The 49,798-nt window shown below is 52.4% G+C and carries 50 protein-coding genes, 6 tRNA genes and 1 other RNA gene; 36 read left to right on the plus strand and 21 right to left on the minus strand.

Going from position 1 to position 49,798, the window contains the following annotated elements; all coding sequences use genetic code 11:
- The first annotated feature begins 35 nt into the window (after nucleotides 1–35).
- The 11 genes from eutN to eutR all read left to right on the plus strand — a co-directional run bounded on the left by eutN (nucleotide 36) and on the right by eutR (nucleotide 11,166).
- Nucleotides 36–323, plus strand: coding sequence for an ethanolamine utilization microcompartment protein EutN (gene eutN, locus K0778_RS10675; protein ID WP_000762196.1), 288 nt, complete (start codon nucleotides 36–38; stop codon nucleotides 321–323).
- Between the two features lie 11 nt (nucleotides 324–334).
- On the plus strand, nucleotides 335–1,738 hold the full coding sequence (locus K0778_RS10680) for an aldehyde dehydrogenase family protein (protein WP_064186620.1): 1,404 nt from the start codon (nucleotides 335–337) through the stop codon (nucleotides 1,736–1,738).
- A 10-nt stretch (nucleotides 1,739–1,748) separates the two neighbouring features.
- Complete coding sequence (eutJ, locus tag K0778_RS10685; protein WP_000929729.1) at nucleotides 1,749–2,585, plus strand: ethanolamine utilization protein EutJ; 837 nt, start codon at nucleotides 1,749–1,751, stop codon at nucleotides 2,583–2,585.
- Nucleotides 2,575–3,762 (plus strand): ethanolamine utilization ethanol dehydrogenase EutG, encoded by a 1,188-nt coding sequence (eutG, locus tag K0778_RS10690; RefSeq protein ID WP_001326575.1) that lies wholly within the window; start codon nucleotides 2,575–2,577, stop codon nucleotides 3,760–3,762. The genes eutJ and eutG overlap by 11 nt, the downstream gene beginning before the upstream one ends.
- Nucleotides 3,763–3,978: 216 nt before the next feature.
- Entirely contained in the window at nucleotides 3,979–5,205 is a 1,227-nt protein-coding gene (gene eutH, locus K0778_RS10695; RefSeq protein ID WP_000512372.1) for an ethanolamine utilization protein EutH, read from the plus strand.
- Nucleotides 5,202–6,605: an ethanolamine ammonia-lyase reactivating factor EutA gene (gene eutA / locus K0778_RS10700; RefSeq protein ID WP_001097452.1), complete on the plus strand. Its 1,404-nt coding sequence runs from the start codon at nucleotides 5,202–5,204 to the stop codon at nucleotides 6,603–6,605. Before eutH ends, eutA begins: the two co-directional genes overlap by 4 nt.
- A gap of 11 nt (nucleotides 6,606–6,616) precedes the next feature.
- Entirely contained in the window at nucleotides 6,617–7,978 is a 1,362-nt protein-coding gene (gene eutB / locus K0778_RS10705; protein WP_000769961.1) for an ethanolamine ammonia-lyase subunit alpha, read from the plus strand.
- 20 nt (nucleotides 7,979–7,998) lie between these two features.
- A complete protein-coding gene (eutC, locus tag K0778_RS10710; RefSeq protein ID WP_000372364.1) occupies nucleotides 7,999–8,886 on the plus strand; it encodes an ethanolamine ammonia-lyase subunit beta in 888 nt (295 codons plus the stop codon).
- Between the two features lie 9 nt (nucleotides 8,887–8,895).
- A complete protein-coding gene (gene eutL / locus K0778_RS10715) occupies nucleotides 8,896–9,555 on the plus strand; it encodes an ethanolamine utilization microcompartment protein EutL (RefSeq protein WP_001111033.1) in 660 nt (219 codons plus the stop codon).
- 12 nt (nucleotides 9,556–9,567) lie between these two features.
- Nucleotides 9,568–10,068, plus strand: a complete 501-nt coding sequence (eutK, locus tag K0778_RS10720) for an ethanolamine utilization microcompartment protein EutK (protein ID WP_000606257.1) — start codon at nucleotides 9,568–9,570, stop codon at nucleotides 10,066–10,068.
- 45 nt (nucleotides 10,069–10,113) lie between these two features.
- A complete protein-coding gene (gene eutR / locus K0778_RS10725) occupies nucleotides 10,114–11,166 on the plus strand; it encodes an HTH-type transcriptional regulator EutR (RefSeq protein WP_000753690.1) in 1,053 nt (350 codons plus the stop codon).
- A 5-nt stretch (nucleotides 11,167–11,171) separates the two neighbouring features.
- Here eutR and hemF read toward each other — a convergent pair whose 3' ends face one another.
- Both hemF and amiA read right to left on the minus strand, forming a co-directional pair.
- Complete coding sequence (hemF, locus tag K0778_RS10730; RefSeq protein WP_000801365.1) at nucleotides 11,172–12,071, minus strand: oxygen-dependent coproporphyrinogen oxidase; 900 nt, start codon at nucleotides 12,069–12,071, stop codon at nucleotides 11,172–11,174.
- 3 nt (nucleotides 12,072–12,074) lie between these two features.
- Nucleotides 12,075–12,944 (minus strand): N-acetylmuramoyl-L-alanine amidase AmiA, encoded by an 870-nt coding sequence (amiA, locus tag K0778_RS10735; protein WP_000102886.1) that lies wholly within the window; start codon nucleotides 12,942–12,944, stop codon nucleotides 12,075–12,077.
- Nucleotides 12,945–13,157: 213 nt separating this feature from the next.
- Here amiA and K0778_RS10740 point away from each other — a divergent pair, with 213 nt between their 5' ends.
- The 4 genes from K0778_RS10740 to yfeX all read left to right on the plus strand — a co-directional run bounded on the left by K0778_RS10740 (nucleotide 13,158) and on the right by yfeX (nucleotide 15,650).
- Complete coding sequence (locus K0778_RS10740) at nucleotides 13,158–13,583, plus strand: GNAT family acetyltransferase (RefSeq protein WP_000405996.1); 426 nt, start codon at nucleotides 13,158–13,160, stop codon at nucleotides 13,581–13,583.
- On the plus strand, nucleotides 13,570–14,019 hold the full coding sequence (locus K0778_RS10745) for a DUF2919 domain-containing protein (protein WP_000842944.1): 450 nt from the start codon (nucleotides 13,570–13,572) through the stop codon (nucleotides 14,017–14,019). The genes K0778_RS10740 and K0778_RS10745 overlap by 14 nt, the downstream gene beginning before the upstream one ends.
- A gap of 60 nt (nucleotides 14,020–14,079) precedes the next feature.
- Nucleotides 14,080–14,655 (plus strand): RpoE-regulated lipoprotein, encoded by a 576-nt coding sequence (locus tag K0778_RS10750; protein WP_000838944.1) that lies wholly within the window; start codon nucleotides 14,080–14,082, stop codon nucleotides 14,653–14,655.
- A gap of 95 nt (nucleotides 14,656–14,750) precedes the next feature.
- Nucleotides 14,751–15,650: a porphyrinogen peroxidase gene (gene yfeX / locus K0778_RS10755; RefSeq protein ID WP_063084695.1), complete on the plus strand. Its 900-nt coding sequence runs from the start codon at nucleotides 14,751–14,753 to the stop codon at nucleotides 15,648–15,650.
- Nucleotides 15,651–15,889: 239 nt separating this feature from the next.
- Here yfeX and pbp4b read toward each other — a convergent pair whose 3' ends face one another.
- From pbp4b to murQ, 3 genes are read right to left on the minus strand one after another with little or no spacing between them, the layout of a single operon-like run.
- On the minus strand, nucleotides 15,890–17,194 hold the full coding sequence (gene pbp4b / locus K0778_RS10760; protein WP_063084694.1) for a penicillin binding protein PBP4B: 1,305 nt from the start codon (nucleotides 17,192–17,194) through the stop codon (nucleotides 15,890–15,892).
- 4 nt (nucleotides 17,195–17,198) lie between these two features.
- Entirely contained in the window at nucleotides 17,199–18,623 is a 1,425-nt protein-coding gene (gene murP, locus K0778_RS10765; RefSeq protein WP_001040483.1) for a PTS N-acetylmuramic acid transporter subunit IIBC, read from the minus strand.
- Nucleotides 18,624–18,626: 3 nt separating this feature from the next.
- Nucleotides 18,627–19,523, minus strand: coding sequence for an N-acetylmuramic acid 6-phosphate etherase (gene murQ, locus K0778_RS10770; protein WP_001175611.1), 897 nt, complete (start codon nucleotides 19,521–19,523; stop codon nucleotides 18,627–18,629).
- Nucleotides 19,524–19,686: 163 nt separating this feature from the next.
- On the opposite strand from murQ, the gene murR reads away from it, so the two are divergent.
- From murR to cysM, 7 genes are all read left to right on the plus strand, one after another.
- Nucleotides 19,687–20,544, plus strand: a complete 858-nt coding sequence (gene murR / locus K0778_RS10775; protein WP_000966478.1) for an HTH-type transcriptional regulator MurR — start codon at nucleotides 19,687–19,689, stop codon at nucleotides 20,542–20,544.
- A 128-nt stretch (nucleotides 20,545–20,672) separates the two neighbouring features.
- On the plus strand, nucleotides 20,673–21,464 hold the full coding sequence (gene ucpA, locus K0778_RS10780) for an SDR family oxidoreductase UcpA (RefSeq protein WP_000517428.1): 792 nt from the start codon (nucleotides 20,673–20,675) through the stop codon (nucleotides 21,462–21,464).
- Between the two features lie 303 nt (nucleotides 21,465–21,767).
- Nucleotides 21,768–22,784, plus strand: coding sequence for a thiosulfate/sulfate ABC transporter substrate-binding protein CysP (gene cysP, locus K0778_RS10785; protein WP_000290224.1), 1,017 nt, complete (start codon nucleotides 21,768–21,770; stop codon nucleotides 22,782–22,784).
- On the plus strand, nucleotides 22,784–23,617 hold the full coding sequence (gene cysT, locus K0778_RS10790) for a sulfate/thiosulfate ABC transporter permease CysT (protein WP_000458418.1): 834 nt from the start codon (nucleotides 22,784–22,786) through the stop codon (nucleotides 23,615–23,617). Before cysP ends, cysT begins: the two co-directional genes overlap by 1 nt.
- Nucleotides 23,617–24,492, plus strand: a complete 876-nt coding sequence (cysW, locus tag K0778_RS10795) for a sulfate/thiosulfate ABC transporter permease CysW (protein ID WP_000852696.1) — start codon at nucleotides 23,617–23,619, stop codon at nucleotides 24,490–24,492. Before cysT ends, cysW begins: the two co-directional genes overlap by 1 nt.
- Nucleotides 24,482–25,579, plus strand: coding sequence for a sulfate/thiosulfate ABC transporter ATP-binding protein CysA (cysA, locus tag K0778_RS10800; protein ID WP_000021019.1), 1,098 nt, complete (start codon nucleotides 24,482–24,484; stop codon nucleotides 25,577–25,579). Before cysW ends, cysA begins: the two co-directional genes overlap by 11 nt.
- Before the next feature lie 133 nt (nucleotides 25,580–25,712).
- Nucleotides 25,713–26,624, plus strand: a complete 912-nt coding sequence (gene cysM / locus K0778_RS10805) for a cysteine synthase B (RefSeq protein ID WP_000105477.1) — start codon at nucleotides 25,713–25,715, stop codon at nucleotides 26,622–26,624.
- Nucleotides 26,625–26,812: 188 nt separating this feature from the next.
- Here cysM and K0778_RS10810 read toward each other — a convergent pair whose 3' ends face one another.
- A complete protein-coding gene (locus K0778_RS10810; RefSeq protein WP_063084693.1) occupies nucleotides 26,813–27,547 on the minus strand; it encodes a WGR domain-containing protein in 735 nt (244 codons plus the stop codon).
- A gap of 32 nt (nucleotides 27,548–27,579) precedes the next feature.
- Nucleotides 27,580–27,954, minus strand: coding sequence for a YfeK family protein (locus K0778_RS10815; RefSeq protein ID WP_000719962.1), 375 nt, complete (start codon nucleotides 27,952–27,954; stop codon nucleotides 27,580–27,582).
- Between the two features lie 104 nt (nucleotides 27,955–28,058).
- On the opposite strand from K0778_RS10815, the gene pdxK reads away from it, so the two are divergent.
- Nucleotides 28,059–28,910: a pyridoxine/pyridoxal/pyridoxamine kinase gene (gene pdxK / locus K0778_RS10820; protein ID WP_000096674.1), complete on the plus strand. Its 852-nt coding sequence runs from the start codon at nucleotides 28,059–28,061 to the stop codon at nucleotides 28,908–28,910.
- 42 nt (nucleotides 28,911–28,952) lie between these two features.
- Here pdxK and crr read toward each other — a convergent pair whose 3' ends face one another.
- The 5 genes from crr to cysZ all read right to left on the minus strand — a co-directional run bounded on the left by crr (nucleotide 28,953) and on the right by cysZ (nucleotide 33,833).
- Nucleotides 28,953–29,462: a PTS glucose transporter subunit IIA gene (gene crr, locus K0778_RS10825; RefSeq protein ID WP_000522247.1), complete on the minus strand. Its 510-nt coding sequence runs from the start codon at nucleotides 29,460–29,462 to the stop codon at nucleotides 28,953–28,955.
- A gap of 40 nt (nucleotides 29,463–29,502) precedes the next feature.
- Nucleotides 29,503–31,230 carry a phosphoenolpyruvate-protein phosphotransferase PtsI gene (gene ptsI, locus K0778_RS10830; RefSeq protein WP_000623140.1) on the minus strand — a complete coding sequence of 576 codons (1,728 nt, stop codon included), beginning with the start codon at nucleotides 31,228–31,230 and terminating at the stop codon, nucleotides 29,503–29,505.
- Between the two features lie 44 nt (nucleotides 31,231–31,274).
- A complete protein-coding gene (gene ptsH, locus K0778_RS10835; RefSeq protein ID WP_000487600.1) occupies nucleotides 31,275–31,532 on the minus strand; it encodes a phosphocarrier protein Hpr in 258 nt (85 codons plus the stop codon).
- A 383-nt stretch (nucleotides 31,533–31,915) separates the two neighbouring features.
- Nucleotides 31,916–32,887, minus strand: a complete 972-nt coding sequence (gene cysK, locus K0778_RS10840; RefSeq protein ID WP_000034402.1) for a cysteine synthase A — start codon at nucleotides 32,885–32,887, stop codon at nucleotides 31,916–31,918.
- A gap of 184 nt (nucleotides 32,888–33,071) precedes the next feature.
- Nucleotides 33,072–33,833, minus strand: a complete 762-nt coding sequence (gene cysZ, locus K0778_RS10845; RefSeq protein ID WP_063084692.1) for a sulfate transporter CysZ — start codon at nucleotides 33,831–33,833, stop codon at nucleotides 33,072–33,074.
- A gap of 229 nt (nucleotides 33,834–34,062) precedes the next feature.
- Between cysZ and zipA the strand changes: the two genes are divergently transcribed.
- From zipA to K0778_RS10860, 3 genes are all read left to right on the plus strand, one after another.
- Nucleotides 34,063–35,049: a cell division protein ZipA gene (zipA, locus tag K0778_RS10850; protein WP_001424320.1), complete on the plus strand. Its 987-nt coding sequence runs from the start codon at nucleotides 34,063–34,065 to the stop codon at nucleotides 35,047–35,049.
- Nucleotides 35,050–35,119: 70 nt separating this feature from the next.
- Nucleotides 35,120–37,135, plus strand: a complete 2,016-nt coding sequence (gene ligA / locus K0778_RS10855) for an NAD-dependent DNA ligase LigA (RefSeq protein WP_000443661.1) — start codon at nucleotides 35,120–35,122, stop codon at nucleotides 37,133–37,135.
- A gap of 1 nt (nucleotide 37,136) precedes the next feature.
- A complete protein-coding gene (locus K0778_RS10860; RefSeq protein WP_000410201.1) occupies nucleotides 37,137–37,355 on the plus strand; it encodes a DUF3820 family protein in 219 nt (72 codons plus the stop codon).
- On the opposite strand, the gene K0778_RS10865 is transcribed toward K0778_RS10860, so the two are convergent.
- A complete protein-coding gene (locus tag K0778_RS10865; protein ID WP_000765610.1) occupies nucleotides 37,352–38,350 on the minus strand; it encodes a bile acid:sodium symporter family protein in 999 nt (332 codons plus the stop codon). The two genes, K0778_RS10860 and K0778_RS10865, sit on opposite strands and share 4 nt — an antisense overlap.
- A gap of 89 nt (nucleotides 38,351–38,439) precedes the next feature.
- Between K0778_RS10865 and K0778_RS10870 the strand changes: the two genes are divergently transcribed.
- Complete coding sequence (locus K0778_RS10870; RefSeq protein ID WP_001109794.1) at nucleotides 38,440–39,366, plus strand: LysR family transcriptional regulator; 927 nt, start codon at nucleotides 38,440–38,442, stop codon at nucleotides 39,364–39,366.
- 38 nt (nucleotides 39,367–39,404) lie between these two features.
- Here the strand turns inward: K0778_RS10870 and K0778_RS10875 are convergent, their stop codons facing one another.
- The gene (locus K0778_RS10875) at nucleotides 39,405–40,169 is read right to left on the minus strand and encodes an outer membrane protein OmpK (RefSeq protein WP_000716421.1); all 765 of its coding nucleotides are present in this window, start codon (nucleotides 40,167–40,169) and stop codon (nucleotides 39,405–39,407) included.
- A 248-nt stretch (nucleotides 40,170–40,417) separates the two neighbouring features.
- Here K0778_RS10875 and xapA point away from each other — a divergent pair, with 248 nt between their 5' ends.
- Genes xapA through xapR form a run of 4 tightly spaced genes read left to right on the plus strand, consistent with a single transcriptional unit; the run spans nucleotide 40,418 to nucleotide 43,703 of the window.
- A complete protein-coding gene (xapA, locus tag K0778_RS10880; protein ID WP_000084573.1) occupies nucleotides 40,418–41,251 on the plus strand; it encodes a xanthosine phosphorylase in 834 nt (277 codons plus the stop codon).
- 59 nt (nucleotides 41,252–41,310) lie between these two features.
- Nucleotides 41,311–42,567 (plus strand): xanthosine/proton symporter XapB, encoded by a 1,257-nt coding sequence (xapB, locus tag K0778_RS10885; RefSeq protein WP_000020402.1) that lies wholly within the window; start codon nucleotides 41,311–41,313, stop codon nucleotides 42,565–42,567.
- Between the two features lie 52 nt (nucleotides 42,568–42,619).
- Nucleotides 42,620–42,778, plus strand: coding sequence for a DUF1427 family protein (locus K0778_RS10890; RefSeq protein WP_000651752.1), 159 nt, complete (start codon nucleotides 42,620–42,622; stop codon nucleotides 42,776–42,778).
- Nucleotides 42,779–42,818: 40 nt separating this feature from the next.
- The gene (gene xapR, locus K0778_RS10895) at nucleotides 42,819–43,703 is read left to right on the plus strand and encodes a DNA-binding transcriptional regulator XapR (protein WP_000442949.1); all 885 of its coding nucleotides are present in this window, start codon (nucleotides 42,819–42,821) and stop codon (nucleotides 43,701–43,703) included.
- A 108-nt stretch (nucleotides 43,704–43,811) separates the two neighbouring features.
- Here xapR and K0778_RS10900 read toward each other — a convergent pair.
- The 5 genes from K0778_RS10900 to K0778_RS10920 all read right to left on the minus strand — a co-directional run bounded on the left by K0778_RS10900 (nucleotide 43,812) and on the right by K0778_RS10920 (nucleotide 44,365).
- Nucleotides 43,812–43,937: non-coding RNA, RtT sRNA (locus tag K0778_RS10900), on the minus strand.
- A gap of 30 nt (nucleotides 43,938–43,967) precedes the next feature.
- Nucleotides 43,968–44,043, minus strand: a tRNA-Lys gene (locus K0778_RS10905).
- Between the two features lie 4 nt (nucleotides 44,044–44,047).
- Nucleotides 44,048–44,123, minus strand: a tRNA-Val gene (locus K0778_RS10910).
- A gap of 46 nt (nucleotides 44,124–44,169) precedes the next feature.
- Nucleotides 44,170–44,245 (minus strand) — tRNA-Val (locus tag K0778_RS10915).
- Between the two features lie 44 nt (nucleotides 44,246–44,289).
- Nucleotides 44,290–44,365, minus strand: a tRNA-Val gene (locus K0778_RS10920).
- A 258-nt stretch (nucleotides 44,366–44,623) separates the two neighbouring features.
- On the opposite strand from K0778_RS10920, the gene gltX reads away from it, so the two are divergent.
- Nucleotides 44,624–46,039, plus strand: coding sequence for a glutamate--tRNA ligase (gene gltX / locus K0778_RS10925; protein WP_000695655.1), 1,416 nt, complete (start codon nucleotides 44,624–44,626; stop codon nucleotides 46,037–46,039).
- Between the two features lie 51 nt (nucleotides 46,040–46,090).
- Here gltX and K0778_RS10930 read toward each other — a convergent pair whose 3' ends face one another.
- Both K0778_RS10930 and K0778_RS10935 read right to left on the minus strand, forming a co-directional pair.
- Nucleotides 46,091–46,483, minus strand: a complete 393-nt coding sequence (locus tag K0778_RS10930) for a YfeC-like transcriptional regulator (RefSeq protein WP_063084691.1) — start codon at nucleotides 46,481–46,483, stop codon at nucleotides 46,091–46,093.
- Nucleotide 46,484: 1 nt separating this feature from the next.
- A complete protein-coding gene (locus K0778_RS10935) occupies nucleotides 46,485–46,844 on the minus strand; it encodes a YfeC-like transcriptional regulator (RefSeq protein WP_000472021.1) in 360 nt (119 codons plus the stop codon).
- Between the two features lie 220 nt (nucleotides 46,845–47,064).
- Here K0778_RS10935 and K0778_RS10940 point away from each other — a divergent pair.
- The 4 genes from K0778_RS10940 to K0778_RS27675 form a co-directional block, all read left to right on the plus strand.
- Nucleotides 47,065–47,140, plus strand: a tRNA-Ala gene (locus K0778_RS10940).
- A gap of 39 nt (nucleotides 47,141–47,179) precedes the next feature.
- Nucleotides 47,180–47,255: transfer RNA gene (locus K0778_RS10945), tRNA-Ala, on the plus strand.
- 208 nt (nucleotides 47,256–47,463) lie between these two features.
- Nucleotides 47,464–49,653, plus strand: a complete 2,190-nt coding sequence (locus K0778_RS10950) for a sensor domain-containing phosphodiesterase (protein WP_000497400.1) — start codon at nucleotides 47,464–47,466, stop codon at nucleotides 49,651–49,653.
- Nucleotides 49,654–49,736: 83 nt separating this feature from the next.
- On the plus strand, nucleotides 49,737–49,798 hold a 62-nt coding region (locus K0778_RS27675), incomplete at its 3' end, for a hypothetical protein (protein WP_223671452.1).

Consider the following 49,798-nt stretch of genomic DNA (forward strand, 5'->3'; position numbering starts at 1 on the left):
GGAGCTTTTACCTGAAATACGCCACGGAGGCGGGTATGAAACTGGCAGTCGTCACTGGACAAATTGTTTGTACCGTACGCCATCACGGACTGGCGCATGACAAATTGCTGATGGTGGAAATGATTGATCCACAAGGTAATCCTGACGGGCAATGCGCCGTCGCCATCGACAATATTGGCGCGGGAACCGGGGAGTGGGTGTTACTGGTGAGTGGCAGTTCCGCCCGCCAGGCGCATAAAAGCGAAACGTCACCGGTCGATCTGTGCGTGATTGGCATTGTCGATGAGGTGGTGTCTGGCGGTCAGGTAATTTTCCACAAATAAGGCAGAACATCATGAATCAACAGGATATTGAACAGGTGGTGAAAGCGGTACTGCTGAAAATGCAAAGCAGTGACACGCCGTCCGCCGCCGTTCATGAGATGGGCGTTTTCGCGTCCCTGGATGACGCCGTTGCGGCAGCCAAAGTCGCCCAGCAAGGGTTAAAAAGCGTGGCAATGCGCCAGTTAGCCATTGCTGCCATTCGTGAAGCAGGCGAAAAACACGCCAGAGATTTAGCGGAACTTGCCGTCAGTGAAACCGGCATGGGGCGCGTTGAAGATAAATTTGCAAAAAACGTCGCTCAGGCGCGCGGCACACCAGGCGTTGAGTGCCTCTCTCCGCAAGTGCTGACTGGCGACAACGGCCTGACCCTAATTGAAAACGCACCCTGGGGCGTGGTGGCTTCGGTGACGCCTTCCACTAACCCGGCGGCAACCGTAATTAACAACGCCATCAGCCTGATTGCCGCGGGCAACAGCGTCATTTTTGCCCCGCATCCGGCGGCGAAAAAAGTCTCCCGGCGGGCGATTACGCTGCTCAACCAGGCGATTGTTGCCGCAGGTGGGCCGGAAAACTTACTGGTTACTGTGGCAAATCCGGATATCGAAACCGCGCAACGCTTGTTCAAGTTTCCGGGTATCGGCCTGCTGGTGGTAACCGGCGGCGAAGCGGTAGTAGAAGCGGCGCGTAAACACACCAATAAACGTCTGATTGCCGCAGGCGCTGGCAACCCGCCGGTAGTGGTGGATGAAACCGCCGACCTCGCCCGTGCCGCTCAGTCCATCGTCAAAGGCGCTTCTTTCGATAACAACATCATTTGTGCCGACGAAAAGGTACTGATTGTTGTTGATAGCGTAGCCGATGAACTGATGCGTCTGATGGAAGGCCAGCACGCGGTGAAACTGACCGCAGAACAGGCGCAGCAGCTGCAACCGGTGTTGCTGAAAAATATCGACGAGCGCGGAAAAGGCACCGTCAGCCGTGACTGGGTTGGTCGCGACGCAGGCAAAATCGCGGCGGCAATCGGCCTTAAAGTTCCGCAAGAAACGCGCCTGCTGTTTGTGGAAACCACCGCAGAACATCCGTTTGCCGTGACTGAACTGATGATGCCGGTGTTGCCCGTCGTGCGCGTCGCCAACGTGGCGGATGCCATTGCGCTAGCGGTGAAACTGGAAGGCGGTTGCCACCACACGGCGGCAATGCACTCGCGCAACATCGAAAACATGAACCAGATGGCGAATGCTATTGATACCAGCATTTTCGTTAAGAACGGACCGTGCATTGCCGGGCTGGGGCTGGGCGGGGAAGGCTGGACCACCATGACCATCACCACGCCAACCGGTGAAGGGGTAACCAGCGCGCGTACGTTTGTCCGTCTGCGTCGCTGTGTATTAGTCGATGCGTTTCGCATTGTTTAAGGAGTAACAGATGGCGCACGACGAACAATGGCTCACCCCACGTCTGCAAACGGCGGCAACGCTGTGTAACCAGACGCCCGCCGCGACGGAATCTCCGCTGTGGCTGGGGGTGGATCTGGGCACCTGCGATGTGGTGTCGATGGTTGTCGACCGCGACGGTCAGCCAGTGGCGGTATGCCTCGACTGGGCCGATGTGGTTCGCGACGGCATCGTCTGGGATTTCTTCGGCGCTGTCACCATTGTTCGTCGCCATCTCGACACGCTCGAGCAGCAATTCGGTCGTCGTTTTAGCCATGCGGCGACTTCATTTCCTCCAGGTACGGACCCGCGTATTTCCATCAACGTGCTGGAATCTGCCGGACTGGAAGTGAGCCATGTGCTGGATGAGCCAACCGCAGTTGCGGATCTGCTGCAACTGGACAACGCCGGTGTAGTGGATATCGGCGGCGGCACTACCGGCATTGCCATCGTGAAAAAGGGCAAGGTGACGTACTCGGCGGATGAAGCCACCGGCGGACATCACATCTCTCTGACTCTCGCCGGAAATCGCCGTATTTCGCTGGAAGAGGCGGAGCAGTACAAGCGCGGTCACGGTGAAGAGATTTGGCCTGCGGTGAAACCGGTGTACGAAAAAATGGCGGACATTGTCGCCCGGCATATTGAAGGGCAGGGCATTACTGATTTATGGCTGGCGGGCGGCTCTTGTATGCAACCGGGCGTGGCGGAACTGTTTCGCAAACAATTCCCGGCGTTACAGGTGCATTTACCGCAGCACAGTTTGTTTATGACCCCGCTGGCGATCGCCAGTAGTGGGCGAGAGAAAGCGGAGGGGCTATATGCAAAATGAATTGCAGACCGCGCTCTTTCAGGCGTTCGATACCCTGAATCTGCAACGGGTAAAAACATTTAGCGTTCCACCGGTGACGCTTTGCGGTCCGGGCTCGGTGAGCAGTTGCGGACAGCAAGCGCAAACGCGTGGGCTGAAACATCTGTTCGTGATGGCAGACAGCTTTTTGCATCAGGCAGGGATGACCGCCGGGCTGACGCGTAGCCTGACCGTTAAAGGTATCGCCATGACGCTCTGGCCATGTCCGGTGGGCGAACCGTGCATTACCGACGTGTGTGCAGCCGTGGCGCAGTTGCGTGAGTCAGGCTGTGATGGGGTGATCGCGTTTGGCGGCGGCTCGGTGCTGGATGCGGCGAAAGCCGTGACGTTGCTGGTGACGAACCCGGATAGCACGCTGGCAGAGATGTCAGAAACCAGCGTTCTGCAACCGCGCTTGCCGCTGATTGCCATTCCAACTACCGCCGGAACCGGCTCTGAAACCACCAATGTAACGGTGATTATCGACGCGGTGAGCGGGCGCAAGCAGGTGTTAGCCCATGCCTCGCTGATGCCGGATGTGGCGATCCTCGACGCCGCATTGACCGAAGGTGTGCCGTCGCATGTCACGGCGATGACCGGCATTGATGCGTTAACCCATGCCATTGAAGCATACAGCGCCCTGAACGCTACACCGTTTACCGACAGTCTGGCGATTGGTGCCATTGCGATGATTGGCAAATCGCTGCCGAAAGCGGTGGGCTACGGTCACGACCTTGCCGCGCGCGAGAGCATGTTGCTGGCTTCATGTATGGCGGGAATGGCGTTTTCCAGTGCGGGTCTTGGGTTGTGCCACGCGATGGCGCATCAGCCGGGCGCGGCGCTGCATATTCCACACGGTCTGGCGAACGCCATGTTGCTGCCAACGGTGATGGAATTTAACCGGATGGTTTGTCGCGAACGCTTTAGTCAGATTGGTCGGGCACTGCGTACTAAAAAATCCGACGATCGTGACGCTATTAACGCGGTAAGTGAGCTGATTGCGGAAGTTGGGATTGGTAAACGACTGGGCGATGTTGGTGCGACATCTGCGCATTACGGCGCATGGGCGCAGGCCGCGCTGGAAGATATTTGTCTGCGCAGTAACCCGCGTACCGCCAGCCTGGAGCAGATTGTCGGCCTGTACGCAGCGGCGCAATAAATGCCGGATGCGACGCTTGCCGCATCTTATCCAGCCTACGGGATTGCACATGTAGGGCGGATAAGGCGTTCACGCCGCATCCGCCAGTGGCGCGGTGCAATTGCCGGATGCGACGCTTGCCGCGTCTTATCCAGCCTACGGGATTGCACATGTAGGGCGGATAAGGCGTTTACGCCGCATCCGCCAATAAATAACAACTAACAGGGAGTAAAGGCGATGGGAATTAACGAAATCATCATGTACATCATGATGTTCTTTATGCTGATAGCTGCCGTAGACAGGATCCTGTCGCAGTTCGGCGGTTCTGCTCGTTTCCTCGGTAAGTTCGGTAAAAGTATCGAAGGATCAGGCGGTCAGTTCGAAGAAGGCTTTATGGCAATGGGCGCACTGGGCCTGGCGATGGTCGGTATGACCGCGCTGGCACCGGTACTGGCTCACGTTCTCGGGCCGGTAATTATTCCGGTTTACGAAATGCTCGGCGCTAACCCATCGATGTTCGCCGGAACACTGCTGGCGTGCGATATGGGCGGCTTCTTCCTCGCCAAAGAGCTGGCGGGCGGCGACGTAGCCGCGTGGCTATACTCTGGGTTAATTCTCGGGTCGATGATGGGGCCAACGATTGTGTTTTCCATTCCGGTGGCGCTCGGCATTATCGAACCTTCTGACCGTCGTTATCTGGCGCTCGGCGTGCTGGCGGGCATTGTGACCATTCCGATTGGTTGTATCGCTGGTGGTCTGGTTGCTATGTACTCCGGTGTGCAGATCAACGGCCAGCCGGTGGAATTCACTTTCGCCCTGATCCTGATGAACATGATCCCGGTGATCATTGTTGCGATTCTGGTGGCGCTGGGGCTGAAATTCATCCCGGAAAAAATGATCAACGGCTTCCAGATCTTCGCCAAATTCCTCGTTGCATTGATCACCCTCGGTCTTGCCGCTGCGGTAGTGAAATTCCTGCTTGGCTGGGAACTGATCCCCGGTCTGGATCCTATCTTTATGGCCCCTGGCGATAAACCCGGTGAGGTGATGCGCGCCATTGAAGTTATCGGTTCTATCTCCTGCGTTCTGTTAGGGGCGTATCCGATGGTGCTGCTGCTGACTCGCTGGTTTGAAAAACCGCTGATGAGCGTCGGTAAAGTACTGAATATGAACAACATCGCGGCAGCCGGCATGGTGGCAACGCTTGCCAACAACATCCCGATGTTCGGCATGATGAAGCAGATGGATACCCGCGGCAAAGTCATCAACTGCGCCTTCGCCGTTTCCGCTGCTTTCGCCCTGGGCGACCACTTAGGCTTCGCCGCTGCCAACATGAACGCCATGATCTTCCCGATGATTGTCGGCAAGTTGATCGGCGGCGTAACGGCGATTGGCGTGGCGATGATGCTGGTGCCAAAAGAAGACGCGACCGCGACTAAAACCGAAGCGGAGGCACAATCGTGAACACTCGCCAGCTATTGAGCGTCGGTATCGATATCGGCACCACCACCACCCAGGTGATTTTCTCCCACCTGGAGCTGGTTAACCGTGCGGCGGTGTCGCAGGTGCCGCGCTACGAATTCATCAAACGCGAAATTAGCTGGCAAAGCCCGGTGTTCTTTACCCCTGTCGATAAACAGGGTGGTTTAAAAGAAGCGGAACTGAAATCGCTGATTTTAGAGCAATATCAGGCTGCGGGCATTGCGCCGGAAAGCGTTGATTCTGGTGCCATCATCATCACCGGTGAAAGCGCGAAAACCCGCAATGCTCGCCCGGCGGTGATGGCGCTCTCTCAGTCGCTGGGCGATTTTGTCGTCGCCAGCGCCGGGCCGCACCTCGAATCCGTGATCGCCGGTCACGGAGCCGGGGCGCAAACCCTTTCTGAACAACGGCTGTGTCGGGTACTGAATATCGACATCGGCGGTGGCACCGCGAACTACGCCCTGTTCGATGCCGGAAAAATCAGCGGCACTGCCTGTCTCAACGTCGGTGGTCGCCTGCTGGAAACCGACAGCCAGGGGCGCGTGGTTTACGCTCATAAACCGGGGCAGATGATTGTGGATGAGTGCTTCGGTGCAGGCACTGACGCCCGTTCGCTGACCGGCGCGCAGCTGGTGCAGGTTACCCGGCGGATGGCGGCGCTGATTGTCGAAGTGATTGACGGAACGCTTTCGCCGCTCGCGCAGGCATTGATGCAAACCGGTTTGCTGCCCGCAGGTGTTACGCCCGAAATCATTACGCTTTCTGGAGGCGTGGGCGAATGTTATCGCCACCAGCCCGCCGACCCGTTCTGTTTTGCCGATATTGGCCCACTTCTGGCAACGGCGCTGCATGACCATCCGCGCCTGCGTGAGATGAATGTGCAGTTTCCGGCGCAAACCGTACGCGCCACGGTGATTGGCGCGGGTGCACATACCCTTTCGCTCTCTGGCAGCACAATCTGGCTGGAGGGCGTACAACTGCCGCTGCGCAATTTGCCGGTGGCGATCCCGATTGATGAAACGGATCTGGTGAGTGCCTGGCAACAGGCGCTGCTTCAGCTGGATCTTGATCCCAAAACTGACGCGTACGTGCTGGCGCTTCCCGCCTCGCTGCCTGTGCGTTACGCCGCGGTACTGACGGTCATCAACGCGCTGGTCGATTTCGTCGCGCGTTTTCCGAATCCGCATCCCCTGCTGGTGGTGGCCGGGCAGGACTTTGGTAAAGCTCTGGGCATGTTGTTGCGCCCACAGCTACAACAACTCCCGTTGGCAGTCATTGACGAAGTGATTGTCCGCGCGGGGGACTATATCGACATTGGTACGCCTCTTTTTGGCGGATCGGTTGTGCCGGTGACGGTGAAATCACTCGCATTTCCTTCCTGAGGGAACGACTTATGAAACTAAAGACCACATTGTTCGGCAATGTATATCAGTTTAAGGATGTAAAAGAGGTGCTGGCTAAAGCCAACGAACTGCGTTCGGGGGATGTGCTGGCAGGCGTTGCAGCGGCAAGTTCACAGGAGCGCGTGGCGGCAAAGCAGGTGTTGTCGGAAATGACCGTAGCGGACATCCGCAATAATCCGGTGATTGCCTATGAAGATGACTGCGTGACGCGGCTGATTCAGGACGACGTTAACGAAACGGCCTACAACCAGATTAAAAACTGGAGCATCAGCGAACTGCGTGAGTATGTGCTGAGCGATGAAACCAGCGTGGACGACATTGCCTTTACCCGCAAAGGGCTGACCTCGGAAGTGGTCGCGGCGGTAGCGAAGATTTGCTCCAACGCGGACCTGATCTACGGCGCGAAGAAAATGCCGGTAATCAAAAAGGCCAATACCACCATCGGTATTCCGGGCACCTTTAGCGCCCGTTTGCAGCCGAACGATACCCGTGACGACGTGCAAAGTATCGCTGCGCAAATCTATGAAGGGCTTTCCTTTGGGGTGGGCGATGCGGTGATCGGCGTTAACCCGGTAACTGACGACGTGGAAAACTTAAGCCGCGTGCTGGATACCATTTATGGCGTGATCGACAAATTCAACATCCCAACTCAGGGCTGCGTACTGGCGCACGTCACCACCCAGATCGAAGCGATTCGTCGCGGCGCGCCTGGCGGACTGATTTTCCAGAGTATCTGTGGCAGCGAAAAAGGGCTGAAAGAGTTTGGCGTGGAACTGGCGATGCTCGACGAAGCGCGCGCAGTGGGCGCAGAGTTCAATCGTATCGCCGGGGAAAACTGCCTCTACTTCGAAACCGGACAAGGCTCTGCGCTATCCGCTGGCGCTAACTTCGGCGCTGACCAGGTGACGATGGAAGCACGTAACTATGGGCTGGCGCGTCATTACGATCCGTTTATCGTCAACACCGTGGTCGGCTTTATTGGGCCGGAGTATCTCTACAACGACCGCCAGATTATCCGTGCTGGCTTAGAAGATCACTTTATGGGCAAGCTGAGCGGCATCTCTATGGGCTGTGACTGCTGCTACACCAACCACGCTGACGCTGACCAGAACCTCAACGAAAACCTGATGATCCTGCTCGCCACCGCAGGCTGCAACTACATCATGGGGATGCCGCTGGGTGATGACATCATGCTCAACTACCAGACCACCGCATTCCACGATACCGCCACTGTGCGTCAGTTACTCAACCTGCGTCCGTCACCGGAGTTTGAACGCTGGCTGGAAAGCATGGGCATTATGGCAAACGGTCGCCTGACCAAACGGGCGGGCGATCCGTCACTGTTCTTCTGATGACGCGGAGATAACACATCATGGATCAAAAACAGATTGAAGAAATTGTACGCAGCGTGATGGCGTCAATGGGACAAACGGCCCCCGCGCCGTCAGAAGCAAAGTGCGCCACCACCAACTGTGCGGCACCGGTGACCTCGGAAAGCTGTGCGCTGGATTTAGGTTCCGCTGAAGCAAAAGCGTGGATTGGTGTTGAAAACCCGCATCGCGCAGACGTATTAACAGAACTGCGCCGCAGCACCGTGGCCCGCGTTTGTACCGGTCGTGCCGGTCCGCGTCCACGTACCCAGGCGCTGCTGCGTTTCCTGGCCGATCACTCTCGTTCGAAAGATACCGTACTGAAAGAAGTGCCGGAAGAGTGGGTGAAAGCGCAGGGCTTGCTGGAAGTACGCTCTGAAATTAGCGACAAAAATCTCTACCTGACTCGCCCGGATATGGGCCGCCGCCTGTGTGCAGAAGCTGTTGAAGCGCTGAAAGCACAGTGTGTTGCTAATCCGGACGTACAGGTCGTTATTTCTGATGGCCTGTCAACTGATGCCATCACCGTCAACTACGAAGAGATCCTGCCGCCGCTGATGGCGGGCCTGAAACAGGCCGGGCTGAAAGTCGGCACGCCATTCTTTGTTCGTTATGGTCGCGTGAAGATTGAAGATCAGATCGGTGAGATCCTCGGCGCGAAAGTGGTGATCCTGCTGGTGGGGGAACGTCCGGGGTTAGGGCAGTCAGAAAGCCTCTCCTGCTACGCCGTTTACTCGCCGCGTATGGCGACCACCGTTGAGGCCGATCGCACCTGTATCTCTAACATTCACCAGGGCGGCACGCCGCCGGTTGAAGCCGCAGCCGTCATTGTGGATTTGGCGAAACGTATGCTGGAGCAGAAAGCATCCGGCATCAACATGACCCGATAAGGAGGCATCATGCCAGCTTTAGATTTGATTCGACCGTCGGTAACCGCCATGCGGGTGATTGCCTCCGTTAACGCTGAATTTGCGCGTGAACTAAAATTGCCGCCGCATATTCGTAGCCTCGGGCTGATTTCTGCCGATTCTGACGACGTCACCTACATTGCGGCTGACGAAGCGACCAAACAAGCGATGGTCGAAGTGGTATATGGTCGCTCGCTGTATGCGGGAGCGGCACACGGCCCGTCACCGACTGCCGGTGAAGTGCTGATTATGCTTGGTGGGCCAAACCCGGCGGAAGTGCGTGCAGGTCTGGATGCGATGATTGCGCATATTGAAAATGGCGCAGCTTTCCAGTGGGCTAATGACGCGCAAGATACGGCATTCCTGGCACATGTAGTTTCGCGTACCGGTTCTTATCTCTCATCAACCGCCGGGATCACGCTTGGCGATCCGATGGCGTATCTGGTGGCACCGCCGCTGGAAGCGACCTATGGCATTGATGCAGCCCTGAAGTCTGCCGACGTACAGCTGGCGACCTATGTCCCGCCACCGTCTGAAACCAACTACTCGGCAGCATTTTTAACCGGTAGCCAGGCAGCGTGTAAAGCAGCCTGTAACGCCTTTACCGATGCAGTGCTGGAAATCGCGCGTAATCCAATCCAGCGTGCGTAACGGAGGTTGCCGATGATCAATGCACTGGGATTGCTGGAAGTGGACGGCATGGTCGCCGCGATAGATGCAGCGGATGCCATGCTCAAAGCAGCTAACGTTCGTCTGCTCAGTCACGAAGTGCTTGACCCTGGTCGCTTAACGCTGGTGGTGGAAGGCGATCTGGCGGCGTGTCGTGCGGCGCTGGACGCAGGTTGTGCTGCCGCGATGCGTACCGGGCGTGTCATCAGCCGCAAGGAGATCGGTCGGCCAGACGATGACACCCAGTGGCTGGTTACTGGCTTTAACCGCCAGCCGAAGCAACCCGTAAGGGAACCCGACGCGCCAGTTATCGTCGCGGAATCTGCTGACGAGTTGTTGGCGCTGTTAACATCAGTACGTCAGGGAATGACGGCAGGAGAAGTGGCTGCCCACTTTGGCTGGCCGCTGGAAAAAGCCAGAAATGCGCTCGAACAGCTCTTTTCTGCCGGGACGTTACGTAAACGCAGTAGTCGTTATCGTCTCAAGCCCCATTAACCTGTCGGAGGTGCCGGGTGTCCTACAACACCCGGCATTAACATCATGAAAAAGACCCGTACAGCCAATTTGCACCATCTTTATCATGAACCCTTACCCGAAAACCTGAAGCTCACGCCGAAGGTCGAAGTGGATAATGTTCATCAACGACAGACAACGGATGTCTATGAACATGCTTTAACGATTACCGCCTGGCAGCAGATTTACGATCAGCTGCATCCGGGCAAGTTTCATGGTGAATTTACGGAAATTCTACTCGATGATATTCAGGTTTTTCGTGAATACACCGGTCTGGCGCTGCGTCAGTCGTGCCTGGTCTGGCCGAACTCGTTCTGGTTTGGCATTCCGGCGACGCGCGGTGAGCAGGGATTTATCGGTTCGCAATGTCTGGGAAGCGCGGAAATCGCCACCCGCCCTGGTGGCACTGAATTTGAACTGAGCACGCCGGATGATTACACGATCCTGGGCGTGGTGCTTTCTGAAGATGTCATCACCCGGCAGGCTAACTTTTTGCATAACCCGGATCGGGTATTACATATGTTGCGTAACCAGTCGGCGCTGGAAGTGAAAGAGCAGCATAAAGCCGCGCTGTGGGGCTTTGTCCAACAGGCGCTGGCGACGTTTTGCGAGAATCCGGAAAATCTCCATCAGCCTGCAGTGCGAAAAGTGCTGGGGGATAATTTGCTAATGGCGATGGGGGCCATGCTGGAAGAAGCGCAACCAATGGTGACGGCGGAAAGCATCAGTCATCAGAGTTACCGTCGATTGCTTTCCCGCGCCCGTGAATATGTGCTGGAAAACATGTCCGAACCGGTGACGGTGCTGGATTTGTGTAATCAACTGCATGTCAGCCGCCGCACGCTACAAAACGCGTTTCACGCTATTTTAGGCATTGGCCCGAACGCGTGGCTGAAACGCATTCGCCTGAACGCCGTACGCCGCGAACTGATAAGTCCGTGGTCGCAAAGTATGACGGTAAAAGACGCCGCCATGCAGTGGGGATTCTGGCATCTGGGGCAATTTGCCACGGATTACCAGCAGCTGTTTTCCGAGAAGCCGTCACTGACGCTGCATCAGCGGATGCGGGAGTGGGGGTGAGGGAGTTACACCCAATCCCTGACCTTAATAAACTCACTTAACGCCGCTTCTGGGCTGCCATCTTTTGGCTGATAATCATATTCCCAGCGTACCAGTGGCGGCATTGACATCAGGATAGACTCGGTGCGCCCGCCAGTTTGCAGGCCAAACAGCGTGCCGCGATCCCAGACCAGATTGAACTCGACATAACGACCGCGACGATATAACTGGAAATTGCGCTCGCGCTCGCCGTAGGCCATCGCTTTCCGTCGCTCGACAATTGGTAAATAAGCGTCGGTGTAGCCTTTGCCTACCGCCTGCATAAAGGCAAAACAGCGGTCGAAATCTGGCGTGTTCAGGTCATCAAAGAACAGCCCGCCAATACCGCGCTGTTCGTTGCGATGTTTGAGGTAGAAGTATTCGTCGCACCACTTTTTGTAACGGGGATAAACGTCTTCGCCAAATGGCAGGCACAGGTCACGGGCGGTGCGATGCCAGTGAATAGCATCTTCTTCAAAACCATAGAATGGGGTTAAGTCGAAGCCACCGCCAAACCACCAGACGGGATCGGCACCCGGTTTTTCGGCAATAAAAAACCGCACATTCGCGTGGCTGGTGGGAACATACGGGTTATGCGGATGCACTACCAGTGAAACGCCCATCGCCTCGAAACTGCGCCCGGCAAGTTCCGGGCGATGAGCGGTGGCGGAAGCAGGCATCGCCTCACCGTGGACATGCGAAAAGTTGACGCCTGCCTGTTCGAAAACACCACCATTACGCAACACCCGACTACGCCCGCCGCCGCCAGCTTCGCGCTGCCAACTATCTTCGACAAATTCTGCGCCATCGACGGCGGTCAGCTGCTGACAAATCGTATCCTGAAGGTTGAGCAGAAACTGTTTAACCTGGTGTGCGTCGGGTTTCATAACTTATCGCTTTTTCGAATGTGCTTTCTGGTTGTCGAACCAGTGGAAATAACTGATCACGCCTTCAGCAATCGCTGTGGCGATTTTCTGACGAAACGCCGCCGTGCCTAACAGCCGTTCTTCTTCCGGGTTGGTGATAAACGAGGTTTCCACCAGCACCGAAGGAACCGACGGTGATTTCAACACCACAAATGCCGCTTGTTCGGTGTTGCGGCTGTGCAGTTTATGCACCGGCTTAATCTTCTTCAGAATATGCGAGCCGAGCGTCAGACTATTTTTAATGGTATCTGTTTGCACCAGATCAAACAGCACTTGTTGCAATAGGTGATCCTTGTCAGTCGCCTTTTTACCGGCAACTTCATCGGCGCGGTTTTCGCGTTCAGACAGGTATTTCGCCATTGCGCTACTTGCCCCACGGTTAGAGAGGGCAAATACCGAAGCACCGGCAGCTTTCGGGTTGGTAAAGCCATCGGCATGAATTGACATAAACAGATCTGCGCCATGTTTATGGGCGATTTCAACGCGATCGTAAAGTGGGATAAACGTATCGCCAGAACGCGTTAAACGCGCATCAATCCCATGATTACGCAAAATGGAACGGACGTTTTTAGCAATCGCCAGCACCACATGTTTTTCTTTCGAACCGTTGCGTCCGATCGCTCCGGTATCAATTCCGCCGTGACCTGGATCGAGAACAACGACACGTTTGCCGCCAGATTTTTTGGCTTTCGGCTTGCTGTGTCCGTTGCTGGTTTTTAAAAGTTCGTCTTTGGCGATGGCTTGCGACATTCCTGACAACGTCAGGGCAGCCAAACCGGCTTTCAGCACCTGGCGGCGCGAAGTGAGTGTTTTTAGTGGTTTAAAAGTGCTCATACGGCCTGAGTTGTAATAATAAAGTTCCAGATGTTATATCGTATCGCGTAATCCGTTACGACGGTTTGCTGTTGAGAATTGTTTTACTTTTCATTTCAATAGTTGACAACTCCCCATTATGCCACTTTTTCAACCGATTTTCGTCAGATATTGGCTAATTCGACCGTTCACGCCATAATCAGCCTTTTAACCCGCAAAAAGGTAACGAATACCATGGAGATACGCGTATTTCGCCAGGAAGATTTCGAAGAGGTCATCACCCTTTGGGAGCGTTGCGACTTGCTGCGTCCGTGGAACGATCCGGAAATGGACATCGAGCGTAAGATGAACCATGACGTCAGTTTGTTTTTGGTCGCTGAGGTAAACGGTGACGTGGTCGGAACGGTGATGGGCGGTTATGACGGGCATCGCGGGTCTGCTTATTATCTTGGCGTGCATCCAGAGTTTCGTGGGCGTGGGATTGCCAATGCGTTGCTTAATCGGCTGGAGAAAAAGCTGATTGCTCGTGGCTGCCCGAAAATTCAGATCAATGTGCCGGAAGATAACGACATGGTGCTCGGAATGTATGAACGCCTGGGATATGAACACGCCGACGTGCTGAGTCTGGGTAAGCGTTTGATTGAAGATGAAGAGTACTGAGTTTCATCCTGTCCATTATGATGCGCACGGTCGCCTGCGTTTACCCTTGCTCTTCTGGCTTGTGCTATTGCTTCAGGCGCGAACCTGGGTGCTGTTTGTCATTGCCGGTGCGTCGCGCGAGCAGGGTACTGCGCTGCTAAATCTGTTTTATCCCGATCACGATAATTTCTGGCTGGGGTTGATTCCTGGCATTCCGGCGGTGCTGGCGTTTTTGTTGAGCGGTCGGCGGGCTACGTTTCCTCGCACCTGGCGTGTACTCTATTTTCTGTTGCTGTTGGCGCAGGTGGTTTTACTTTGCTGGCAACCGTGGCTGTGGCTGAACGGTGAATCCGTTAGCGGTATCGGTCTGGCGCTGGTAGTGGCGGATATTGTGGCGTTAATCTGGCTGCTGACCAATCGACGTTTACGCGCTTGTTTTAATGAAGTAAAAGAATAACGGCACTTTTTGGTGAATTTGCACTCCAAGCAACGTTATTGAATAACCAAAGGAAGTGACATGAAATCGCTGCGTTTAATGTTATGCGCTATGCCATTGATGCTGACCGGCTGTTCCACGATGTCGTCAGTTAACTGGTCTGCCGCTAACCCGTGGAACTGGTTTGGATCGTCCACCAAAGTGAGCGAGCAGGGCGTGGGTGAATTAACGGCGTCCACACCACTGCAAGAACAAGCCATTGCCGATGCGCTTGATGGCGATTATCGCCTGCGCAGCGGAATGAAAACCGCGAACGGCAACGTGGTGCGCTTTTTTGAAGTGATGAAGGGCGACAACGTGGCGATGGTGATTAACGGCGATCAAGGCACGATCAGTCGCATTGACGTGCTGGATAGCGATATTCCTGCTGACACCGGTGTTAAAATCGGTACACCGTTTAGCGACCTTTACAGCAAAGCATTTGGCAATTGCCAAAAAGCTGATGGTGATGATAATCGTGCCGTCGAATGTAAAGCCGAAGGCAGTCAACATATTAGCTACCAGTTCAGCGGGGAATGGCGTGGTCCTGAAGGGTTAATGCCTTCGGACGATACCCTGAAAAACTGGAAAGTCAGTAAAATTATCTGGCGACGTTAATTTGCGTCTGAACAAACCGCCGCCGCGAAAAAACACGTAAAATAGCGCTCAACAATGCCACGGATTGCGTGGCATTATTATTTTCAGGAGGAACAATGTCTCAGGTTCAGAGTGGCATTTTGCCAGAACATTGCCGCGCGGCGATTTGGATCGAAGCCAACGTGAAAGGGGAAGTTGACGCCCTGCGTGCGGCCAGTAAAACATTTGCCGACAAACTGGCAACTTTTGAAGCGAAATTCCCGGACGCGCATCTTGGTGCGGTGGTTGCCTTTGGTAACAACACCTGGCGCGCTCTGAGCGGCGGCGTTGGGGCAGAAGAGCTGAAAGATTTTCCGGGCTACGGTAAAGGCCTTGCGCCGACGACCCAGTTCGATGTGTTGATCCACATTCTTTCTCTGCGTCACGACGTAAACTTCTCTGTCGCCCAGGCGGCGATGGAAGCCTTTGGTGACTGCATTGAAGTGAAAGAAGAGATCCACGGCTTCCGTTGGGTTGAAGAGCGTGACCTGAGCGGCTTCGTTGACGGTACTGAAAACCCGGCGGGTGAAGAGACGCGCCGCGAAGTGGCGGTTATCAAAGACGGCGTGGATGCCGGCGGCAGCTATGTGTTTGTGCAGCGTTGGGAGCACAACCTGAAGCAGCTCAGCCGGATGAGCGTTCACGATCAGGAGATGATGATCGGGCGCACCAAAGAGGCCAACGAAGAGATTGACGGCGACGAACGTCCGGAAACCTCTCACCTCACCCGCGTTGATCTGAAAGAAGATGGCAAAGGGCTGAAGATTGTTCGCCAGAGCCTGCCGTACGGCACTGCCAGTGGCACTCACGGTCTGTACTTCTGCGCCTACTGCGCGCGTCTGCATAACATTGAGCAGCAACTGCTGAGCATGTTTGGCGATACCGATGGTAAGCGTGATGCGATGTTGCGTTTCACCAAACCGGTAACCGGCGGCTATTATTTCGCACCGTCGCTGGACAAGTTGATGGCGCTGTAAGCGTTTCTGATTCATTGATTAAAGGCCAGGCAGTAACATTACTGACTGGCCTCAGATTGTTGACCAAGTGCGCGTTGTACACGCCGGATGCGGCGTGAACGCCTTATCCGGCCTACGAAATCGTGCTAATTCAATATATTGTGGGCTCCACGTAGGCCTGATAAGCGTAGCGCATCAGGCAGTTTTGCGTTTGTCAGCACTCTCAGACCAGCCAGTAACATTACTGACTGGCCTTTTTATTACTTCTGCTTTAACGCCGCATACACCTGATCAACTACCCAACCATAAGTTGCAATCGGCAACTGACCGCTTTCGAACATATTGGGATTCTTTTGCGGATCGGCAACCGGCGAATGTGGCTTGTTGCTTAACATCACAATCGTCATATGATTCACCGGATCGATAACGGTCACCGTTCCGGTCCAGCCAGTGTGACCGTAGGTTTGCGGGCTTGCCAGCGTGCCAAACGTCGGCGTCATGGTGGCATTACCATTCACGCGCCAGCCGAGGCCAAAAGTGGCATCTTCCTTAGAGCTGGTGGTGAACATCTTCACCGTTTCCGCATTGAACAGCTGCACATAACCATAGCCCCCGCCGTTCAGCATCGTTTGCATTAACACCGCAATATCGCCGGTATTGGAAAACAAACCTGCGTGCCCGGAAACGCCGCCCATCGAATAAAAGGCTTTTTCATCGTGCACCTGACCCCAGAGAGTGGAGGTGCGGATATTCGGGAAATGGATCACGCCATCGCGGGTATTGCCGTTCAATTCCGTGGCGGCAATTTGTTGCGGTTTAAAGCCTTTCAGCAGCGGGTTAAATACCGTATGTGTCAGGCCGAGCGGGCGATAAATCGACTCTTCAACATAGCGGTCAAGCGGCTGACCGGTAACCGACTCGACGATAAATCCAAGCAGCATATAATCGACATCGCTGTAGATATGTTTGCTGCCGGGCTGATATTCCAGCGGCGTGCGCTTGATCATCTCCAGCGTCTGGCCTTTATCCTGGGAATATAACGCGCCCGCGACCGCTTTATTCGGGTATTGCGGATCTGCCGGGAAACCGCCGCTGTGATGCAGCAGGTCAGAAATCCGCAGGGTGTTTTTGCCTTTAATGGTGTCATTTGGACTATCGGCAAACCCCGGAATATATTTCGCAATCCGATCGTCAGGATGCAGTTTGCCTTCGCTCATCAGCTTTTGCAGGGCGAAGTTCGTGGCGTACATTTTGGTGTTTGAGGCCAGGTCATACAGCGTCCCGGTGGTGGCTTTGACAGGCTGTTCCATCAACACGCTGCCATCGTACTTTTTCGCCGCTCCCCAGGCTTTGCGATACACAATCTGATTATCTTTAATGATCAGCAGGTTTACGCTGGGATAACCGACATCAACTTGCTGGCTAATCCAGCGATCCATCTGGTTAAGCCGTTCGACGTTAAACCCTGCTTTCTCTGGCGAGCTTTCTGTCAGAACAGGGTATTTTGCGGCGCTGACGCTACAACTAACAGCCAGCAGAGAAAGATAGAGCATTGTCCGTTTCATGATATCAGTCCAGATTGACGTTACGGCAGCCAAAGAGCGTGGTGAAAATAAACCCGCAAACCCATGCCACCAGAATCCCGCCAGCATAAACCGCCATGGCCGGAAGGATGCCTTGTGCGGAAGTCATCAGCGGCAGCGCTACCAGACCAGACGGCCCAAAGGCGCTGTTTAAGCCCATCGGCAGACCCCACCAGGCTATCAGGCCGATAAACAAACCGCCCGCCGCGCCGCCTAAACAGGCGGTAACAAACGGCTTCATGCGGGGCAGGGTGACACCGTAAATCAGCGGTTCACCAACGCCCAGCAGGCCGGGAATAATCGCCCCGCGTACCTGACTGCGTAGCGCACTGTGCGGTTGCGCCCGCCAGTAGAGTGCCAGCGCCGCGCCCACCTGGCCCGCGCCTGCCATTGAAAGGATGGGAAATAAGCTGTTGAATCCCTGGCTGTCCATTAACGCGAGGTAAACAGGAATAAAGCCCTGATGCACGCCAAATACCACGGCGATCAGGAACAGCCCGGCTAAAACCGCACAACCGAACGGATTACTGTTCAGGTGCATAAACAGCCATGACATACCTTCGAATAACCAGCCACCCAGCGGCATAATGATCAGGTACGCAAGCGTAGCGGTGATCAGCAGGGTGATTAACGAGGTCAGCAGCATGTCGAGATCGTCCGGCATAAAGCGGCGCACCATGCCTTCAATGCGGGCGCAGGCCCACGCGGCAATCAGCACGCCGATAATATTGCCGCGCGGATCGATGGGCAGACCAAAGAAATCGTGAAAACCGGCGTAGTAACCGGTGGTCGCTGCGGGGTTATAACCGAGCAAAAAGAGCGCGGCGATAATTGCGCCATTTACGCCCGTGCCGCCAAATGCCTGGGCGGCGTTATAGCCCACCAGAATCACCAGGAAAGTGAACAAACCTTTGCTGAACACCTTCATAAAATTCAGCGCATCGGGTAGTGTTCCCTGAGCATCTGCCGGAACGTGCATCACCGTGGCAATTAACGTCGCTATCCCCAGCAGCAGACCGGCGGCAATAAAACCGGGGATCAGCGGCGTGAAGATGGTGGCGAATTTGGCGAGAAATTGTTGCACGCCGGAGGTTTGTTTGGCTTTTAACTGACGTTTGTTCTGGGCGGCGATTTCTGCGGCATCCTGTACCGGTGCTTCTCCCAGCAGCTCGCTCATCGCTTTTGCGGCACGATGCGCTTTGCCAGGCCCAAAAACCACCTGCACCTGGTCGCTGGTCAAAATGACGCCCTTCACGCCTTCCAGCGTTTTGATATTGGGATCAACCAGTGAACTGTCATGTACACCCAGACGCAGGCGCGTCATACAGTTACCACAACTGGCGATATTTCCCGGTCCGCCGACACGGGTAAGAATGGTGTTCAGAAGTTCACTGCTGATCTCTTTGGCCATGGGTTATTCCTTGTCTAAAACCTGACGAATAAAGCCGCCGTGTTGATCCAGGCGTTTTTTAGCTTCTGCGGCATCGAGATTTTTCAGCACCATCACAATGGCCGTTTTACAGTTGCGCTCGCAGGCAATTAACGCCGCTTCCGCTTGTTCGGCATTACATCCGGTGGCGTTTTTAACGATATTGACCTGGCGCACATGCAGTTTTTCGTTGGTGGCGACCACATCGACCATCAGGTTGCCGAACACTTTGCCGGATTTAATCATCAGCCCGGTGGAGAGCATATTGAGCACCAGTTTCTGCGCCGTACCCGCTTTCATCCGCGAAGAACCGGTAACCACTTCGGCACCTACAATCGGTGTAATGGCAAACTCTGCGGTGGTTGAAACGGCGCTCCCCGGATTACAGGAAATTCCCACTGTGCGGCAGCCGAGCTGGCGTGCGTATTCCAGTCCGGCAATTACATACGGCGTGCGACCACTGGCCGCAATGCCAACCACCACATCCTGCGCGGTTAAGCCGATGTTTTTCAGATCATTAACACCGCCTTCCCGGCTATCTTCAGCGCCTTCCACCGCGTGCTGAATGGCATATTCGCCGCCAGCAATCAAACCAACCACCAAACCCGGTTTCACGCCGTAGGTGGGCGGACATTCGCTGGCATCCAGAATCCCCAGACGACCGGATGTTCCCGCACCGAGATAAATCAGACGACCGCCGCCGCTTACCTGGGCGTGGATAACATCGATCGCCGCGGCGATATCCGGCAGTACGCGCTCAACGGCAAGCGGTACGGTTTTATCTTCATCGTTGATAATCCGGCACATTTCCAGCGTTGATACGCGGTCAATTTCAGCCGAGGCGGCGTTCGAGCCTTCGGTAATCATCTTTTCAAGTTGCATCGGTGGTGACCTTACTATTTACGATCAAATAATTGCAGATGTATGGAATCATATATCCCGAATTGACAGAGTTAAAGGAATCATTGAGTCTACACTTGCAGAGTGTGAAGAGCGTCATAAGAGCTCAAGTGGCATTTTTGCTGCCAGCCCAGGAGAGTGGAAGATGTTGTATCTGACGAAAATAAGCAATGCCGGGAGTGAATTCACCGAAAACGAGCAAAAAATCGCTGACTTTCTGCGGGCCAGAGTGAGCGAGCTGAAATCCGTCTCTTCACGGCAGATGGCGAAACAGCTCGGCATCAGCCAGTCGAGTATTGTGAAGTTTGCCCAGAAGCTCGGCGCACAAGGATTTACTGAATTGCGTATGGCGTTAATAGGCGAATACAGTGCCAGCCGGGAGAAAACGAATGCCACGGCGCTGCACCTGCACAGTTCGATTACCAGTGATGATTCGCTGGAAGTGATTGCCCGCAAATTGAATCGCGAAAAAGAGCTGGCGCTGGAGCAAACCTGTGCGTTGTTCGACTACGCGCGGCTGCAAAAAATCATTGATGTCATCAGTAAAGCGCAATTTATTCAGATAACGGGCCTGGGCGGATCGGCGCTGGTGGGGCGCGATCTGTCGTTCAAACTGATGAAAATTGGCTATCGCGTGGCCTGCGAAGCCGACACGCACGTACAAGCCACCGTTTCCCAGGCGTTGAAAAAAGGCGATGTACAAATCGCTATCTCTTACAGCGGCAGTAAAAAAGAGATTGTCTTGTGCGCAGAAGCGGCACGAAAGCAGGGGGCAACGGTGATTGCCATTACTTCTCTGGCTGACTCTCCGCTGCGGCGGCTGGCGCATTTCACGCTCGATACCGTTTCCGGTGAAACCGAATGGCGTAGCTCGTCGATGTCTACCCGCACGGCGCAAAATTCTGTTACCGATTTACTGTTTGTTGGCCTTGTGCAACTTAATGATGTCGAGTCATTGAAAATGATTCAGCGCAGCAGTGAGCTAACACAACGCCTGAAATGATGCATAAAGCAGCGACTGGATTGAGATTTTCCTGAATTAGTGAGCTGATCCGCAGCAATATTTTGTTTATCCTGTATTTTCAGAGGGAATGGAGTGTAACGCTCTGTATTAACAAGGAGAGCATTAAAATGGGTAAACTCACGGGCAAGACAGCACTGATTACGGGCGCATTGCAGGGAATTGGCGAAGGAATTGCCAGAACTTTTGCACGTCATGGCGCGAACCTAATCTTGCTGGATATCTCCCCTGAGATCGAAAAGCTAGCGGACGAACTGTGTGGTCGTGGTCATCGCTGTACGGCGGTTGTCGCCGATGTGCGTGACCCGGCGTCGGTAGCCGCAGCTATCAAACGCGCGAAGGAAAAAGAAGGGCGCATTGATATCCTGGTGAATAACGCAGGCGTTTGTCGTCTGGGCAGTTTCCTCGATATGAGCGATGACGATCGCGATTTCCATATTGACATCAATATTAAAGGCGTATGGAACGTCACGAAGGCGGTGCTGCCGGAGATGATTGCCCGCAAAGATGGTCGCATTGTGATGATGTCTTCAGTCACTGGTGATATGGTGGCCGATCCGGGTGAAACGGCGTACGCCTTAACGAAAGCGGCGATTGTTGGCCTGACAAAATCGCTGGCGGTGGAGTACGCGCAATCCGGTATTCGCGTTAACGCCATCTGCCCGGGATACGTCCGCACGCCAATGGCGGAAAGCATTGCCCGCCAGTCGAACCCGGAAGATCCAGAGTCGGTGCTGACTGATATGGCAAAAGCAATCCCGCTGCGTCGCCTCGCCGATCCGCTGGAAGTTGGCGAACTGGCGGCCTTCCTCGCATCGGATGAATCCAGCTATTTAACCGGTACACAGAATGTGATTGATGGCGGCAGCACACTGCCGGAGACGGTTAGCGTCGGTATCTGATTCACCTCTGTTTCCTCCCTGTATTTGTGGGGAGGATTTCGTCTTGAACTACGTTCACCAGGCTATTTTATTTGTCATTTTGGCCCCGGGCAGTGCTCGAAATCCTCACGTACTATGTGTACGCTCCGGTTTCTCCGCGCTGTTCGTGTCCAAACTGACTGCAACAATTACGCCTGTTGAACCAAGTTCTTATTCCCTTTTCAACTTCCAAATCACCAAACGGTATATAAAACCGTTACTCCTTTCACGTCCGTTATAAATATGATGGCTATTAGAAAGTCATTAAATTTATAAGGGTGCGCAATGGCCGTTAACTTACTGAAAAAGAACTCACTCGCGCTGGTCGCTTCTCTGCTGCTGGCGGGCCATGTACAGGCAACGGAACTGCTGAACAGTTCTTATGACGTCTCCCGCGAGCTGTTTGCCGCCCTGAACCCGCCGTTTGAACAGCAATGGGCCAAAGATAACGGCGGCGACAAACTGACGATAAAACAATCTCATGCCGGGTCATCAAAACAGGCGCTGGCAATTTTGCAGGGCTTAAAAGCCGACGTTGTCACTTATAACCAGGTGACCGACGTACAAATTCTGCACGATAAAGGCAAGCTTATCCCGGCGGACTGGCAGTCGCGCCTGCCGAATAATAGCTCGCCGTTCTACTCCACCATGGGCTTCCTGGTGCGTAAGGGCAACCCGAAGAATATCCACGACTGGAACGACCTGGTGCGCTCCGACGTGAAGCTGATTTTCCCGAACCCGAAAACGTCGGGTAACGCGCGTTATACCTATCTGGCGGCATGGGGCGCAGCGGATAAAGCTGACGGTGGCGACAAAGCCAAAACCGAACAGTTTATGACCCAGTTCCTGAAAAACGTTGAAGTGTTCGATACTGGCGGTCGTGGCGCGACCACCACTTTTGCCGAGCGCGGCCTGGGCGATGTGCTGATCAGCTTCGAGTCGGAAGTGAACAACATCCGCAAACAGTATGAAGCGCAGGGCTTTGAAGTGGTGATTCCGAAAACCAACATTCTGGCGGAATTCCCGGTGGCGTGGGTCGATAAAAACGTGCAGGCCAACGGTACGGAAAAAGCAGCAAAAGCCTACCTGAACTGGCTCTACAGCCCGCAGGCGCAGACTATCATCACCGACTATTACTACCGCGTAAATAACCCGGAAGTCATGGACAAACTGAAAAACAAATTCCCGCAGACCGAGCTGTTCCGCGTGGAAGACAAATTTGGCTCCTGGCCGGAAGTAATGAAAACACACTTCACCAGCGGCGGCGAGTTAGACAAGCTGTTAGCGGCGGGGCGTAATTAATGTTTGCAGTTTCATCAAGACGCGTCCTGCCGGGCTTTACCTTAAGCCTCGGCACCAGTCTGCTGTTTGTGTGCCTGATATTGCTGCTGCCGCTTTCCGCGCTGGTGATGCAGCTTTCTGAGATGAGCTGGGCGCAGTACTGGGAAGTGATCACCAACCCGCAGGTGGTCGCGGCCTACAAAGTGACGCTGCTGTCGGCGTTTGTGGCATCAATTTTTAACGGCGTTTTCGGCCTGCTGATGGCGTGGATTTTAACTCGTTATCGCTTTCCGGGCCGCACGCTGCTTGATGCGCTGATGGATTTACCCTTTGCGCTGCCAACGGCAGTTGCCGGTTTGACGCTGGCCTCGCTCTTTTCCGTGAACGGGTTTTACGGTGAATGGCTGGCGAAGTTTGATATCAAAGTCACCTACACCTGGCTGGGGATTGCGGTGGCGATGGCCTTTACCAGCATTCCGTTTGTGGTGCGTACCGTGCAGCCGGTGCTGGAAGAGTTAGGCCCGGAATATGAAGAAGCGGCAGAAACGCTCGGCGCAACGCGCTGGCAGAGTTTCTGCAAAGTGGTGCTGCCGGAACTTTCTCCGGCGCTGGTGGCGGGCGTGGCGTTGTCGTTTACCCGTAGTCTTGGTGAATTTGGCGCGGTGATATTTATCGCCGGGAACATCGCCTGGAAGACGGAAGTGACGTCGCTGATGATTTTTGTGCGCTTGCAGGAGTTTGATTACCCGGCGGCGAGCGCGATTGCTTCGGTGATCCTCGCGGCATCCCTGATACTGCTGTTCTCAATTAACACTCTGCAAAGTCGCTTTGGTCGGCGTGTGGTAGGTCATTAATGGCGGAAGTTACCCAATTGAAGCGTTATGACGCGCGCCCGATTAACTGGGGCAAATGGTTTCTGATTGGCACCGGGATGCTGGTTTCGGCGTTCATCCTGCTGGTGCCGATGATTTACATCTTCGTACAGGCGTTCAGCAAAGGGCTGATGCCGGTTTTACAGAATCTGGCCGATCCGGACATGCTGCACGCCATCTGGCTGACGGTGATGATCGCGCTGATTGCCGTACCGGTAAACCTGGTGTTCGGCATTCTGCTGGCCTGGCTGGTGACGCGCTTTAACTTCCCCGGACGCCAGTTACTGCTGACGCTACTGGACATTCCTTTTGCCGTGTCACCGGTGGTTGCCGGTCTGGTGTATCTGCTGTTCTACGGCTCCAACGGCCCGCTGGGCGGCTGGCTGGATGAACATAATCTGCAAATTATGTTCTCCTGGCCGGGAATGGTGCTGGTCACCATCTTTGTGACGTGTCCGTTTGTGGTGCGCGAGCTGGTGCCGGTGATGTTAAGCCAGGGCAGCCAGGAAGACGAAGCGGCGATTTTGCTTGGCGCGTCTGGCTGGCAGATGTTCCGTCGCGTTACATTGCCGAACATTCGCTGGGCGCTGCTTTATGGCGTGGTGTTGACCAACGCCCGCGCAATTGGCGAGTTTGGCGCGGTGTCGGTGGTTTCCGGCTCGATTCGCGGCGAAACCCTGTCGCTGCCGTTACAGATTGAATTGCTGGAGCAGGACTACAACACCGTCGGCTCCTTTACCGCCGCCGCGCTGTTGACGCTGATGGCGATTATCACCCTGTTTTTAAAGAGTATGTTGCAGTGGCGTCTGGAGAATCAGGAAAAACGCGCGCAGCAGGAGGAGCATCATGAGCATTGAGATTGCCAATATTAAGAAGTCTTTTGGTCGCACCCAGGTGCTGAACGATATCTCACTGGATATTCCTTCTGGTCAGATGGTCGCGTTGCTGGGGCCGTCCGGTTCCGGGAAAACCACGCTGCTGCGCATTATCGCCGGGCTGGAGCATCAAACCAGCGGGCATATTCGCTTTCACGGCACCGACGTGAGCCGCCTGCACGCACGCGATCGTAAAGTCGGTTTCGTGTTCCAGCATTACGCGCTGTTCCGCCATATGACGGTGTTCGACAATATCGCTTTTGGCCTGACGGTGCTGCCGCGTCGCGAGCGCCCGAATGCGGCGGCGATCAAAGCGAAAGTGATAAAATTGCTGGAGATGGTGCAGCTTGCGCATCTGGCGGATCGTTATCCGGCGCAGCTTTCCGGCGGGCAGAAACAGCGTGTGGCGCTGGCGCGTGCCCTTGCCGTGGAGCCGCAAATTCTGCTGCTTGATGAACCGTTTGGCGCGCTGGATGCGCAGGTGCGTAAAGAGCTGCGTCGCTGGCTGCGTCAACTGCATGAAGAGCTGAAATTCACCAGCGTGTTCGTGACCCACGACCAGGAAGAAGCGACCGAAGTAGCCGATCGTGTAGTGGTGATGAGCCAGGGCAATATTGAACAGGCTGATGCGCCGGATCAGGTATGGCGCGAACCAGCGACCCGTTTTGTACTCGAATTTATGGGCGAAGTGAACCGCCTGCAGGGAACCATTCGCGGCGGGCAGTTCCATGTTGGCGCACATCGCTGGCCGCTGGGCTATACACCTGCGTATCAGGGGCCGGTGGATCTCTTCCTGCGCCCTTGGGAAGTGGATATCAGCCGCCGTACCAGCCTCGATTCGCCGCTGCCGGTACAGGTACTGGAAGCCAGCCCGAAAGGTCACTACACCCAATTAGTGGTGCAGCCGCTGGGGTGGTACAACGAACCGCTGACGGTCGTGATGCATGGCGACGATGCCCCGCAGCGTGGCGAGCGTTTATTCGTTGGTCTGCAACATGCGCGGCTGTATAACGGCGACGAGCGTATCGAAACCCGAGATGAGGAACTTGCTCTCGCACAAAGCGCCTGATAGGTTGAGTGAATGTTAAACGCCCGGAGGCGCTTCCCGCGATCCGGGCTTTTTAATGGCAAGGTTTGTAACCTGTAGGCCTGATAAGACGCGCAAGCGTCGCATCAGGCAACACCACGTATGGATAGAGATCGTGAGTACATTAGAACAAACAATAGGCAATACGCCTCTGGTGAAGTTGCAGCGAATGGGGCCGAATAACGGCAGTGAAGTGTGGTTAAAACTGGAAGGCAATAACCCGGCAGGTTCGGTGAAAGATCGTGCGGCGCTTTCGATGATCGTCGAGGCGGAAAAGCGCGGGGAAATTAAACCGGGTGATGTGTTAATCGAAGCCACCAGTGGTAACACCGGCATTGCGCTGGCAATGATTGCCGCGCTTAAAGGCTATCGCATGAAATTGCTGATGCCCGACAACATGAGCCAGGAACGCCGTGCGGCGATGCGTGCTTATGGTGCGGAACTGATTCTTGTCACCAAAGAGCAGGGGATGGAAGGTGCGCGCGATCTGGCGCTGGAGATGGCGAATCGTGGCGAAGGAAAGCTGCTCGATCAGTTCAATAATCCCGATAACCCTTATGCGCATTACACCACCACTGGGCCGGAAATCTGGCAGCAAACCGGCGGGCGCATCACTCATTTTGTCTCCAGCATGGGGACGACCGGCACTATCACCGGCGTCTCACGCTTTATGCGCGAACAATCCAAACCGGTGACCATTGTCGGCCTGCAACCGGAAGAGGGCAGCAGCATTCCCGGCATTCGCCGCTGGCCTACGGAATATCTGCCGGGGATTTTCAACGCTTCTCTGGTGGATGAGGTGCTGGATATTCATCAGCGCGATGCGGAAAACACCATGCGCGAACTGGCGGTGCGGGAAGGAATATTCTGTGGCGTCAGCTCCGGCGGCGCGGTTGCCGGAGCACTGCGGGTGGCAAAAGCTAACCCTGGTGCGGTGGTGGTGGCGATCATCTGCGATCGTGGCGATCGCTACCTTTCCACCGGGGTGTTTGGGGAAGAGCACTTTAGCCAGGGGGCGGGGATTTAAGGATTAATAGCATCGGAGACTGATGACAAACGCAAAACTGCCTGATGCGCTACGCTTATCAGGCCTACAAGGTTTCTACAATATATTGAATTAGCACGATTTTGTAGGCCGGATAAGGCGTTTACGCCGCATCCGGCATAAACAAAGCGCACTTTTTTAACAGTTGTTGCTGCCGACAAATGCAGTATTTAATTTTCGTGAGGAAACGCCGTAAGGTCATCAATCATTTTTTGAAGTATTGGTGAGTCCTGACCGTCACCCCATTGAAGAATTTTTGCGGTAAGCTGATGACGCGCTAGTGCATTGAGTCCCATCTTTTTAAGTTTATGGGAGATTTTACCCATGACTTTAATCTGACCGAATGCAGTTGCGTAGGTAATCATATTGCTCTGGATAGTGCTCATTTCATCGACTAGTAATTGCGCACGAACATCCTCTTCAAGAATACTGTCCATAGCGATGTATTTCATACCCCACATAGTTTCAATTAACATTTGAGGGAAATCAGCACAGTCCAGATCCGGCTCTTTACGGAGGCTATTTTCAAGAACGTTTAGAGCATCAGCACCTTCATCGCTGCCAAAAGGAGATTCTTCATCCCAGCAACACATATAAAGTGGATCAGTAAAATGGCACTGGAAGTTTGGGTGTGACGTTTTAACATGTAACCCAATTTCTTCATCATCAAAATAGTAGCGATCCAAGAAGTTAAACTTTGGATCTTCTTGATAGCCTTTCTTCATTTTTGCGGCAATCAATTTACTGGCTTCTTTCAGACACTGTTCTTCATTATCGAACTCTTTTGTCTGGAATTTACCAATACTACCTACCTTGCCATAGTTGACAGCTAAACTATCCCCTTCGTAATCTATCCACCAAAATTTATTCGATTTTTCATCGTGATAAATAAAGCGTTTTTTCATGTTACCTCCTGTAAATGCCTTCCCAAAGCGGATTAATTTCCTTCCGCAGGCACCGTTTTATCCGTCTGCGCAATTAACGCATGTAAAAAAGGCTGTGCGTTCTCATCGCTCTTACCGGGGATCTTCACAATATACGGCTTCCCAGTAATCGATGACGACGAAGCAACCTTATCAATAAACTGCTCGGCAGTGTCAATGCGGTTACGGGTATTGCCGAGCTTCAGACGCAGATGAGAAACCGCTTCATAGCAGGTATGTTCATCACCGTTGCGCACAAATATCAAATCCTTTTTCTGTGCTAATCCCTCCAGCATGGCGTTGATGCGGGCTTCTTCATGGGCAGTTAACTTCGCGTAAACGGGGAGTGTCATTAGTAGTGTAATGACCAGACAAATGATTTTCTTCATTGAATTACCTTATCCTTGTTTTGTGATAGCCGATTTGACTGCCAGAATCAGGTAAAGTTTCGGTTGGATTACGATGAGGATCATCGGCAAGGAGAAAAAATTAAATGAGTAGTTTGTTGTTGTTTAACGATAAGAGTAGGGCACTGCAGGCGGATATCGTCGCCGTGCAGTCGCAGGTGGTTTACGGCAGCGTGGGCAACAGCATTGCCGTGCCTGCTATCAAACAGAACGGCCTGAATGTCTTTGCCGTGCCGACGGTATTGCTGAGCAATACGCCGCATTATGACACTTTCTACGGTGGTGCGATTCCGGACGAATGGTTTAGCGGCTATTTGCGTGCGCTTCAGGAGCGTGATGCGCTGCGCCAACTTCGTGCTGTAACCACGGGCTATATGGGAACGGCATCGCAAATCAAAATCCTTGCCGAGTGGCTGACTGCGCTACGCAAAGACCATCCTGACCTATTGATCATGGTCGATCCGGTGATTGGCGATATTGATAGCGGAATTTATGTCAAACCTGACCTTCCCGAAGCGTATCGACAATATTTACTGCCGCTGGCGCAGGGAATTACCCCCAATATCTTTGAGTTGGAAATCCTGACCGGTAAAAATTGCCGCGATCTCGACAGTGCCATTGCTGCCGCAAAAAGTCTGCTTTCAGACACATTAAAATGGGTGGTGGTTACCAGCGCCTCCGGTAATGAAGAAAATCAGGAGATGCAGGTTGTGGTGGTCACTGCCGACAGCGTGAATGTCATTTCCCATTCACGGGTAAAAACCGACCTGAAAGGGACTGGCGACCTGTTTTGTGCTCAGCTCATCAGTGGCTTGCTGAAAGGGAAGGCGTTAACCGATGCAGTGCACCGAGCGGGGTTGCGCGTACTGGAAGTGATGCGCTACACCCAGCAGCATGAGAGCGATGAATTGATTTTGCCGCCGCTGGCGGAAGCATAAAAAAATGGCGCCGATGGGCGCCATTTTTCACTGCGGCAAGAATTACTTCTTGATGCGGATAACCGGGGTTTCACCCACGGTTACGCTACCGGACAGTTTGATCAGTTCTTTGATTTCGTCCATGTTGGAGATAACAACCGGAGTCAGGGTAGACTTGGCTTTCTCTTCCAGCAGCGGCAGATCAAATTCAATGACAGTATCGCCAACTTTCACGCGCTGACCTTCTTCAGCAATACGCTTGAAGCCTTCGCCTTTCAGTTCAACGGTGTCGATACCGAAGTGGACGAACAGTTCAACGCCGCTATCAGATTCGATAGAGAATGCGTGGTTGGTTTCAAAGATTTTACCAATGGTGCCGTCTACTGGCGCGACCATTTTGTTACCCGTTGGTTTGATAGCAATACCATCACCAACGATTTTTTCCGCAAAAACGACATCCGGCACGTCTTCGATATTGACGATCTCGCCAGAGAGCGGAGCAATGATCTCAATAGTTCCGGTATCCTTCTTGTCGTCGGAAACCAGAGATTTCAGTTTATCGAACAAACCCATGATCTTCTCCTAAGCAGTAAATTGGGCCGCATCTCGTGGATTAGCAGATTGTTTTTTCTTCAATGAACTTGTTAACCAGCGTCATTAACTCGTCCGTTGTCGGTTGAGCAAGAGCCTGCTCTGCTAACACCTTCGCATCTTCGAAGTTCGTGTTACGGATAATCTTCTTAATGCGCGGGATAGAAATGGCGCTCATAGAGAATTCGTCCAGACCCATCCCCAGCAACAGAAGTGTAGCACGTTCATCGCCAGCAAGCTCACCACACATGCCAGTCCATTTGCCTTCAGCATGAGAAGCATCAATAACTTGCTTGATCAAGTTCAGCACGGACGGTGACATTGGCTGGTAAAGGTGTGAAATCATATCATTACCACGGTCAACTGCCAGAGTGTACTGCGTTAAATCATTGGTGCCGATACTAAAGAAATCAACTTCTTTGGCTAAATGACGTGCAATTGTTGCGGCAGCCGGTGTTTCCACCATTACGCCGATTTCAATTGACTCGTCAAACGCTTTACCTTCGTCGCGCAGTTCCTGTTTGTAGATTTCGATCTCTTTGCGCAGTGCACGCACTTCTTCAACAGAGATGATCATCGGGAACATAATGCGCAATTTACCGAAAGCCGAGGCACGCAGGATAGCGCGGAGCTGATCGCGCAGGATCTCTCTACGATCCATCGCGATACGGATAGCGCGCCAGCCGAGGAACGGGTTCTCTTCTTTCGGGAAGTTCATGTATGGCAGCTCTTTGTCGCCGCCGATGTCCATGGTACGAACGATAACCGCTTGCGAGCCACACGCTTCAGCCACTGCTTTGTAAGCAGCAAACTGTTCTTCTTCAGTGGGCAGTGCGTCGCGGTCCATGAACAGGAACTCAGTACGATACAGACCAACGCCTTCAGCGCCGTTACGCTCTGCACCTTCAACGTCACGAACCGTACCAATGTTAGCGCATACTTCTACCTGGTGACCGTCCAGCGTAATAGCTGGCAGATCTTTCAGTTTAGCAAGCTCTGCTTTTTCAGAAGCCACTTGCTCCTGAACAGCGCGCATTTTATCAATAACTTCGTTGGTTGGATTGACGTAAACCTGATTATTTACGGCATCCAGAATCAGATAGTCGTCATTTTTCACCTGAGAGGTGACGCTACCGGTACCCACGATAGCAGGTAGTTCCAGAGAACGCGCCATGATAGAGGTGTGGGAAGTACGGCCACCCGCGTCGGTGATGAAACCCAGCACCTTCTTCAGGTTCAGCTGTGCGGTTTCGGACGGCGTCAGGTCAGCGGCAACCAGAATGACTTCATCCTGAATGGCGCTCAGGTCGATAATCTTCAGGCCCAGGATGTTGCGCAGCAGGCGCTTACCGATATCACGTACGTCAGCCGCACGTTCTTTCAGGTATTCATCATCCAGCTCTTCCAGGGCAGAAGCCTGACCTTCGATAACTTCATGAGCAGCTGCGTCAGCTGTCATGTGCTTATCTTTAATCAGGGCTATGATTTCCTGCTCCAGCTCCTCATCTTCGAGCAGCATAATATGCCCTTCAAAGATGGCTTCTTTTTCTTCACCGAACGTTTCACCAGCTTTCGTTTTGATCGTTTCCAGCTGGGCTGATGCCTTGGCACGACCGCTCAGAAAACGTTCAACTTCCTGATCAACCTGGTCGGCAGAAATTTTTTTCCGGTCAATGACAATTTCGTCTTCTTTCAGAAGCAGAGCTTTACCGAAAGCGATACCCGGGGATGCTAAAATGCCTGAAATCATAACCCTACCTTACTTGTGACTGATTTTTAAAAGAACCCGGGAAATTACTCGAGTTCCGCCATCAGTTTAACCAGATGTTCAACCGCTTTCTGCTCGTCTTCGCCTTCTGCGGAGATAGTCACAACGGTACCTTGAGTCAGGCCCAGAGTCTGCAGTTTAAACAGGCTTTTCGCGCTGGCGCTTTTGCCGTTGGAAGTCACAGTAATTTCAGAAGTGAAGCCCTTAGCTTCTTTTACAAACTGGGCAGCAGGGCGGGTGTGCAGACCGTTCGGAGCGGTAATGGTAACTTCTTGCTGGAACATTGTATTTCCCCAACTTATAGGTTTAGTGTTGTGGAACTAAAGTCTAGCCTGGCGGTTCGACTTTAGCCTGTATTGTTAGCGCCAGTTTTTAACAGACGCGACGCACGAAGAGCGCAATACAGTCCATTGCTGGCGGGTGTTGACCGCTGACGTTTCGTACGTCATTAAACATTATGCCGCTAAAGGAAGAATTGAACCAAATCATAAAATCGATTCAGCTTTGGCTTTTCCTGTAACGATTAATTTCGCGCATCAAAATAATTAGTCTGGTTAAATACCAGTTCCGACAGGCTGAATCAATGCCAGGAGGGGCGAAAGTTTGAAGCAGGCCACAAAAAAGCACCTAAAAAGGTGCTTTTTTACGCATTTTTAACAAGCTGGCATTACTGTTGCAATTCTTTCTCAGTGAAGAGATCGGCAAACAATGCGGTGCTTAAATAACGCTCACCCGATGATGGTAGAATAACCACAATATTCTTGTTGGTAAAGCTTTCATCTTCTTGTAGTTTCAACGCCGCGGCAACAGCTGCTCCAGAAGAGATACCTGCAAGAATACCTTCTTCTTCCATCAGACGACGCGCGGTAGAAATCGCTTCTTCATTGGTGATGCCAATGACTTTATCGACCAGCTTGAGATCGAGGTTAGCCGGGATAAAACCAGCGCCAATACCCTGAATTTTATGCGGGCCAGGTTTAATCTCTTCACCTGCCAGCGCCTGGGCGATAACTGGAGAATCGGTTGGCTCAACGGCGACAGAGATAAGATCGGTCTTGCCTTTGGTGCCTTTAATGTAGCGGCTGACGCCAGTCAGCGTACCGCCAGTCCCAACGCCAGCAATAAATACATCAACCTGACCGTCGGTATCTTCCCATATCTCCGGACCGGTGGTCTTTTCGTGAATTTCAGGGTTTGCCGGATTGCTGAATTGTTGCAGCAGCAGGTATTTCTCTGGATTGCTGGCGACAATTTCTTCTGCTTTTTGGATTGCGCCTTTCATGCCTTTAGCACCTTCCGTCAGCACCAGGTTTGCACCTAACGCTTTCAGCAGCTTGCGGCGTTCAATACTCATGGTTTCTGGCATGGTCAGGGTGAGTTTGTAACCGCGAGCGGCAGCTACATAGGCCAGTGCAATCCCGGTATTACCGCTGGTCGGTTCAACCAGTTCAACGCCTGGTTTCAGCACGCCGCGCTTTTCGGCATCCCAAATCATGTTGGCACCGATACGGCACTTAACGCTGAAGCTGGGGTTACGAGATTCCACCTTCGCCAGAATGCGTCCGTTACCGATGCGATTCAGGCGAACCAGCGGCGTGTGACCGATAGTCAGCGAGTTATCTTCAAAAATCTTACTCATGGCCTGTCCTTAACTGTATGAAATTGGGATACAACAGGTAGCATACCCGCTCAGAGAATATGCGGAAGTAAGGATTTAGCATATCTATATACAGAAGGGAAATAATGACATGCAAGATGGAATAAGGGGCGGCATAAGCCACCCCTGTTTCACACAAACGGTTTACAAAATAACCGGTAGATTGTTACCGCCACATCGCGTGTTTATCGCGATAGCAATCGACCCACATCGCCGTCGCGCCACAAACGGCAACGGGCATGATGAACAGATTAAGCAGCGGGATCATCGTAAACAGGCTGGTTAAAGCACCAAACTGCATATTGGTGATTTTGCGTGTGCGCAGGGCGGTGCGCATCTCTTTAAACGGCACTTTGTGGTTATCGAAGGGGTAATCGCAATACTGGATGGCTAACATCCAGGCGCTAAACAGGAACCACAGTACCGGCGCGACGGTTTGCCCAATACCAGGGATGAAGTAAAGAATTAGTAATACAATTGCGCGCGGCAGATACCAGGCAAATTTTTGCCATTCGCGTTTCATGATTCGCGGCACATCTTTCATGATACCGAAAATCCCGGTATCTGGCGGTGTAGCGCCAGTCAATCGTGCTTCCAGTTGTTCAGCCAATAAACCGTTAAACGGAGCGGCAATCCAGTTAGCAATCGTGGAGAAGAAATAGCCAAACACTAACAGCACAGAGATGACAGCCAGAGGCCACAACAGATAACTCAGCCATTGTAGCCAGTCCGGAACGTAACTCATGAGAGTCGGGATCCAGACATCGAGCTGTGTAAAGAGCCACCAGAATGCGCCCCCCATCAACAAAATATTGACCAGCAGCGGTAAAATAACGAAACGCCGAATCCCAGGTTGCGAGACGAGCTTCCAGCCTTGCGCAAAATAGTAAAAACCGCTGCGTGGGGCAGATGTGAATGATGAAATCATAATCAGGATGAGCTCCTTTTGACCAATCCCAGGAAAATTCTGCGTATTTTACCGGGTAATTGCGCAATGGACAGTTAGGATATGTTCGAAAAAACAGCAAAAAGCACGATTTCATCTATCTTTGTGCTGTGAAAGTTAATAGTGCACTTGCACTTGAGGTAATCGGCAAATACTCTTAGTGAGTAAATGTTTGCCGTGGTGGCAAGGTGTTAGAACAACAGAGAATATAATGATGCAGGATTTGCGTCTGATATTAATCATTGTTGGCGCGATCGCCATAATCGCTTTACTGGTACATGGTTTCTGGACCAGCCGTAAAGAACGATCTTCTATGTTCCGCGATCGGCCATTAAAACGAATGAAGTCAAAACGTGACGACGATTCTTATGACGAGGATGTCGAAGATGATGAGGGCGTTGGTGAGGTTCGTGTTCACCGCGTGAATCATGCCCCGGCTAACGCTCAGGAGCATGAGGCTGCTCGTCCGTCGCCGCAACACCAGTACCAACCGCCTTATGCGTCTGCGCAGCCGCGTCAACCGGTCCAGCAGCTGCCTGAAGCGCAGGTACCGCCGCAACATGCTCCGCATCCAGCGCAGCCGGTGCAGCAGCCTGCCTATCAGCCGCAGCCTGAACAGCCGTTGCAGCAGCCAGTTTCGCCACAGGTCGCGCCAGCGCCGCAGCCTGTGCATTCAGCACCGCAACCGGCACAACAGGCTTTCCAGCCTGCAGAACCCGTAGCGGCACCACAGCCTGAGCCTGTAGCGGAACCTGCTCCAGTTATGGATAAACCGAAGCGCAAAGAAGCGGTGATTATCATGAACGTCGCGGCGCATCACGGTAGCGAGCTAAACGGTGAACTGCTTCTTAACAGCATTCAACAAGCGGGCTTCATTTTTGGCGATATGAATATTTACCATCGTCATCTTAGCCCGGATGGCAGCGGCCCGGCGTTATTCAGCCTAGCGAATATGGTGAAACCGGGAACCTTTGATCCTGAAATGAAGGATTTCACTACTCCGGGTGTCACTATCTTTATGCAGGTACCGTCTTACGGTGACGAGCTGCAGAACTTCAAGCTGATGCTGCAATCTGCGCAGCATATTGCCGATGAAGTGGGCGGTGTCGTGCTTGACGATCAGCGCCGTATGATGACTCCGCAGAAATTGCGCGAGTACCAGGACATCATCCGCGAAGTCAAAGACGCCAACGCCTGATACACTTAAGGCAAATTAACTCCTCTTCGAACCCCCGCTTGTCGGGGGTTTTTAGCATTGATGGTGCGATATGGAATCAATCGAACAACAACTGACAGAACTGCGAACGACGCTTCGCCATCATGAATATCTTTATCATGTGATGGATGCGCCGGAAATTCCCGACGCTGAATACGACAGGCTGATGCGCGAACTGCGCGAGCTGGAAACCAAACATCCAGAACTGATTACGCCTGATTCGCCTACTCAACGTGTAGGCGCTGCGCCGCTGGCGGCTTTCAGCCAGATACGCCATGAAGTACCAATGCTGTCACTGGATAACGTTTTTGATGAAGAAAGCTTTCTTGCTTTCAACAAACGTGTGCAGGACCGTCTGAAAAACAACGAGAAAGTCACCTGGTGCTGTGAGCTGAAGCTGGATGGTCTTGCCGTCAGTATTCTGTATGAAAATGGCGTTTTAGTCAGTGCCGCGACCCGTGGCGATGGCACCACCGGGGAAGATATCACGTCTAATGTGCGTACTATTCGCGCCATTCCGCTGAAGCTGCACGGAGAGAATATCCCGGCGCGTCTGGAAGTGCGTGGTGAAGTGTTCCTGCCGCAGGCGGGGTTCGAAAAGATTAACGAAGATGCGCGACGCACGGGCGGGAAAGTGTTTGCTAACCCACGTAATGCGGCAGCTGGTTCACTGCGTCAGCTTGATCCGCGTATTACAGCGAAGCGACCGCTCACTTTTTTCTGCTATGGCGTTGGTGTTCTGGAAGGTGGCGAGCTGCCGGATACTCATCTTGGCCGTTTACTGCAATTTAAAAAGTGGGGGTTGCCGGTCAGCGATCGGGTAACGCTTTGTGAATCGGCGGAAGAAGTGCTGGCGTTCTATCACAAAGTGGAAGAAGACCGCCCGACGCTGGGCTTTGATATCGACGGCGTGGTGATTAAGGTCAACTCACTGGCACAGCAGGAGCAGCTTGGCTTTGTCGCGCGTGCCCCGCGCTGGGCGGTAGCGTTTAAATTCCCGGCGCAGGAGCAGATGACCTTTGTGCGTGACGTCGAGTTTCAGGTTGGGCGTACTGGCGCGATTACGCCTGTTGCGCGTCTGGAACCTGTCCATGTTGCAGGCGTGCTGGTGAGTAACGCAACCTTACACAATGCGGATGAAATCGAACGTCTTGGTTTACGCATTGGCGATAAAGTGGTGATTCGCCGCGCTGGCGACGTGATCCCGCAGGTGGTTAACGTCGTGCTTTCTGAACGCCCGGAAGATACCCGTGAGGTTGTATTCCCGACGCATTGTCCGGTATGTGGTTCTGACGTTGAGCGTGTGGAAGGTGAAGCGGTTGCCCGCTGTACCGGTGGCCTGATTTGCGGTGCGCAGCGTAAAGAGTCGCTGAAACACTTTGTTTCCCGCCGTGCGATGGATGTTGACGGAATGGGCGACAAAATCATCGATCAGCTGGTTGAAAAAGAATATGTCCATACTCCGGCAGATCTGTTCAAACTCACCGCAGGCAAACTGACCGGACTGGAGCGTATGGGGCCAAAATCGGCACAAAACGTGGTTAACGCGCTGGAAAAAGCGAAAGAAACCACCTTTGCTCGCTTCCTCTATGCACTTGGCATCCGTGAAGTCGGCGAGGCCACCGCAGCAGGTCTGGCGGCATATTTCGGCACGCTGGAAGCGCTGGAAGCCGCTTCGATTGAAGAGCTGCAAAAGGTGCCTGATGTTGGCATTGTCGTTGCATCCCACGTTCACAACTTCTTTGCCGAAGAAAGCAACCGCAATGTCATCAGCGAGCTGTTGGCGGAAGGTGTTCACTGGCCTGCGCCGATCGTTATCAACGCGGAAGAGATTGACAGCCCGTTTGCTGGTAAAACCGTGGTGCTTACGGGCAGCTTAAGCCAGATGTCGCGTGATGACGCTAAAGCTCGACTGGTCGAACTGGGCGCGAAAGTCGCGGGCAGCGTGTCGAAGAAAACCGATCTGGTGATAGCGGGTGAAGCTGCAGGATCTAAACTGGCGAAGGCGCAGGAACTGGGCATTGAAGTCATCGACGAAGCGGAAATGCTGCGTTTGCTGGGTAGCTGAGATGGAAAAAGAGCAGCTGATTGAAATAGCCAATACGATAATGCCGTTTGGCAAATACAAAGGGCGTCGCTTAATCGACCTGCCGGAGGAGTATCTGCTGTGGTTTGCCCGCAAAGATGAGTTCCCGGCAGGGAAGCTCGGTGAGCTAATGCAAATCACGCTGCTGATTAAAACCGAGGGGCTGACGCAACTGGTCCAGCCCCTGAAGCGTCCGCTTTAAGCTTTATCGGCGCTGCTTTCCTGCTGCGCCTGTAACTGTTCGGTCTGGCGTTTGTATCGACGCGCCAGCACCGCACAGACCATCAATTGGATCTGATGGAAAATCATCAGGGGCAGCACCATCATACCGATCACCGATGTGGGGAACAGAATGTTTGCCATCGGGATGCCATTTGCCAGACTCTTTTTCGAACCACAAAAGACGATAGTAATTTCATCTGCCTTATTGAAGCTCAGTCGGCGTGCCATAAAGACGTTAACTACAATCACGATAGCCAGAAGAACGCAGCTGACCACCACGATAAACAGCAATGATCCCCAGCCAACTTTATGCCAGATACCATTAACGACGGCTTCGCTGAACGCTGTATAAACCACCAACAGAATGGACGTCTGGTCAGTTTTCGCAATCCATTTTTTATTGCGCGACACCCAGTCACCAATCCACGGCCGGGAAAGATGCCCCAACACAAACGGCAGCAGCAGTTGCAGCATAATTTTACCGACCTGCTCAAGGCTGCCCCCTGCACCGTGAACATTCATCACCAGACCAACCAGCAATGGTGAAAGGAAAATCCCCAGCAGGCTGGATGCCGACGCAGAACAAACCGCTGCCGCGACGTTACCGCCCGCCATTGACGTGAAGGCGATTGCAGACTGCACGGTAGCCGGGAGAATGCACAAGTAGAGAAAACCGGAGTAGAGCATCGGGTCGACATTTACCGGTTTCCACCAGGCAAACAGTACACCCAGAATCGGAAACAGCACGAAGGTGCTGCACATTACCCACAAATGCAGTCGCCAGTGACCACCGCCAGCAATAATCGCCTCACGCGACAACTTCGCGCCGTGCATAAAGAACAGCAGGGCAATAGCTGCGGTGGTCAGATTTTCAAAGAAGGGAACGAAATCGCCTCTGGCCGGAAAGAAAGAGGCCAGCAACACCACCGTGATCAGGGTTAAGGTGAAAGGATCGAGGATACGAAAAAGTTTCATAAAGACTCCAGATGATCGATGGTTCTATTGTGCTTCTTCCAGTTTGAGAAATAAAATTGATTTATTGCATCCATTCATGAAGAAAACAGATGAATTATTCTTTAAAACAATTAAAGGTTTTCGTCACAGTAGCGCAGGAGAAAAGTTTTAGTCGTGCAGGAGAGCGTATCGGCCTGAGCCAGTCGGCAGTGAGTCACAGTGTGAAGGAACTGGAAAATCATACTGGTGTTCGCCTGCTGGACAGAACCACGCGTGAAGTGGTGCTTACAGATGCAGGGCAGCAGCTGGCTTTGCGTCTTGAGCGACTGCTGGATGAACTGAACAGCACGTTGCGCGATACCGGGCGTATGGGGCAACAACTGAGCGGAAAAGTTCGGGTCGCTGCCAGCCAGACCATTTCCGCGCATCTTATTCCGCAATGCATTGCTGAAAGCCATCGCCGCTATCCAGATATTCAGTTTGTCCTGCACGATCGTCCGCAGCAGTGGGTAATGGAAAGTATTCGCCAGGGAGATGTCGATTTTGGCATCGTCATCGATCCAGGCCCAGTGGGCGATCTGCAATGTGAAGCGATTCTTTCCGAGCCTTTCTTTCTGCTTTGCCATCGCGATAGCGCTTTGGCCGTGGAAGATTATGTACCCTGGCAGGCATTACAGGGAGCGAAATTGGTGTTGCAGGATTACGCGTCAGGCAGCCGACCGCTGATTGACGCAGCGCTGGCGCGCAATGGTATTCAGGCGAATATTGTGCAGGAGATTGGACATCCGGCGACGCTGTTCCCGATGGTAGCCGCAGGCATCGGCATCAGTATTCTTCCCGCACTGGCGCTACCATTGCCTGAAGGTAGCCCACTGGTGGTAAAGCGCATTACGCCGGTTGTTGAACGCCAGTTGATGCTGGTGCGCAGGAAGAACCGTTCACTTTCCACCGCCGCTGAAGCTTTATGGGACGTGGTACGAGACCAGGGCAATGCGCTAATGGCTGGGCGGGAAGGGGATCCGTTGTATCAGATATAGAGTGAATTCATACTGCCGGGAGCCCCGGCAGTAATCAATCAGAAGTTAAATTTGATGGAGTAGATTATCGCATCCTGGTAAAAATCTTCGCCCAGTTTGTCATCCGCATATCGATACTGAATCCCCGTAGTAATGTGTGATGTTGCATTCCACCACAGTGCAACTGCGCCATTCAGCCCTTCTTTACCGCCATTACCCGCTGCATAGGTAGCGTCACGGTCAAACTCGTACTCGTTCCAGTTGGTAAGAGTGAATTTCTCGCTGCCCAGCATAAAGTTGTAACCTGCAACCCAGCCGGCGACATAGCCGTTGTCGCCAGTGTAATAGGTTTGATCTGTATAACGCTTAGCAAAGAACGGTTTGAACCACCAACCGCTGCCGGTGAAATTGTAGCCGATACCGTACAGGAACATATCGTCGTGGAAATTCACGCGATTCGCAGAACCGTAGGTGCCATACGCATGCAAGTAGAGATTAAATCCGGTGTCACCCAGGTAAATACGGTTGGTATTTTTAAAGGTATAACGCTGCTCGCTACCTGGTTTATTATGGCGACCGTTATAGAAGTTTTCCCAGTCGAAGAACCCGTACATTTCTCCCCAACTAAAGTTAGCGCCACCTTCAAATTCAAGATAACCAAAATCATCTTTGTGTGATTTGGTCGACGATTTTTCGGTAGTCCGGCTGGTCCAGTCCAGATAATGCACGCCGATATCTGCAAAACCGCCTTTAAATTCTGCATGAGATACAACAGGTATCGCTAATATAGAGGAAAGTGTCAGAGTTAAAAGATGTTTTTTCATAGCATAATTCCCTATGCCGATCGTTATTAGTAGATTGCTTAATAAAGTGGTTTGCTAAAAACGACATATTGTTAATGCAAAGGAATTAATATCGCCAATACAGTTTTTACCGTGGATTAATAGAGAAAAGATATAAATCCATCGATATCGAATCGCTATTGAATGCGTGAGAAAAGTGTATTGGTAAGAGCCGGGACAACCTCGCTATAAAAAGGCGTTAGATTCCACCCTACAGAAAAAGGATATGTATGTCTCAGGTTCAATTTTCTCATAACCCGCTGTTTTGCATAGATATTATCAAGACTTATAAACCTGATTTCACGCCACGAGTGGCCTTTATTTTAGGTTCCGGGCTCGGCGCGCTGGCCGATCAGATTGAGAACGCTGTCGCAATTTCCTACGAAAAGCTGCCGGGCTTCCCGGTAAGTACGGTACATGGTCATGCGGGGGAGTTAGTGCTGGGCCATCTCCAGGGCGTACCGGTGGTATGTATGAAAGGTCGCGGACATTTCTACGAAGGTCGTGGAATGACCATTATGACTGACGCAATTCGTACCTTTAAGCTGCTGGGCTGCGAGCTACTGTTCTGCACCAATGCGGCAGGCTCGCTGCGTCCGGAAGTGGGGGCAGGCAGCCTGGTCGCATTGAAAGATCATATCAACACCATGCCCGGTACGCCGATGGTGGGTCTTAACGATGATCGTTTTGGAGAGCGCTTCTTCTCACTGGCAAATGCCTACGATGCGGAATACCGCGCACTGTTACAAAAAGTGGCGAAAGAAGAGGGTTTCCCTCTGACGGAGGGCGTGTTCGTCTCGTATCCGGGGCCGAATTTCGAGACTGCGGCGGAAATTCGCATGATGCAAATTATTGGTGGGGATGTTGTTGGTATGTCTGTGGTGCCTGAGGTTATTTCAGCTCGCCATTGCGACCTTAAAGTCGTTGCGGTCTCTGCGATTACCAATATGGCGGAAGGTTTAAGCGATGTGAAATTGTCACATGCGCAAACGCTGGCGGCTGCGGAGCTCTCTAAGCAGAACTTCATCAACCTTATTTGTGGCTTTCTGCGCAAAATTGCCTGAGAAAAACAATAAGAAACGGCCTCGCGGGTGAGGCCAAATGATGCGACAAGGAAACGATTATGAGCATCGCGATGCGCTTAAAGGTAATGTCCTTTTTGCAATATTTTATCTGGGGGAGCTGGCTGGTTACCCTCGGCTCTTACATGATTAATACTCTTCATTTCACCGGCGCTAATGTTGGCATGGTTTACAGTTCCAAAGGGATCGCCGCGATTATTATGCCTGGTATAATGGGGATCATCGCAGACAAATGGCTGCGCGCAGAACGTGCATACATGCTGTGTCACCTGGTGTGTGCGGGCGTACTTTTTTATGCGGCATCCGTAACTGATCCGGATATGATGTTTTGGGTGATGTTAGTCAATGCGATGGCGTTTATGCCGACTATTGCGTTATCGAACAGCGTCTCTTATTCCTGTCTTGCCCAGGCAGGGCTTGACCCGGTGACCGCTTTCCCGCCCATTCGCGTTTTTGGTACGGTGGGGTTCATTGTCGCGATGTGGGCAGTAAGCCTGCTGCATCTGGAATTGAGTAGTCTGCAGCTGTATATCGCGTCCGGTGCGTCATTGCTGCTGTCGGCTTATGCGCTGACTTTGCCGAAGATTCCGGTTGCGGAGAAAAAAGCGACCACATCGCTTGCCAGCAAGCTGGGTCTGGATGCCTTCGTGCTGTTTAAAAATCCACGCATGGCCATCTTTTTCCTCTTTGCCATGATGCTGGGTGCGGTACTGCAAATTACCAACGTTTTTGGTAATCCGTTCCTACATGATTTCGCCCGTAACCCGGAGTTTGCTGACAGTTTTGTGGTGAAATATCCCTCCATTTTACTGTCAGTTTCACAGATGGCAGAAGTGGGCTTTATACTGACTATCCCATTCTTTTTAAAGCGATTTGGCATTAAAACCGTCATGCTGATGAGTATGGTGGCCTGGACGCTGCGCTTTGGCTTCTTCGCCTATGGCGATCCGTCAACAACCGGATTTATTTTGCTGCTGCTGTCGATGATTGTTTATGGCTGTGCATTCGATTTCTTCAATATTTCTGGTTCGGTATTTGTCGAACAGGAAGTTGATTCCAGCATTCGTGCCAGCGCGCAGGGGCTCTTTATGACCATGGTAAATGGTGTCGGCGCATGGGTTGGCTCGATTCTGAGTGGCATGGCAGTAGATTACTTTTCGGTGGATGGCGTAAAAGACTGGCAAACTATCTGGCTGGTGTTTGCAGGATATGCTCTTTTTCTCGCAGTGATATTTTTCTTTGGGTTTAAATATAATCATGACCCTGAAAAGATAAAGCATCGAGCGGTGACTCATTAAAAGGATTCGCGGCTCTGCTCTTCAGAGCTGCTTTTATGATAAAGGTTAATTAGTGAAAGATATTTTATTTTCTTCCGGCGTTGGTTTTGGTATTGGTGCTTTGTTTACAATCGTGCGCTTGCCTATTCCTGTACCAAATGTATTACCGGGTATATTATCCATTGTGTTTATGTATGTCGGATATCTGGTGGTGAAATACTTTATGCCATGATAATTTAATACGATGTATTTATTATATGGAGCACTTAATTATGGAACGCGTATACAGAACAGATCTTAAGTTGCTCCGTTATTTTCTTGCCGTAGCGGAAGAGTTGCATTTTGGCCGCGCAGCAGCGCGTTTAAATATGTCTCAGCCTCCGCTCAGCATTCATATTAAAGAGCTGGAAAATCAACTCGGCACGCAGCTTTTTATTCGCCATTCGCGCAGCGTCGTACTGACACACGCGGGCAAAATCTTGATGGAAGAATCGCGTCGATTGCTGGTGAATGCTAATAATGTATTGGCTCGGATTGAACAAATAGGTCGGGGAGAAGCAGGGCGGATTGAACTCGGCGTAGTGGGAACGGCAATGTGGGGACGGATGCGCCCGGTTATGCGGCGATTCCTCAGGGAAAATCCTAACGTTGACGTTCTTTTTCGCGAAAAGATGCCCGCGATGCAAATGGCCTTGCTGGAACGCCGCGAACTTGATGCCGGGATCTGGCGAATGGCGACAGAACCACCGACTGGTTTTACCAGCTTACGGTTGCATGAATCGGCGTTTCTGGTGGCGATGCCTGAAGAGCATCATCTCTCATCATTTTCCACCGTCCCGCTGGAAGCGCTACGTGATGAGTATTTTGTTACAATGCCGCCCGTTTACACTGACTGGGATTTTTTGCAGCGAGTTTGCCAGCAGGTGGGATTTTCACCGGTTGTTATTCGCGAAGTTAATGAACCGCAAACGGTACTCGCTATGGTCAGTATGGGCATTGGTATCACATTGATAGCGGACAGCTACGCACAAATGAACTGGCCAGGTGTCATTTTCCGTCCGCTCAAACAGCGCATCCCTGCAGATTTATATATTGTTTATGAAACACAGCAGGTGACGCCCGCGATGGTTAAGCTGTTGGCTGCATTGACACAGTAGGTGAGGAGACAGGAATTGCCGGAAATAGTAGTCTGCTAAGTGAAGCGCATCAGGCAATTTCGCAAATCGCAGATAGCAAAAAAGCGCCTTTAGGGCGCTTTTTTACATTGGTGGGTCGTGCAGGATGACTCGCTTCGCTCGCCCTTCGGGCCGTCGCCGCGAGCGGCTCCGTTGTTTCGCTGCGCTCAACTCAAACCTGCTGCAGGTTCGAATCTTTGAGTATCGCAGATAGTAAAAAAGCGCCTTTAGGGCGCTTTTTTACATTGGTGGGTCGTGCAGGATTCGAACCTGCGACCAATTGATTAAAAGTCAACTGCTCTACCAACTGAGCTAACGACCCGAAGTGGTGGGTGATGACGGGATCGAACCGCCGACCCCCTCCTTGTAAGGGAGGTGCTCTCCCAGCTGAGCTAATCACCCACTTCGGTACTTCACATTTTTACAAGAAATTTAGCTGGCGAGAAAGTGGTGGGTGATGACGGGATCGAACCGCCGACCCCCTCCTTGTAAGGGAGGTGCTCTCCCAGCTGAGCTAATCACCCACTTCTCAATTTCTTGCTACACGGCGGAGACTACATAAAGTAGTTGGTGGGTGATGACGGGATCGAACCGCCGACCCCCTCCTTGTAAGGGAGGTGCTCTCCCAGCTGAGCTAATCACCCCCGCTGTGTGGAGTCGCATTATAGGGAGAGTTCAAAATGAGTCAACGCATTTTCTAAAGAAATTGTTCGTTCGTCGTAAATTTAAGCAAGATGATCGCAAAACAGACCGTGTTGCGCAATTTGTCAACGAAAACAAGAATGCGTAAGGTAGAAACCCGAACTACATTGAGGAATCAGGCGGGAGTGATAGAATATCGCCCACTTAATTTTTCCAGGATTTGCCGGTTGTCGGCATCTTTCTAAACGTAAGGCCATTTCATGAAAATCAAAACTCGCTTCGCGCCAAGCCCAACAGGCTATCTGCACGTTGGCGGCGCGCGTACTGCTCTTTACTCCTGGCTTTTTGCACGTAACCACGGCGGTGAGTTCGTGCTGCGTATTGAAGACACCGATCTTGAGCGTTCCACGCCGGAAGCTATCGAAGCCATTATGGATGGCATGAACTGGCTGAGCCTGGAGTGGGATGAAGGTCCGTACTACCAGACCAAACGTTTTGATCGCTACAACGCGGTGATCGATCAGATGCTGGAAGAGGGCACTGCTTATAAATGCTATTGCTCTAAAGAGCGCCTGGAAGCGCTGCGCGAAGAGCAAATGGCGAAAGGTGAGAAGCCGCGTTATGACGGTCGCTGCCGCCACAGCCATGAGCATCATGCTGATGATGAACCGTGTGTTGTACGTTTTGCTAACCCGCAGGAAGGTTCTGTTGTTTTTGACGATCAGATCCGTGGTCCGATCGAGTTCAGCAACCAGGAACTGGACGATCTTATTATCCGCCGTACCGATGGTTCCCCAACCTATAACTTCTGTGTGGTTGTCGATGACTGGGATATGGAAATCACCCACGTTATCCGTGGCGAAGACCATATCAACAACACGCCACGCCAGATCAACATTCTTAAGGCCCTGAAAGCGCCGGTGCCGGTTTACGCGCACGTTTCTATGATCAATGGCGATGACGGTAAAAAACTGTCCAAACGTCACGGGGCAGTCAGCGTAATGCAGTATCGTGATGACGGTTATTTGCCAGAAGCACTGCTGAACTATCTGGTGCGTCTGGGCTGGTCCCACGGCGATCAGGAAATCTTCACTCGTGAAGAGATGATCAAATACTTCACTTTGAATGCCGTCAGCAAATCTGCCAGTGCGTTCAACACCGACAAGCTGCTGTGGCTGAACCATCACTACATTAACGCGCTGCCGCCGGAGTATGTTGCTACTCACTTACAGTGGCACATTGAGCAGGAAAATATCGATACCCGTAACGGCCCGCAGCTGGCTGATCTGGTGAAACTGCTGGGCGAACGCTGCAAGACGCTGAAAGAGATGGCACAGAGCTGCCGTTATTTCTACGAAGATTTTGCTGAGTTCGATGCCGACGCCGCGAAAAAACATCTGCGTCCGGTAGCGCGTCAGCCGCTGGAAGTGGTTCGTGACAAACTGGCCGCGATTACTGACTGGACCGCTGAAAACGTTCATCACGCTATTCAGGCGACGGCGGATGAGCTGGAAGTGGGTATGGGTAAAGTTGGTATGCCGCTGCGTGTCGCCGTAACCGGTGCGGGGCAGTCTCCAGCACTGGATGTTACCGTTCACGCAATTGGTAAGACCCGCAGTATCGAGCGTATCAACAAAGCGCTGGATTTTATTGCTGAACGCGAAAATCAGCAGTAATTAGCGTGTAAAAAGATAAACGGCAGGAGATAATATCCTGCCGTTTTTTATTTATGCTGATTCGTCAATATCGAGACGGGCGAGGAAATTGCGAATTCCTTCACGTGACAAAAATTGCGCGACTTTTTCCTGCTCAATGTCTGTCATATTATCTATCGCGTTGATGATTTGTCGATACGCCGGGGTGCGTGCTCCAGGAGCGTATTCAGCAATTCTCTCTTCAGCTTCCATCAACATTGGTGTGTTATGGAAGGCTGGCGTGTTCTGAATAAACTCGCAAACTTGCGTATCGACCAGAATAAGTCTGGCACGACCGCCTTTCACGCCGGGAAATTTTTCCGTTTTCCAGCCTTTTTCTCTGATCCAACGGTTAACAGTTTGTTTAGCCACACCGAGGCATTCAGCCAGTTCTTCGGTGGTCATTTTATTGCGTAATCTTTTCATATTATTTGCTATCGCGAATCCCTAAGCGTTGTAACAATCCGATAATCCCTTCCCGCAGAAGCAAGGATGTAAACTGTTTTTGTTCAACTGGCGTCATCTCTTTCGCCAGTGTCACCAGCAATACTTCAAGCGGCGCATCACCAGAAAGGGCAGGCGCTTCTCCCTGACCTTCTGGACGTTCAGCATTGCGAATATATTCACGAACCTGTTCATTGACGTGAACCAGTCGGGCTTTGCCACCCTGGACGCCAGGTTTTGGTGACGTTGTCCAGCCTTCCTTGCGTACCCATTTATTAATGGTCTGGCGGCTATAGCCGGTCAGTCTGGCAAGTTCATCTGGTGTCATCCTCTCCTTGAACATAACAATTCCCTGAATGTATGTGGGTCTATTAGTAGTTCATTTTATAACACCACTTTACAGGAAACCGTGACATGAATAACTACTGAATGCGAGCGGTTTTCCAAAATTGTTCATTTGCCTGATTTTTCAGCGATTGAAACTACACGTTGCAATTTGCCGTTGACACATTCGGGCGGAATTCATATGATGCCGCCCGTCAACTCGACAAGCTTTACGTGACGGGGCTATAGCTCAGCTGGGAGAGCGCTTGCATGGCATGCAAGAGGTCAGCGGTTCGATCCCGCTTAGCTCCACCAAATTTTGCACCCAGCAAACTTGGTACGTAAACGCATCGTGGGGCTATAGCTCAGCTGGGAGAGCGCTTGCATGGCATGCAAGAGGTCAGCGGTTCGATCCCGCTTAGCTCCACCAAATTTCCAACCCTCGCTGCAAAGCGGGGGTTTTTTGTCTCTGCTTTTTGCCGCTTTTGTAATACAGTCTACGTCCGGGTTAGTGCCGCCTGGTGAAAGCATCATTGGATGAAAAATCGGCAACAGGCTGGCCCCCTGTTTGCTTCGCGATGCGAATAAACTTATTATTTGTGTGCCTGAAAACCCCGATCAGTGAGAGTAGTGTACTCATGTTTGTGGAGCATAACCTGATAAAAAATATCAAGATATTCACACTAGCGTTTACGCTCACCGTGGTACTTATTCAGCTATCCCGTTTTATTTCGCCACTTGCCATTATCCATTCCAGTTATATCTTTCTGGCGTGGATGCCACTGTGCGTAATGCTGTCAATCTTGTTTATCTTTGGCTGGCGCGGTGTCGTTCCCGTTTTATGCGGGATGTTTTGCACCAATCTGTGGAACTTTCATCTCTCTTTTTTACAGACTGCGGTCATGCTCGGTAGCCAGACGTTTGTCGTGTTGTGTGCCTGCGCAATATTACGCTGGCAGCTGGGGACGCGTTGGCGTTATGGATTGACCAGCCGATATGTCTGGCAACGTCTGTTCTGGCTTGGTTTGGTGACGCCGATCGGCATCAAATGCAGCATGTATCTTGTGGGGAGCTTCTTTGATTTCCCGCTAAAGATATCCACCTTTTTCGGCGATGCGGATGCCATTTTCACGGTCGTTGATTTGCTAAGCCTTTTCACCGCTGTGCTGATTTACAACATGCTTTTCTACTATCTCACTCGCATGATTGTAAGTCCCCACTTTGCGCAGATATTGTGGCGCAGGGATATCGCTCCGTCGTTGGGCAAAGAGAAACGCGCATTTACCTTAAGCTGGCTGGCAGCGTTAAGCGTGCTGCTACTTCTGTTGTGCACACCTTATGAAAACGACTTTATTGCCGGTTACCTGGTACCCGTTTTCTTCATCATCTTTACCCTCGGGGTCGGTAAGCTTCGCTATCCGTTTTTAAATCTCACCTGGGCTGTTTCAACGCTTTGCCTTCTGAATTACAACCAGAACTTTTTGCAAGGGGTGGAAACCGAATATTCGCTGGCATTTATTCTTGCGGTGCTGATTTCCTTTAGCGTTTGCCTGCTCTATATGGTGCGCATTTATCATCGCAGTGAATGGCTTAATCGCCGCTGGCATTTGCAGGCGCTGACAGATCCGTTAACGCTCCTACCCAACTTTCGTGCGTTGGAACAAGCGCCGGAGCAAGAGGCGGGCAAGAGTTTTTGCTGCCTGCGCATTGATAATCTTGAGTTTATGAGTCGTCATTACGGCTTAATGATGCGCGTTCACTGTATCCGCTCAATTTGCCGTACGCTGCTGCCGTTGATGCAGGAAAACGAAAAGTTGTATCAATTGCCGGGTAGTGAACTGCTGTTAGTGCTGAGCGGGCCGGAAACGGAAGGGCGACTCCAGCATATGGTTAACATCCTGAATAGTCGGCAAATTCACTGGAACAATACCGGGCTGGATATGGGCTATGGTGCTGCCTGGGGGCGTTTTGATGGAAATCAGGAAACCCTGCAACCCTTGTTGGGGCAGTTAAGCTGGCTGGCGGAGCAATCCTGCGCACATCATCATGTGCTGGCGCTGGATAGCAGAGAGGAGATGGTTTCCGGGCAGACCACTAAACAGGTGCTATTGCTGAATACCATTCGCACGGCGTTAGATCAGGGTGATTTGCTGCTCTACGCCCAGCCAATTCGCAACAAAGAGGGTGAAGGTTATGATGAGATCCTCGCGCGACTGAAATATGACGGCGGCATTATGACCCCGGATAAGTTTCTGCCCCTTATTGCTCAGTTTAACCTTAGCGCGCGTTTTGATTTGCAAGTGCTGGAATCCTTGTTGAAGTGGCTGGCAACACACCCTTGCGACAAAAAAGGACCGCGCTTTTCAGTCAATTTAATGCCGCTCACGCTGCTGCAAAAGAATATTGCCGGGCGGATTATTCGTCTGTTTAAGCGTTATCACATCTCCCCGCAGGCGGTCATTCTTGAGATCACCGAGGAGCAGGCGTTTTCTAACGCAGAAAGCAGCATGTACAACATCGAGCAGCTGCATAAGTTTGGTTTCCGGATTGCGATTGATGACTTTGGCACCGGATATGCCAACTACGAACGGTTAAAGCGTTTGCAGGCTGATATCATCAAAATTGATGGCGTCTTTGTGAAAGATATTGTCACGAACACGCTGGATGCGATGATTGTGAGATCAATTACCGATCTGGCGAAAGCGAAGTCATTGAGTGTGGTCGCGGAGTTTGTCGAGACGCAACAGCAGCAGGCGCTATTGCATAAGCTCGGGGTGCAATATCTGCAAGGGTATTTGATTGGTCGCCCGCAGCCATTAGCTGATTAACAGGCGTAAAAAAACCGGGGAATTATCCCATAAGCGCTAACTTAAGGGTTGTGGTATTACGCCTGATATGATTTAACGTGCCGATGAATTACTCTCACGATAACTGGTCAGCAATTCTGGCCCATATTGGTAAGCCCGAAGAACT

This window comes from Escherichia sp. XD33 (genome assembly GCF_019375075.1).
Classification (GTDB): Bacteria; Pseudomonadota; Gammaproteobacteria; order Enterobacterales; family Enterobacteriaceae; genus Enterobacter; species Enterobacter flexneri_A.

Excerpts from the sequence above, each read along its gene's own strand:
- eutN (WP_000762196.1), top strand. The coding sequence starts at position 36 with ATGAAACTGGCAGTCGTCACTGGACAAATTGTTTGTACCGTACGCCAT.
- K0778_RS10680 (WP_064186620.1), top strand. The coding sequence starts at position 335 with ATGAATCAACAGGATATTGAACAGGTGGTGAAAGCGGTACTGCTGAAA.
- eutJ (WP_000929729.1), top strand. The coding sequence starts at position 1,749 with ATGGCGCACGACGAACAATGGCTCACCCCACGTCTGCAAACGGCGGCA.
- eutG (WP_001326575.1), top strand. The coding sequence starts at position 2,575 with ATGCAAAATGAATTGCAGACCGCGCTCTTTCAGGCGTTCGATACCCTG.
- eutH (WP_000512372.1), top strand. The coding sequence starts at position 3,979 with ATGGGAATTAACGAAATCATCATGTACATCATGATGTTCTTTATGCTG.
- eutB (WP_000769961.1), top strand. The coding sequence starts at position 6,617 with ATGAAACTAAAGACCACATTGTTCGGCAATGTATATCAGTTTAAGGAT.
- eutC (WP_000372364.1), top strand. The coding sequence starts at position 7,999 with ATGGATCAAAAACAGATTGAAGAAATTGTACGCAGCGTGATGGCGTCA.
- eutL (WP_001111033.1), top strand. The coding sequence starts at position 8,896 with ATGCCAGCTTTAGATTTGATTCGACCGTCGGTAACCGCCATGCGGGTG.
- eutK (WP_000606257.1), top strand. The coding sequence starts at position 9,568 with ATGATCAATGCACTGGGATTGCTGGAAGTGGACGGCATGGTCGCCGCG.
- eutR (WP_000753690.1), top strand. The coding sequence starts at position 10,114 with ATGAAAAAGACCCGTACAGCCAATTTGCACCATCTTTATCATGAACCC.
- hemF (WP_000801365.1), bottom strand. The coding sequence starts at position 12,071 with ATGAAACCCGACGCACACCAGGTTAAACAGTTTCTGCTCAACCTTCAG.
- amiA (WP_000102886.1), bottom strand. The coding sequence starts at position 12,944 with ATGAGCACTTTTAAACCACTAAAAACACTCACTTCGCGCCGCCAGGTG.
- K0778_RS10740 (WP_000405996.1), top strand. The coding sequence starts at position 13,158 with ATGGAGATACGCGTATTTCGCCAGGAAGATTTCGAAGAGGTCATCACC.
- K0778_RS10745 (WP_000842944.1), top strand. The coding sequence starts at position 13,570 with ATGAAGAGTACTGAGTTTCATCCTGTCCATTATGATGCGCACGGTCGC.
- K0778_RS10750 (WP_000838944.1), top strand. The coding sequence starts at position 14,080 with ATGAAATCGCTGCGTTTAATGTTATGCGCTATGCCATTGATGCTGACC.
- yfeX (WP_063084695.1), top strand. The coding sequence starts at position 14,751 with ATGTCTCAGGTTCAGAGTGGCATTTTGCCAGAACATTGCCGCGCGGCG.
- pbp4b (WP_063084694.1), bottom strand. The coding sequence starts at position 17,194 with ATGAAACGGACAATGCTCTATCTTTCTCTGCTGGCTGTTAGTTGTAGC.
- murP (WP_001040483.1), bottom strand. The coding sequence starts at position 18,623 with ATGGCCAAAGAGATCAGCAGTGAACTTCTGAACACCATTCTTACCCGT.
- murQ (WP_001175611.1), bottom strand. The coding sequence starts at position 19,523 with ATGCAACTTGAAAAGATGATTACCGAAGGCTCGAACGCCGCCTCGGCT.
- murR (WP_000966478.1), top strand. The coding sequence starts at position 19,687 with ATGTTGTATCTGACGAAAATAAGCAATGCCGGGAGTGAATTCACCGAA.
- ucpA (WP_000517428.1), top strand. The coding sequence starts at position 20,673 with ATGGGTAAACTCACGGGCAAGACAGCACTGATTACGGGCGCATTGCAG.
- cysP (WP_000290224.1), top strand. The coding sequence starts at position 21,768 with ATGGCCGTTAACTTACTGAAAAAGAACTCACTCGCGCTGGTCGCTTCT.
- cysT (WP_000458418.1), top strand. The coding sequence starts at position 22,784 with ATGTTTGCAGTTTCATCAAGACGCGTCCTGCCGGGCTTTACCTTAAGC.
- cysW (WP_000852696.1), top strand. The coding sequence starts at position 23,617 with ATGGCGGAAGTTACCCAATTGAAGCGTTATGACGCGCGCCCGATTAAC.
- cysA (WP_000021019.1), top strand. The coding sequence starts at position 24,482 with ATGAGCATTGAGATTGCCAATATTAAGAAGTCTTTTGGTCGCACCCAG.
- K0778_RS10810 (WP_063084693.1), bottom strand. The coding sequence starts at position 27,547 with ATGAAAAAACGCTTTATTTATCACGATGAAAAATCGAATAAATTTTGG.
- K0778_RS10815 (WP_000719962.1), bottom strand. The coding sequence starts at position 27,954 with ATGAAGAAAATCATTTGTCTGGTCATTACACTACTAATGACACTCCCC.
- pdxK (WP_000096674.1), top strand. The coding sequence starts at position 28,059 with ATGAGTAGTTTGTTGTTGTTTAACGATAAGAGTAGGGCACTGCAGGCG.
- crr (WP_000522247.1), bottom strand. The coding sequence starts at position 29,462 with ATGGGTTTGTTCGATAAACTGAAATCTCTGGTTTCCGACGACAAGAAG.
- ptsI (WP_000623140.1), bottom strand. The coding sequence starts at position 31,230 with ATGATTTCAGGCATTTTAGCATCCCCGGGTATCGCTTTCGGTAAAGCT.
- ptsH (WP_000487600.1), bottom strand. The coding sequence starts at position 31,532 with ATGTTCCAGCAAGAAGTTACCATTACCGCTCCGAACGGTCTGCACACC.
- cysK (WP_000034402.1), bottom strand. The coding sequence starts at position 32,887 with ATGAGTAAGATTTTTGAAGATAACTCGCTGACTATCGGTCACACGCCG.
- cysZ (WP_063084692.1), bottom strand. The coding sequence starts at position 33,833 with ATGATTTCATCATTCACATCTGCCCCACGCAGCGGTTTTTACTATTTT.
- zipA (WP_001424320.1), top strand. The coding sequence starts at position 34,063 with ATGATGCAGGATTTGCGTCTGATATTAATCATTGTTGGCGCGATCGCC.
- ligA (WP_000443661.1), top strand. The coding sequence starts at position 35,120 with ATGGAATCAATCGAACAACAACTGACAGAACTGCGAACGACGCTTCGC.
- K0778_RS10860 (WP_000410201.1), top strand. The coding sequence starts at position 37,137 with ATGGAAAAAGAGCAGCTGATTGAAATAGCCAATACGATAATGCCGTTT.
- K0778_RS10865 (WP_000765610.1), bottom strand. The coding sequence starts at position 38,350 with ATGAAACTTTTTCGTATCCTCGATCCTTTCACCTTAACCCTGATCACG.
- K0778_RS10870 (WP_001109794.1), top strand. The coding sequence starts at position 38,440 with ATGAATTATTCTTTAAAACAATTAAAGGTTTTCGTCACAGTAGCGCAG.
- K0778_RS10875 (WP_000716421.1), bottom strand. The coding sequence starts at position 40,169 with ATGAAAAAACATCTTTTAACTCTGACACTTTCCTCTATATTAGCGATA.
- xapA (WP_000084573.1), top strand. The coding sequence starts at position 40,418 with ATGTCTCAGGTTCAATTTTCTCATAACCCGCTGTTTTGCATAGATATT.
- xapB (WP_000020402.1), top strand. The coding sequence starts at position 41,311 with ATGAGCATCGCGATGCGCTTAAAGGTAATGTCCTTTTTGCAATATTTT.
- xapR (WP_000442949.1), top strand. The coding sequence starts at position 42,819 with ATGGAACGCGTATACAGAACAGATCTTAAGTTGCTCCGTTATTTTCTT.
- gltX (WP_000695655.1), top strand. The coding sequence starts at position 44,624 with ATGAAAATCAAAACTCGCTTCGCGCCAAGCCCAACAGGCTATCTGCAC.
- K0778_RS10930 (WP_063084691.1), bottom strand. The coding sequence starts at position 46,483 with ATGAAAAGATTACGCAATAAAATGACCACCGAAGAACTGGCTGAATGC.
- K0778_RS10935 (WP_000472021.1), bottom strand. The coding sequence starts at position 46,844 with ATGTTCAAGGAGAGGATGACACCAGATGAACTTGCCAGACTGACCGGC.
- K0778_RS10950 (WP_000497400.1), top strand. The coding sequence starts at position 47,464 with ATGTTTGTGGAGCATAACCTGATAAAAAATATCAAGATATTCACACTA.